Raw genomic sequence first — 57,671 nt, forward strand, 5'->3', positions numbered from 1 at the left:
TTCGCGTTGTGCGGGTGATTTTTCTCGGCGGAGGAGGCGTGTGAAGGCGGCGGGGGCGTTGCCGCGGCCGGCGGTGGCGCCGAGGACGCGGTAGATGATGTGCAGGTCATCCACGATCACCGTCGGCGCCGGATCGTGCAGGTCGGTCAGGCTGCCCGTTCCTGCGAGACCGTCAGGGTCGGTGAGGCCGGCGCTGTGGCCCGGGTCGTCAGCCACGGCCGTACCGCTCCTCCCCGGCCCAGAAGTACATGATGCCGGCGCAGAACGCGACGACCGCCCAGCCGGCCGCGAGCACCCAGGCCAGCTGCGGGGCGGAGTGGGTGTCGATGAGCGCGTCGCGGACCAGCTCGATGTAGATCGCACCCGGGTTGGCCTGCATGATGTCGCGCAACGGTCCCGCCGGAATGCGGTCGGGGATGACGAAGAAGACCCCTGACATGTAGAGCCAGGTACGCGTGATGAACGGCAGCAGCTGGCTGATGTCAGGCAGTCTCGACCCGACCCGCGCGATGAACAGGCTCAGGCCGAGGTTGAAGACCGTCTGCAGCGCCAGGGCCGGAATGGCGAGCAGCCAGGCGAACGTCAACGGCTCGCCGGTCGCCAGCACGATGATGCACAGCACGACCATCGAGACCAGCAGCTGCTGAAGCTCCACGATGGTGAAGGCCAGCGGCAGCGCCGCCCGCGGGAAGTGCAGCGCACGGATCAGCGCAAGGTTTCCTGAGATCGACCGTGCGCCCGAGGTCACCGACCGCTGCGTGAAGGTGAAGACGAACACACCAGTCACCAGGAACGCGACGAAGTTCTCGACGCTCTTCGCGGTCTGGAAGAGGATTCCGAAGATCAGGAAGTAGACGGCGGCATTCATCAGCGGCGTCAACACCTGCCACAGCTGCCCCAGCGTGGAGCTGGAGTACTGCGAGACCGTCCGCGAGGTCGCGAATGCCGTGATGAAGTGCCGGCGTTGCCACAGCTGGGCGAGGTAGGCGCCGAACGACGGTCGGGCCGAGCTCGGCGAGAGACCGTGGCGCTCGGCCAGCTCCGCCGCCGGGGCTGGGCTGGTGATCGTGGTCACAGGCAGCCCCGGTCGCGCGCCGATCTCATGGCGACGAGAGTACGACATGCAAGGTGGCCTACCCGGTTAGCCGGGCGCGGCGAACACGGTCCGTTTCGAGGGTGCATGTCGGATGAGGCGGGTCACCTGCTGGTGGCGTTGTTGTAGGCCTTGGTGACGGTTTCTGCGTCGTCGTCCATTTTGATGGTGCCTTTGTCGAGCCAGATGGCGCGGGTGCAGGTTTTGGTGATGGTGTCGAGGCTGTGGCTGACGAGGAAGACGGTGCCGGCTTCGTCGCGGAGTTCGCGGATGCGTTGTTCGCTGCGGCGGCGGAATTCTGCGTCGCCGGTGGCGAGGGCTTCGTCGATGAGGAGGACGTCGTGGGATTTGACGGCGGCGATGGCGAAGCGGAGGCGTTGGGACATGCCGGAGGAGTAGGTGCGCATGGGGAGGTCGATGAAGTCTTCGAGGCCGGAGAATTCGACGATGTCGTCGTAGCGGGCTTTTGCTTGGGTGGGGGTGAGTCCCATGGCGAGGCAGCCGAGGAGGATGTTGCGTTCGCCGGTGAGGTCGTTCATGAGGGCGGCGTTGACGCCGAGGAGGGTGGGTTGGCCGTCGGTGTAGACGGCTCCTCGGGTGGCGGGGAGGAGGCCGGCGACGGCTTTGAGGAGGGTGGATTTTCCGGAGCCGTTGCGGCCGATGAGGCCGATGGATTCGCCGCGGTGGGCGGTGAAGGAGACGCCGCGGACGGCGTGGACTTCGCGTTGTGCGGGTGATTTTTCTCGGCGGAGGAGGCGTGTGAAGGCGGCGGGGGCGTTGCCGCGGCCGGCGGTGGCGCCGAGGACGCGGTAGATGATGTGCAGGTCATCCACGATCACCGTCGGCCGCCTGACCTCGCCGCTGTCACCAGGACGTACACCGGCCGGGTCGACGCCGCCGCCTGCGGCGACGGCGGCGCTGCCGGCGATCTCGCGGCGATCGGCGTTGGTGACGAACTGCTCGGCCACGACCATCTTTCTCCTCGGCTTCCGCACCGGCGCAGCTGGAACGAAGGCCGCGCAGATGGCGATGATGACGCAGCCAGCGCCTCAGTTACCACGTAGCGGCGGGCGTGTCGGCAGGCGCCGTCCCGGTGCGTCGTGTGACGCCCCGGTTCAGCGGGCTCTCGGAGCTCTTCCGACGGCCTTCCCCAGGGTCTTCTCGGCTACTGCCTCTTGGTAGGCCTCCACGACCGATGCGGCATCGCCGTCCTGCTGGATCTTGCCGCGGTCCAGCCAGATCGCGCGGTTGCAGGTGGCTACGACTGTCTTGAGGCTGTGACTGACCAGGAAGATCGTGCCGGCCTCATCACGCAGCTGTTCGATCCGTTCCTGACTGCGCCGCCGGAAGTCGGCGTCGCCGGTGGCAAGGGCCTCGTCGATGAGCAGGACGTCGTGCGACTTGGCTGCGGCGATGGCGAACCGTAACCGTGAGGCCATGCCCGCCGAGTACGTCCGCATGGGCAGGTCGATGAACTCGCCGAGACCGGAGAACTCCACGATGTCGTCGTACTTCTCCTTGGCCTCGGCCGGTGTCATGCCCATGGCCAGGCAGCCGAGCACGACGTTGCGTTCGCCGGTGAGGGAGTTCAGCAGCGCGGCATTGACGCCGAGCAGGGACGGTTGGGCGCTGGTGTAGACCGCGCCCTGTGTCGGTGGCAGCAGACCGGCGATCGCCCGCAGCAGCGTGGACTTGCCGGAGCCGTTCCGCCCGATCAGGCCGATCGACTCACCCTCGTAGGCGGTGAACGAAACGCCGCGGATCGCCTTCACCTCGCGCAGGGCCGGCGAGTTCGCCCGCGTCAGCACCCGCTTGAGCGCCTTGGTGGCGCTCCCCTTGCCGGAGGTGCTGCCGTACACCCGGTAGGTGATGTGCAGGTCATGGGCGACGATCGTGGGCACCCGCTTGGGGGCCTCGATCGTCGTCTGGTCGTCTCGCACCATCTGCTCAGCCACGCCCGTACTTCTCCTCGGCACCCCAGAAATACACGAACCCCGCGCCGAACAGCACCAACGCCCAGACCGCGGCGAGCAGCCAGGTGAACTGCCCGAACCACGCGTCGTGGGTCTGCATCAGCAAGGATCGGACCAGCTCGATGTAGACGGCAGCAGGGTTGGCCATGACGACGTCGATCGCCCATTCCGGGACCCTGCCTTCCAGCCGTGGACCCAGGGGAAAGATCACGCCGGAGGAGTACAACCAGACCCGGAGCGCGAACGGCAGCAGCTGCTGGATGTCGGTGACGGCAGCGCCGACCCGCGCCATGATGAAAGCGAGCCCGATGTTGAACACCGTTTGCAGGAACAGCGCGGGAACGAGGAGCAGCCAGAGCCAGGTGATCGGCTCCGGCGCCGTCATGGGTTCGTCGCCGACCAGGTTGACCGGCGTGACCAGGACGATCGTGACCAGGACAAGCATCGAGAACATCAGCTGACGGAGCTCGATCAGTGTCGACGACAGCGGGAGGGACGCGCGCGGGAAGTGCAGCGCGCGGATGAGCGAGAGGTTGCCCGAGATCGAGCGGGCGCCGGAGGTCACCGAGCTCGTGCTGTAGTTCATCACGAAGACTCCGGTGACCAGGAAAGCCAGATAGTTGGGGATGCCGCGGTCCACCCGCAGCACGAGCCCGAAGATCAGCAGGTAGACGCCGGCGTTGAACAGCGGCGTCAGCACGTGCCAGAGTCCGCCCAGCATCGACTGGGAATACTTCGTGACCGACCGGGACGTGGCGTAGACCCGGATGAAGTGCCGGCGCTCCCAGAGCTGCTTGACGTAGGTCAACAGCGGCGGCCGTGCCGAACTCGCCTTCAAGCCGTAGCTTTCGGCCAGTGCGACCGGAGACTCCGGAGGTGGGACCAGCGTCATACCAGAGGTGGCCTTCCTAGACGGGTCATTCGCCAGACGGTACGCCAGGCGATCGGTTTGCGACGGCCGCACGGCTGCCGGACACCCTCGACCAGACCGCCGCACCAGGCCCTCAGCCCAGTGAGACTACGCGTACGACCGAAGGTGAGGAGAATCCAGGTCGCCAGGTAGACCACCGCGACCGGGAGCGGAAGGTTGCGTTTGGCCAACCACACGCGGTTGCGGGCATTGAACCGGAAGTACGTCGGATGCCGGGTCGGCGAGGTCGCCGGATGGGCGAGGACGCAGTGCGTGTCGTAGCGGATCCGCCAGCCGGCATCGAGCGCCCGCCAGGCGAAGTCGGTCTCCTCGTGGGCGTAGAAGAACGCCGCCGGGAAGACACCCACCTCGTCGAAGACCCGCCGGTGGATCGCGGACGCGCCGCCGAGGAACGTCGTGACCTCCGACGGCGCGAGGGGATCGCCGACCCGGATCCGCGGGACGTGCCGGCGGGCGATCACACCGCTCTCGGGGTCGGTGATGCAGAACGACACGATGCCCAGCCTGGGATCGTTGGTGAAGAGCTCGCGCAGCCGCTCGGCCGTGTCCGGGGCCGGGAGCCAACCGTCGTCGTCGACGAACATGAGGACGTCGGCGTTGGCCGCCTGCACGCCGGCGTTGCGACCGCCCGGGATACCGGCGTTGGTCGGGAGCTCGACCACCTGGACGCCGCCCGGTACCTTCGGCGCCTCGACGCCGTTGGCGACGACGATGATCTCGATCGGGTCGCCGATCTGGTCCTGCACGCTGTGGATCGCGCGCTGGAGTTCGTCGGGGCGGTCACCCATCGTGAGGAACACGCAGGCAAGCCGCGGTGGGCTCATCCGAGTCGCCTCGAGACCAGCACGCTGACCAGGTGCAGCACCACCTGGACGGCGGCGACGACGGCGACCGTCACAGTGAGCACCTGGGTGGCGACGAGGCTGTCGGTGAGCGCGTCGACGACGGCCGCCAGCACGATGATCAGGGACAGCTCGATGGCCAGGATGATCCGGTAGAACTTCAGCACCAGCGCGACCCGTCGCAGGCTCGCCAGCCGTGGGCTGCGCGGCTCGGCAGCGTCCTCGGTCACCGCAGGCAGGCCGGACTGCACCCGCGCGATGTCGACCAGGTCCGTCTCGGACTTGATCAGCACGGCACCGAGAGCGGCCGCCAGGCCCAGCACGGCGTAGCCGTTCGCCTCCAGCTCGGCCGCCCGGAAGCCGAGGCCGACGAGCAGGGCGGCCTCACAGAGGTAGTGGCCCACCCGGTCGAGGTACTTGCCGGTGACGCTGGTCTTGCCGGTCCACCGGGCGAGCTCGCCGTCGCTGCAGTCGAGCAGGAGGTAGACCTGGACGAGCACAGCGGCGAGGAGCGCGCCGGGAAGGCCGGGCAGCAGCACGGCAAATCCGGCCGCAATGCCGGCGACGATCATCAACCCGGTGACCTGGTTGGGGGCCAACCCCCAGGCGGCGAGAACCCGGGTGGCGTACGGCGAGATCCTGCGCATGTACAGCCGACCGGCCCAGTGCTCGCCACTGCGCCTCTCGAGCAGGCCGGGCGGCTGGGTCTTGGTCCGCAGCTCAGCGATGGACGGCAGGGAAGTCATGAGTCGCTTCTGCTCTCCTCATTCCGGCTGGGCGGGTCCGGCGGCGGCGTAGTCGTAGACGGCTGCCATCACCGCGTCCTTGTCGAGGTCGCGGTGCTCCAGGATGGTGAAACGACCGGGGCGGGTGTCGGGTGCCCGCACCACGGCGGCGGCGAACTCCTCCAGCGAGAAGCCCAGCTCGTCCGGTCCGACCGGTAGATCGTGGCGGGCGAGACACTCCGCGATCAGGGCACCCCTGGCGCGGCTCGCGGGATCCTCCCACAGCGTCGACGCGAACGCCGCACCGACACCTACCTGCTCGCCGTGGTAGCACGCCCGGTCGGGATAGAGCAGATCGATCGCGTGGGAGATCTCGTGGCAGGCGCCACTGCTCGGGCGCGACGTGCCGGCGACGACCATCGCCAGTCCGGACAGGACGAGACCCTCGGCGAGCACCCGCAGGAAGTCGTCGTCGGCGATCGTGCCCGGATGGTGGACGATCGCCTCGGCCGCGGTGCGGGCCAGCGTCACCGCCAGCCCGTCGATCGGCTCGCCGCGCAGATCGTGGGAAAGCTCCCAGTCGGCGATCGCGGACAGGTTGGACGCCACTTCACCGACGCCGGCGCGCACCGAACGCACCGGTGCCTGGCGTACGACATCGAGGTCGACCACCACCGCGATCGGCGCCGGCACACCGTAGGAGCCGCGGCCCGCGTCGTTGTCGAGGGTGCTCACCGGCGAGGCGATCCCGTCATGGGCGAGGTTGGTGGCGACGGCGACCATCGGCAGGCCGAGCCGGGCGGCGGCGTACTTCGTCACGTCGATCATCCGACCGCCGCCAATGCCGACGATCGCGTCGTAGGACCGGGTGCGGGCCCGGGTCGCGAGGTCGAGGGCCGCGTCGACCGTGCCGCCGTCGACGGTGTAGAAGTCGGCCTCGACCAGGTGGGTGCGAAGGTCCTCGGCGATGCGGGCGCCTGAGCGCGGACCGACCGCGACCGCGACCCGCCCGGCGGTGGAGATCCGCTGGTCGGCGAGGAGCTCACCGAGGTCGGCGATGGCACCACGGCGTACATCGATCACCACCGGCGTGGTGATCATCCGCGCTAGCAGCGGCACTCTGGCTCCGTCATCCCCGTGCTCGTCGCTGGATGTGTCCCCGTGCTCGTCGCTGGATGCCTCACTGTACGCATGTGGCCCCTGATCATCGCTGGGCCTCCCTGATCGCGGCGACGACGCTCATGGCGCGGGCGAGGTCGGCGGTGTCGTCGATCTCGACCCACGGCACGTCGCCGATCGGCGCGACGTCGATCGTGAAGTCACGCCGGTCGACGAACTCCTGGAACCCGTCCTCGTAGTACAGGCTCGGGTCGCGCCGCCACGTCGCCTCGAGCGCCCCCGTCAGCGCGGGGCCGACCTCGGCGCGGAGGAGGGCCACCCCGATGTACTCGCCGTATGCCTCCGCCGGGTCCATCAGCTTGGTGATGCGGGTGACGCTGCGCTTGTCGGGGACGGTGACCTTCATCTCCTCGGCCCCGAGATCCTTCGTGGTGTCGACGGCAAGCAGCAGCGAGGAGTCGGCCATGCCGTCGATCAGCACGTGCTCGACGGAGACCGGGTGCACGGTGTCTCCGTTGGCCATCAGGACGTCCTGGCCGCTGAACCACTGTCGGGCGCACCACAACGAGTAGCAGTTGTTCCACCGAAGCGCGTGCTCGTTGTGGATGAGCTCGAGGCTCACGCCGTAGCGACGCTCGAGGGTCCGCTTCCGCTCGCGGACCGCCTCGGCTGCGTGGCCGACCACCACGGCGACGTCGCTCACGCCGACCTTGGCGAAGTTGCCGAGGATGACGTCGAGCGGCGTGAGCGCTTCGTCGGGATCCGACGGGTCGGCGGGAGCGCCCAGGGGGACGAGCGTCTTCGGCAGGTCCTCGGTGTAAGGGTGCAGGCGGCGGCCGGTGCCGGCCGCGAGGACGAGGCCGATCATCGGATCACCTCGCTCTGGCTCGCCGCTGCGCCGAGCGCATCAACGGCGGGAGGCGTGCGTTCGGCACGGACGTCGGCGAGGGTCGCCGTCACACTCTCGCCGACGACGATCGCGGCGAGTGCCGCGGTCACGACGACGAGGCCGACGTGCAGCACGGTGGCGCCACCCGTCGCGAGGAGGGCGAGCAGGACCATCCGGCCGTCATGGCCGCCGGTCGCGATGAGGAACCACTTCCGCGGGACCGCACCGGACTCGCGGAGGCGGTAGACCGCGTCGTAGTGGTGGAAGGCGCAGGCGGCGACGTAGCAGAAGGCCACCGGCAGGGCGCTGGGCACGACGAGCGTGGTGACGGTGATGGCGAGGGCGTACTCCGCGGCGCGGAACGACGGCGGCAGCACCCAGTCGGCCCAGCCGTTGAGCGGTTGCTGGCTCGCGAAGCCCACGAGCAGGACGTACCACAGCACGCCGACGATCAGCCAGGACGCACCCACGACGGGGATCACCGTCAGCGAGAACGTCAACGCCGCCAGCGCGATCAGCGTCGTGAGTGGGGCAGGAAGCGAACGGCCCGGCAGGGCGTGGTGGACCGCCCAGCCGATCGGACCGACGTCCACCATCGCGCCCAGAGCCTGCCCGGCCGGCTTCGACCACGGCCGGTGCAGCCGACGCAGGCTCCGCAGGAGCCGGCCCAGGAAGGCGTAGCTGGCCGCGAGCGACCCGACGACCAGCAGGACGACGAAGACGGCACGCGGTGTCGTGAAGGCCACCAGCAGGCAGATCAGCGCCGAGCGCTCGCCCTGGGGCAGGACGATGGCCCGCCGGAGCCAGACCTTCCACCTGCCGCCACGGAGTCGGGAGCGCACCTGGTCGGCCAGCGCGGGAGCCGCCTCGGGTCCTGCCGTGACCTCGTCGTACGCGAAGTGCATCTGGTGCCGGACCGTCTGGACCGCCATCGCGGCCGCGGCGAGCCACCAGATCGCACTGTCGGCGGGCGCGGCGCCGATCGCCAGGCCGGCGAACAGGACGTACTCCTTCACCCGGTCCGCGCTCAGGTCGAGCCGGCTCCCGATCGTGCTGAACCGCACGGTGTAGCGGGCCAGGTCGCCGTCGATGCAGTCGAGGGCGAACGACAGGTGGAACAACACCGCACCCACGACGAGGCCGGTACGCGAGCCGGTGGCGCAGAAGCCCGCGGCTCCTAGCGCGACGGCGAGGGACATGATCGTGACCTGGTTGGGGGTGAATCCGAGGCGGGCGAACCAGCGGGCCACATAGCCCGAGTAGCTGCGAACGAAGAAGGTCGTGAACGCGGTGTCGTCGGCCTTCACCGCACCACGCAGCCGGATCGGTTCCTCGTCGACGGCGGCGACCCGGGCGAAGAGGGCGTCGCGTTCGGCCTGGGTGTCGGCGAGTCCGGCGACGAGCGGCGCCGGGTCGGTGCGGGCGACGTCGGTGTCGGCGGCGAGGGCCTCGGTCACCTCGCCGACGTCGATGCGGGTGCCTGGAACAGGGCCGGTAGAAGCACTGCTGGTGGGACCACTGCTGGCGGGAGCACTGCTGGTAGAAGCACTGCTGGTGGGACCACTGCTGGTGGGAGCACTGCTGGTGGAAGCACTGCTGGTGGAAGCACTGCTGGTGGAAGCACTGCTGGGCGTCTCCTGCCGTCCGGGCGGTCCGGCGTCGGCGCCGGCCAGCATCCGGGTGAGGACCGACACCAGCCGCGCCCGGGCAACCGTCGTCGCGGTGAGCGTCCCTGGCCCTGCCCTGACGTCGCTCCTGGTGTCGCAGACCGCCCGGCGGAGAGCGTGTAGGTGGCCGATGTAGCGCCGGTCGACCAGGGCCACCGGCCCGGCCGTCGCCGTCGTGATGGCGGCGGCGAGATCGTCGACCGTGCTCGCGTCGACCACGGTGTAGCCGAGCGCGTGCAACTGCCCGGCCACGGGGGGTTCCCCTGGCTCGGCAGACACGACGTGTCCGACGAGGAACGCGGTCGGCAGCGCCATCACCCCTGACTGGTTGAAGCGGCTCATCTTAGAAGGCGGATCCCCCATTTTCGGCCCCCCGACCGTAGCGGTGTTGGCTGCGCGCCGCATCGGGAGTGTCCGAACTCGTCAGTACGACGGGAAGCGGCGCGCGGCGGCGCGGCCGCGTTCCGCTGCCGAGTAAAGAGATGATCTAATAACACTCAGTACCGTCACGTGTACGCGTAGCTGATCGTTAAGGGGTGAAGGCCCGAGCCGGGCGGGTCGAACCGACACATAGAGGCAAGGCCACGAAAGGAAGGTCGATGTCGATGGCGACGTCTCTGACGGCGTCGGCGACCGTGCCTTCGGCCACACGAGAGACGCCAGTCTTCGTCCCCGGCTACGGCTGGGTGCAATGGTCGAGAGCACTCCTGGATGCCCAAGCCCGGTATCTCCTGCTGTTGCACCGGCCCGACCAGAGTTGGTCGAAGTTCCGGCGCGTGGGGGGACGACGGCAGGTCGAGGGCGCCAGATGTCTGTACTGCGGACGGGAATGGACCTGTCCGGAAGCAGTGTGGGCGAACGCCTGGCTGTCCCCCATGTCCCGCGTGTGGGGGAGACCCGCACGGAGCCGGGGCGGGCGCCATCGCGCGCCCGGGTACGCCCGGGTGAGCGGAGGCGCCGGCCGCCGCCTCTCCGTCCGACGTGGGGCCAAGGAAGCGGCAATGACCGCGCATCCTTCCGCGGCCCGATGAGAACCACCGGCTGACGCCGCCTCCGCCGTACGCGTTCCCAGGTACGGCGGAGGCGTGCCCCTAGTCGACCCGTTGGTGGGCCAGGCGTGCCTCGCAGTGATCGAGCCAGCGCACCTCGGCCTCGGCGGCGAAGATCATCGAGTCGAGGACGAGCAGCCAAGGCAGGTCGTCGTCGCCGGTGCCCTTCTTCAGCCGGGTGAGCTCCTGCAGACCGCGCATGGTGGCTGTCCGTTGGGCCTGCACGATCGCCGCGACGTCGACGCCGGGCACGGTCACCGCAAGGGCGAACTTGATGGCCAGCTCGTCCCGCGGCCGCGACGCCCGCTCGACGGGGGTGGCGAACCAGCGCCTCAGTTCCTCACGTCCTGCCGTGGTGAGGCCGTAGCTGATCCGACCGGCGTCGTCTGTGCCGGTCCCGTGCACGAGGCCGTCGCGTTCGAGCCTGCTGAGGGTCGTGTAGACCTGTCCGATGTTGAGCGGCCACGTGGATCCGGTGGCGCGCTCGAACTCCTGGCGGAGCTGGTAGCCGTACTTCGGCTCCTCGTCGAGGAGGGCAAGAAGACCGTGGCGGATCGACATGCCTACTGAGTATGTATACCGGGTAGGCCCAGAGCAAGTTGCCAGGCATACCGCGGCTGTCGCTGACTCTCCGTGACGCTTTGTGTGAAAGCCCTAGGCTGTGCTGCCATGACCTGGCTTGTCACCGGAGGCGCCGGCTTCATCGGCGCACATGTCGTCCATGCCCTGCACGAGGCCGGGGAGCAGGTGGTCGTCCTCGACGACCTGTCCGCCGGCATCCCCGAGCGGATCAGCGGCCTGGAGGACGTCCCGCTGGTCCGTGGCAGTGTCCAGGCGAGCAGCCTGGTGGCGAAGCTGCTCAGGGAGTACGAAATCGAAGGCGTCGTCCACGTCGCGGCCCGAAAACAGCCGGGCGAGTCGGTCGAGAAGCCGCTGCTGTACTACCGCGAGAACCTCGGCGGGCTCGAGTCCGTCCTGCGCGCCATGACAGACGTCGGCGTCGACGCGCTGGTCTTCTCCTCGAGTGCCGCGATCTACGGCAACCAGGACGTCGACGTGCTCACCGAGGACCTCGCCTGCCACCCCGAGAACCCGTACGGCGAAACGAAGCTCGTCAGCGAGTGGCTCGTCGCGTCGACCGCCCGCGCGACCGGGCTGCGCTACGCCAACCTGCGCTACTTCAACGCCGCGGGCTCCGCACGACCGGCACTCGCCGACACCGGTGCGTTCAACCTCATCCCGATCGTGTTCAGCCGCCTGACCGAGGGGAAGCCGCCGCAGATCTACGGCGACGACTATCCGACGCCCGACGGTACGACGATCCGCGACTACATCCACGTCGCGGACATCGCCTCCGCCCACGTCGCCGCGGCCCGGCACCTGCAGGACGGCCGCGAGGCCCGGCTCACACTGAACGTCGGCACCGGTCGAGGGTCCTCGACCCGGGAGATCGTCGAGACGATCCTGGACGTGTCCGGTTACTCCGACCTCGCGCCCGAGGTGCTCGACCGGCGTCCCGGCGATCCGGCCGCCTCGATCGCCTCGGCCGACCGGATCCGCGACGTCCTCGGCTGGTCGGCGGCACATGATCGCCGCGCGATTGTCGCGGCCGCGTGGGAAGGTTGGCTGCATCACCATCCGGAGGCACGTCGGGACTGAGGGCGCCACGCCTGCGAGACGGAGGGAGTCGGCGAGGAATGACGGAGCCGGGCACGATCTGCTGGAAACCGCCGGCCGACGCCCGTGAGCGGAGCCGGGTCGGCCACTACCTCGCCTGGCTGGAACGCGAACGCGGCCTGGCCTTCGACGACTACCACGCCCTGTGGCGCTGGTCCGTCGACGACCTCCCCGGGTTCTGGGGCAGCATCTGGGACTACTTCGGTGTGTCGTCCGATTCCCGCGTCACGTCCGTGCTCGCGAGCGACGCCATGCCGGGGGCGGAGTGGTTTCCCGGCGTAGGACTGAACTACGCCGAACGCATGCTCGCCGACCTGCAGGAGACCGGCCCGGTCGTGGTGGCGCGGTCACAGACGCGGAAGCCGGTCGAGCTCACCGCCGCAGAGTTGCGGGCCGCGGTGGCCATGGCCCGCGCCGGCCTGCAGCGCCTCGGTGTCGGCCGGGGTGACCGGGTTGCCGCGTACCTCCCGAACATCCCCGAAGCGCTCGTGCTGCTGCTCGCCACCGCGAGCCTGGGTGCGGTGTTCTCTTCGTGCGCGCCGGAGTTCGGTACGCGGAGCGTCGTCGACCGGTGGAGCCAGATCGAACCGACGGTGCTGGTCGCGGTCGACGGCTACGTCTACGGCCCGAAGGAGATCGACCGGACCGCCGAGGTAGCCGCGATCCGGGCCGCGCTGCCGGGGCTGCGGCACGTCGTGGTGGTGCCGTACCTCTCGGCGGAGCGGGCCGCCGCGATCCCCGACGTCCTGGCGTGGGACGACCTGCTGGGTGGAGGCAGTGGCGGAGTCGCGGCCGGGGAGACGCCGGAGTTGACGTTCGAGCGGGTGCCGTTCGACCACCCGCTCTACGTTCTCTACTCGTCGGGGACGACCGGACTGCCGAAGCCGATCGTCCACGGGCACGGCGGGATCCTGCTCGAACACCTCAAGACCCTGGCCCTGCACTTCGACCTGGGCCCGGGAGACCGGTTCTTCTGGTTCTCGACGACCGGCTGGATGATGTGGAACGCCCTGGTCTCGGGCCTGCTCGTCGGAGCGACGGTGGTGCTCGTCGACGGCAATCCCGCGCATCCCGACCTCGGCTACCTCTGGCGGTTGGCCGACGAGTGCGGGGTCACGTTCTTCGGGACGAGCGCGCCGTTCCTGATGAGCTGCCGCAAGGCCGGGTTGCGTCCCGCGGACATCGCCGACCTGTCGCGGATCCGCGGCCTGGGCTCGACCGGCGCGCCACTGCCGGCGGACGGCTTCACCTACGTCTACGAGAACGTCAACCCCGACCTGCTGCTGCAGTCGTTCTCCGGCGGTACGGACCTGTGCACGGGTTTCATCGGCGGCTCGCCCCTGCTACCCGTCTATGCCGGCGAGCTGGCGTGCCCGTGCCTGGGCGCGGCGGTGGCGGCGTACGACCCGGCCGGCCACAGGGTCGTAGGGCAACTCGGCGAGCTCGTGATCGAACGCCCGATGCCGTCGATGCCCGTCGGCTTCTGGGGCGACACCGACAGTTCCCGTTACCGCGCGGCGTACTTCGCGGACTTCCCCGGCGTGTGGCGCCACGGCGACTGGATCGAGATCACCGAGCGCGGTACCTGCGTCATCACCGGGCGGTCCGACGCGACCCTCAACCGGGGCGGGGTCCGGATGGGCACGGCGGAGTTCTACTCGGCCGTCGAGGCTCTGCCGGAGATCGTCGACAGTCTGGTCATCCACCTGGACGACCCGGCAGCGGGTACGGAGGAGCTGTTGCTGTTCGTCGTCCTTCCCGAAGGCGTCCAGCTCGACGACGCGTTGCGGGCGAAGCTGGCCACGGAGCTGCGCCGGAACCTGTCCCCGCGGCACGTTCCGGACCAGATCGTCCGCGTTGCCGCCGTACCCCGCACCCTGTCGGGCAAGAAGCTCGAGGTCCCGGTGAAGCGGATCCTGGAGGGCCGGCCGCCCGAGGAGGCGGCGAGCGCCGGCGCCCTCGCCGATCCCACGGCACTGCGGGCGTACGAAGAGTTCGCCCACACGCGCCGCGACCACTGATGCCGGCAGACCCGTCGTGGGAGCCACTCAACCAAACGTGACGTCCTGCTCGAACGGCCACAGGGGATAGCGCCGCCGCCGGTAGGACAACCGCCGCAGGTCCGCGCTCGTCACGCCGGGGGTGTCGACCGCGATGATCTCGGTGGCGAGAGGTGCGTACGCCGCGAGCGGCGCGTGCACGCCCTTCGCCACGATGGCGCGGAAACCCGTGGGATCCAGGCCGAGGCAGGTGAGCTGCACCAGGCTGGTCGGCGGCGTCGGCCGGGTGGTCAGCACCAGCGTCGGCCCACCGTCGACCTCGACGACCGCGGTCGGCCCGGCGTCGTAGTGCCGATGCCCGGCATGGGTCGGCCCAGGGTCCTCGTACCGTCCGGCGTGCAACCTACGGACGACCCCACCGACGGTGAGCGGTGGGCCCACGCGCGGATCGGTCCGCGCGCCGACGAGCAGTTCGACCCGCCCGCCCGTGCCCGCCCGGTGGCAGCGGGTCACCCCGTCGGCGTCGACGAGGATCGCGAGCAGACCGGTGAGACCGACCTGCCGGGCGGCCGCGACGATCACCACCGAGTCGCCCGGAGCACCGGCGCCGATGTTGTCGCCGACGTCCAGTAACAGGACCGGCCCTTTCCTCGCCGTCGCCGCCCGGTGGAGCGCCTCGGCGAGCCGTGCCGACCGGCCGCTGAACTCGTGCCGCCGCGACCACACCTGCCGCGCCAGGGCGGCGGCCCAGGAGCGGGCAGCGCTCGGATCGCCGTCGGTGACGACCAGGGTGGCCATGCCCATGTGGGGCACGTCGGCATACGGGCAGCCCTGGGCGACGGAGGCGGTCAGGACACCCGGCGACGCGAGCACCTCGTCGAGCCCGGCGAGGATCTCGCGCATCGGCGGCTCGCCGGTGTTCTGCGCGAGGATGCCAAGAGCCGCGGGCACCTGGACCAGCGCCTGTCTGGGGCGGATCTCGTCCCGCGCGGTGCGTACGACGAGGGCCGCGAGCTCCTCGGCCCGCAGTCGGGCGTCCAGGTGCGGGTTCGTGCGGTGGGTGGTCACGATGTCGGCGTACGCACAGACCGCGGCGCTCAGGTTGGCGTGCAGGTCGAGTGCGGCTCCGACCACCGTGTCGGGTCCTACCGCCACCCGGACCTGCCGGAGGAGGTAGCCGTCCGCGTCGTCGCGGTGCTCGGCGACGGCGGCACCATGGAGCGCGGCGAGGACGCCGTCCCAGGGTCCGGTCTCGGCAAGCGTGCTGAGGATCTCGTCCGCGAGGGTCTCGAGGGCATCCGGTGTGATCGGACCGCCCGGCGTGGTGGTGGTGAAGACCAGCGGAACGACCTCGACACCGGGCGCGGACCCGGCGGCGAGGAATCCCGCCATGGTCGTGTCGGCATCACCGTGCCGGTCGACGATCTCGGGACCGCGCAGGATCCCGTCCGCGGCGAAGTCCACGAGGTCGACCCGCGACGGCGCGAAGGTGTTCGCCTCGTGGACCAGGCCCACCGCCGCGAGTCGCACCATGATCATCAGCCTGCACGCAGGTCACTGAGATGTCTCCCATATGCGGTGTGTCGTCAGATGTCGGACGGACACCGTGGCCTGGCTGGGACGAACCAAGCCACGCCATCGGGGGAGACGCATGAACCGACGCCTGCTGACCGTGACCGACGAGGCTGTCCGCGGACCGGAGCAGTCGCAACGTCGCTCGCGACGCCCGGGACGAGCGCGACGCCCGGGACGAGCGCGGTGGACACGGCCGCCGGCGGTGGCGCTGGCCGCCCTGGCGACGGTGGCCGGTGCCCTGATCGGACCGGTGAACGCCGCGGAGGCTTCGACCGGGACCCTGGCGCCGGTAGCGCTCGCCCAGGGCGTACGCCCTGACGACGGCGTGTTCCGCGTCACCGGATACGGCTGGGGGCACGGGCGCGGCATGTCCCAGTGGGGTGCGTTCGCGGCGGCGAAGGCAGGGCGCACCTACCCCGAGATCCTCCGCTTCTACTACCCGGGGACGAAGCTCGTCGCCCGGAGTACGCCGGCTCAGATCAGGGTCCGGCTCAGCCACGACCTCGGGGCGTTCCGGGTCCGCCCCGAACCGGGACTCACCCTGTGGTGGACCAACGAGAGCGGCCAGACCCGGCCGGTCCGCCTGCCGGTCTCCTACCTCGGCTGCCGCGTGAGTACCTGGCGGGTCCGCGCCGTGTACCGCCGCGACATGGCGGTCGATGCGTACACCTGCGGACGGTGGCACGCCTACGTGGGGTCGGGCCGCCTCTCGGCGACGGGGCGGGCGTCGTTCGTCGCGACGGACGGCAAGGTGCAGGTCGAACGGCAACTCGGCGACGGCACCAGGATCCGGCGCGGCTACCGCGGCTTCGTGCGGGTGGTCCTGCGGAGTGGGCGGGTACGCCCGGTGAACGTCGTGCCGTACGAGGACTACCTCCGCTCCGTCGTACCCGCCGAGTCGCCGGCCAGTTGGCCCCGCGCGGCGTTGCGGGCGCAGACGATCGCGGCCCGCACGTACGCGGTCCGGTCCTCCTCCAACCGGTCGTCGAGCTACTACGACGTCTACGACACGTCGGCGTCGCAGGTCTATCCCGGCATGGTGGGCTACGGCGCGACCTGGAACGTCATCCGGCAGTACGAGTTCGCCGGCACCAACGAGGCGATCAAGGCGACCCGCGGAACGACGCTGCGCTACGGGAGCCAGGCCGCCTTCACCGAGTTCGGCTCGTCGAACGGGGGCTGGACCGCGGACGGTGGCCTGCCGTATCTGCGCGCCGCGCAGGACGGCTGGGACAGCGCGGCGACCGCCAATCCCTACCGCACCTGGACCGACACGGTGAGCGCCCGGTCCCTGAGAAACCGCTATCCGTCCATCGGCACGATCGTCGAGATCCGGGTCGCCAAGAGGTCAGGGGGCGGCCGGTGGGGAGGCCGGGTCAGCCGGCTGTTGATCATCGGCAGCAGCGGTACGCAGGAGATCCGGGGAGAGGACCGGGTCCGGTCGGTGCTCGGCCTACGTTCGGCGTACTTCGCGTTCGGGTCCTAGGCGACCAGGTGGGTGTGGGTGACCTTCTCGTCGTGCGTACGCCGGTCGAGAAGGTTTCGGTCGAGGTTCCGGACGAGGACCACCGAAGCCTTCCGGGCAAGGGGAGCCAGCAGGGCGTCGAGGTAACCACCGGGGTCCGCCGGGTTCGTGTCGGTCAGCAGGCGGGAGCCCGGCTGCAACCCGAGGTGGTCGGCGCGCGCCTGCGCGGCGGCGACCAAGGCTGCGCCGGACACCGGCGTTCCGGGGTCGCCGACGATCGTGGACGGCGCGTCGGGATCGACCGGGACGTACGGATGGAACTCGTCGGCGTAGCTCGCCACCTCCGCGCCGTAGTCCCACACCCCCGCCGGGAGCGGGTCGGTGAAGGGGCCGCCTAGCGGTCGCAGGGCGAGAGCGACCGTATCCCGCCCACCCGCCGCCACGGCCGCGGCCAACCATTCCGGGCTCGTGACGACGATCTCGGCGGCGCTCGCAATCGTGGGGGCGTACGCAGTCTCGGCGACGCTCGCAGGCTCGGTAGCGCCAGGGCCGCTGACACCGGCGGTGCTGGCGAGGTCGACGACGAGCCCGGCGGACCAGGCGGCGAGCATCCACACGGCGCCCTGCCAGTGCGTGGGAAGCAGGAGCGCGACCCGTTCGCCAGGCTCGGTGCCGAGCCCGTCCTGGCAGAAGTTGGCGGTCTTGGCGACCCAGTTGTCCAGCGTGGTGAGGGAGAGTTCGACGCGTTCGCCGGTGGCGTCGTCGTAGAACGTCAGGAACGGCCGCGCCGGGTCGGTCGCCAGAGCCGCGGCCAGCAGCCGGGCCGGTGTGGTGGGGCGTTGGGGGTTCGTGCGGCTCGAGCGGGTCTCCACAGGTCCGGAGCTTAGGCGAGGTGGCACGGCGCACCGTGGCGGGCCAGTCCGCGGCGACCCGCCCGCCGGATCGCCGGGTTCCCCGTTCCACGGTTGGCGCGGGATCAGAGCTCGCGCACTGATCCGCGGGTCTGCACCCGCGCCGCGATCGGGCGCCGTAGGCTGCCGTCACATGCGGCACGCCGTCATCATCGCCGGGGGAACGGGCACCCGCCTGTGGCCTCTGTCGCGCGGAACCCGTCCGAAGCAGCTGTTGAGTGTCGGCGGCGGCAAGAGCCTGCTCCGCCTGGCCTATGAACGGCTCCTCGGCCTGGTACCCGTCGAACGGATCTTCGTCTGCGCCGGCGCGGCCCACCGCGAGGCGATCGTCGAGCACCTGCCGGAGCTTCCGGAGGAGAACTATCTCGGCGAGCCGCTGGGCCGCGACACCGCCAACGCGATCGGGTTCGCCTGTGCGGTCCTCGCCCGGCGGGATCCTGATGCGGTTCTGGCGTTCGTCAACTCCGACCACGTGATCGAGCCGATGCCGGCGTTCCGGGAGGCGTTGGAGACCGCGTTCGAGGCGGTCGAGCGCGATCACGCCGTCCTTGCGACGTTCGGCATCCCGCCGTCGGCCCCGCACACGGGCCTCGGTTACATCGAACGCGCCGCGCCCGTCGCCGCTCCCCGGGACGAGCACGGGAGGCCCCGGGTCTTCGGCGTGACCGCGTTCACCGAGAAGCCCGACCTGGCGACCGCGAGCGCCTACCTCGCGACCGGCCGGCACCTCTGGAACTCGGGGATGTTCGTCTGGCGTGCCGACACCCTGCTGGGGGAGCTGCAGCGGTTCCTTCCCCAGTCCGCTACGGGTGTCCGGCGGATCGCCGACGCCTGGGACAGTCCCGACCGTTCGGTAGTCCTCAAGGAGGTCTACGCCGACCTGCCGAAGATCAGCATCGACTACGCGGTGATGGAGCCGGCCGCGCGCGGTGACGGCGCCGCGAAGGTCGTCGTCGTACCGATGGCGGTCGACTGGCTCGACGTCGGGTCATGGCCGACCCTGGCGCGGACCCTGGAGAACGACAGCGCCCACAACGCCGCCAACACCGTCACCGTCCTGGTCGACTCGGAGGGCAACATCGTCGTGAGCGACGACCCCGAGCACCTCGTGGCCACCGTCGGCCTGCGGGACACGATCATCGTGCACACCCGCGACGTCACCATGGTCTGCCCGAAGAGTTCCGCCGAACGGGTGAAGGACCTGGTGGCGCGGGTCCACGATGCCCACGGGAACAGGTACGCCTGAGGCCGGCGGACCCACGCCGCCCGGTCCGGCTAGATCGCGTTGGGCTCGGGTGAGTCGGCCGCCGGGAACTTCTTCATGAACGCCTCGATCGCCGCCCCGCTGACCTTGGCGGCGTACTGGCGGTGGCCGTTGCTCTTCGACCAGTGGGTGAGCGCGAGATGCTTGCCAGCTGGGAACTTCCCCTCGCCGACCTTCCACGGCGCCACGATCAGCTTCTTGGAGTTGTCCGGCTGGCGCGACTCGAACCGGCGCGCGATGTCCTTGAGTTGGCCGAGTTGCTCCGCGTCCTTGGCGATGGTTTCGTCGTACCACACGACCGTGTAGCCGTGCTCGAGGTTGTGGACCAGCATCTCCAGCGGCGGGCGGTCCTCGGCGGAGTAGAACTTCCGCTCGAACGTCGCCGGCTGCTCCCAGTGCGGACCCGACGACGGCGGGACCGTCTTGTACGGGACCTTCTGGCCGTTGGGAACGTGGTCGGACACGCCGGCGCCGCTGTCGCTGGAGACCTTGCTGAGACTGGCCTGGGCCGCAGCCACCCCGAAGTCCGACATCGGCTTGCGGGCGGGGTTGGTGACCCAGTTCTTGACCGGCACGAACGCGGCCGCTCCGATGATGACGAGGCCGACAAGTACGCAGGCCGAGATGATGATCGCCGTACGACGGCGTTCGGCGCGCTGCTGCTCGCGCCGCATCTGCTCGATGCGTTCGCGTCGGCTGCCTGGCTTGCGTTTTGCCACGTTTTCTCGTCCTCCGCCTCGGGCCGGCCGACCCACGCGACCGAAGCTCCAGAGTGTACGGAAGGTGTGCGTGAGCGGGGATCCGCACCACCCATCCGAGGGCCGAGCCACTGGCGTCGGCTAACGGGCTCGGACACCATGATCATGAGTCGGCAGATCGGGCTCTGTCACCATGACCATGAAGGAATAGCGGCAGATTCGCCGACAAACCTTCACGATCACGATCACGATCATGATCACGGGCGGGCCGCCGATCAGGAGTGGCGCGGCGGGTGCCGATCAGGGGTGGCGCGGCGGAGGGCATCGGCGGCAGCGCGGCGGAGGGGATCGGGGACACTGACCGCGTGCCGGAACGAACCACTGAACGCGTACGCACCCTGATCACCGACCAGCCGGTCGATCCAGCGCTGACGCTCGCCGGGTTGCGGCGGGGGTCCGGCGACCCGGTGCACCGGTGTACGCCCGACGGGGCGGTGTGGCGCGGCACCCGAACACCGGACGGGCCGGCCTCGGTCCGCATCGCGGCGGACCCGGGGCGCGCCGCGGTCGAGGCGCGGGCATGGGGACCCGGCGCGACCTGGGTGCTCGACCGACTGCCGGCGCTGGTTGGCGCGGAGGACGACCCGAGCGGGTTCGAGCCCGGCCTTCCGCTGGTCGCGACACTGGCGAAACGGTTCGCCGGATGGCGGGTGTGCCGCACCGGGCGGGTTTTCGAGGCGCTCATGCCTGCGGTCCTCGAGCAGAAGGTCACGTCGAAGGAGGCGTGGCGGTCCTGGCGGGAGCTGGTGTGGAGGTTCGGCGAGCCTGCGCCCGGGCCAGGCCCGGCACCGGTCACTCTCCGGGTGCCGCCCGACGCGGCGACCTTGGCGGCCTTACCGTCGTGGGAGTGGCACCGCGCCGGCGTCGGGCCACACCGCATGCGGACCCTCGTCCGGTGCGCCCTGCTCGCGGAAACGCTCGAGCGGACCCTGGATCTCCCGCCCGCAGAGGTCGAACGGGCGTTCCGCACCATCCCGGGCGTCGGACCGTGGACCGTCGCGGAGGTGCTTCAGCGGGCGCACGGGTGTCCCGACGCGGTGTCGGTCGGCGACTTCCACCTGGCCAAGGCGGTGGGGTGGGCGCTGGCCGGCCGGCCGTACGACGACGAAACCATGCTGACGGTCCTCGCCCGCTGGCCTGGTCACCGCTACCGGGTCACCCGGTTGATCGAACTCGCCGGGATCATGCCTCCGCGCCGCGGCCCTCGCTTCGCCCCCCGCGACTACCGCAGCCTCTGACCCCCGTGATCATGATCGTGATCATGAAGATTTTGCGGCGTATAGACGACTTTCCTTCATGATCATCGGCCGGCGCGGCGGGCCCGCGGGAGGGCGCGGCGTGCCCACGTGAGAACAGGCCGCGTTCCCTCCCTTCAGGGAAGTGCGGCGCCGATGGCGAGCATGCCGACGGACTCGGCGTCGGCGGGAAGGATCGACCGGACAAGCGCCGCACCGAACCGCTCGGCGGGGATCCAGACCGAACCCACTCCCTCGACCGCACACGCCAGTGTTAGCCGCTCGCGGATCCCACCCAGTGCGAGGAGGGCCGCGGTACGACCGGCCGATTCGTGCGTACGGACGTACGCCACGGCGACGTACGCCGCCGACGTCGGTAGGCCGACCACGTCGAGCAGGGGTTTGCGGACCTCCGCGTCGTCGACCTCCGCCAGCCCCCAGTCACGCGTACTGGAAGCGCCTCGCCCGGTGGGGACACGGAGCACGGCAACCGCCTGGCGTACGGCATCGACGTCGACCGGCGCGTCGGCGAGCCTGTCCGGGAGCGCGTCTGTGAGCCCGTCGCGCGGGCGGGAACGCACAGCCTCCCGGCCGGCTTCCCGGGTGCCGAGCCGGAACATGTCCTCCTCGGCCGTACGCACGAGAGCCCGCACCCCCGGCCCGTCTTCCTCCGTCACCAGCGCAGCGAGCCCGCGGATGATCGCCACCGGCACCTGCGCGATCTTGCCCTTCACGAGCTCGGCGGCACCGGCCAGCTCGTCGCCGTGCGCGGGTGCGGTGACGGCGAGTTCGTTGCCATGGGCGTCGTGCCGGCCGCGGTGGCTGTCGATGACGCGGACGCCGGCGGCGCCGATCGCGAGGTCGGTTTGACCCAAGCGCCACGGACGCCCGAACGTGTCGGTGATGAGCACGCCGACCGTGACGCCGAGGCGTTCGGACAGCGCGGTACGCAGGGCACGCGCGGAGCCGTCCGGGTCGACCGGCAGGAGGAGGACGCTCCCGGCCGCGACGTTGGACGCGTCGACGCCGGCGGCCGCCATGACGAACCCGTGCCGGGTCTCGACGATCCGCATCGCTCCGCGTTCGGCGACGACCCGCACGGTCTCGGAGCGGATGGCGTCGGCCCGCATCGCTGCGACCTGCAGCGGATCGACTGCCGCGCCGTCGGCCGCCGCGATGGTCCGGTCCTCGGCCTTGCTCACGATCTTGCTCGACACCACCACGATGTCGTGGTCGCGCAGGTCCATCGTGTGGGCGGCGATAAGTCCGGCCAGATCCGCACCGGCCTCGACCTCTGGCATCCCGAGGACCGGCCGGATCACCACCTCGCCATGGTGCGCGCCGGAGCTCACCGGCGTACCTCCTCGGCGAGGTCGAGCGTCGCCCGCGCCATCGCGGCGGCGGCCGCCACGTCGGTCATCAGCAGCGGGAGCGCGCGGGCGGCGATCCCGGCCTGCTCGATCCGGGGGACCGCATCGGCGTCGCGTTCGTCGACCAGCCAGCCGTCGAGCAGCCCGCCCGAACGCCGGCCACCGAAGTGCATGGCGACGCCCGCCGCGGAGGTGTCGACGCCGATCGCCGGCAGCAGCTTGTCGGCCATCCCGCGAACCGGCGCACCGCCCACGATCGGCGACAACCCGACTACCGGCGCCGGAGCGGCGAGGACAGCATCCCGAACACCCGGCACGGCGAGGATGGGCCCGATGCTCACGACCGGGTTCGACGGCGGCAGCAGCAGCAGGTCCGCCGAGGCGATCGCGTCGAGGACCCCGGGCGCCGGCTCCGACGTCTCGATCCCGTCGAACCACACGTCGACGACGGGCAGCTCGGCGTGGTGGCGTACCCAGTACTCCTGGAAGTGCAGCCGCCGCCGCCCGTCCGGTTGGTCGGGATCCTCGACGACCACGTGGGTCTCGACCCGCAGGTCGGTCATCGGCACGAGCCGGACCGGAAGGTCCCAGCGCGCCGTGAGCGCCGCCGTGGCCTCCGAGAGCGTCCGGCCCTCGTCCAGGAGGGCGGTCCGCACCAGGTGGGTGCCGATGTCGCGGTCCCCCAGGCCGAACCACGACGGCGTGGCGTCGTACGCCTGGATCTCGGCGAGCGCGTTCCAGGACTCGTCGGCGCGACCCCAGCCCTTCGCCTCGTCGTTGCCGCCGCCGAGGGTGTACATCACGGTGTCGAGGTCGGGCGAGACCCGCAGACCGTAGAGAGTGAGATCGTCGCCGGTGTTGCCGATGACGGTGATCTCGGCTTCGGGTGCCTGGGCGATGAGACCGCGGAGGAAGCGCGCAGCTCCGATGCCGCCGGCCAGAACGGTGATCCGCACGCAGACCAGTGTGCCCCCTCCCGCCAACTCGCCGGCAGCCGCCAGATCGTCCCCTTCGACCCACACCTCCTGGCCGGAGCCGTGGCGGGGGGCATGGCTGCGGGAACGTGTCCGATGTGGAAGGCTTCCGTGCGACATCACCACCATGAGGGGGTAGCACCGTGGTTTCGGAGACAACCAAGCCCCAACGTGAGCTGTTCGCGTGGGTGCTTGTAGGCGCCGGTGTGGTTCTGGGCGTCGTGGCCGTCCTGCTTCTGGTCGGCGACGGCGAGTTCACGCTGAAGGCGTTCAGCTTCCAGGATCGCTTCGTCTCGCCGGTCCTCGTCGGGATGCTCGTCCTCGCGGTCGTCCTCGTCACCCACGTCGGCGAACCGACCGCCAACGCGCGCGTCCTCACCCTGATCGTGCTGGTGACGCTCATCGTCATGGGCCTCCTCGGCGTGGTGATGTGGGCCTCGGCGCTCGGCGTCGACAGCTCCATCAACGAAGCCGCCGGACCGTTCGGCAAGTGGTCGCGTTTCGGGCAGCAGGTCGCCTATCTCGCGGTGCTGGGTGGGGCACTGCTGTTCGTCATCTCGTCGTTCAAGGCGCTCCCGGCACCGGCCGCCAAGCCGGTCTTCCACGGGCAGCCGCAGGGGCAGCCGGGTCAGTTCGGCCAGTACGCGGGTCAGCCCTACGGCGCCCCACCGCAGGGGTACGGCGCCGCCGGCTACGGCCAGCAAGGTCCCCAGGGTCAGCAGGCGGGCCCGCACGACTATGCGGCCGTCGCCCAGGCCGGCCAGCAGGGCCAGCAGCCTTTCGGCCAGCAGGACTATTCCCAGCAGGGATACCAGCAGGCGCAGTACCCGTCGCCTGGCCAGGAGGCGGCTCAGGACCCCGCGGCCTATGTGTCTGCCGGGCAGGCATTCGGCCAGCAGGGTGGCCAGGAGTCCGCGGGGTACGTCTCCGCCGGCCAGGCACCTGGCCAGCAGGGCGGCCACGACTCCGCGGGCTACGTCTCCGCCGGCCAGGCGTTCGGCCAGCAGGCGGGCACGGAGCAGTACGCCGGAGGCGAGCAGGGCCAGGCGACCCCGCAGTACCCGCAGCAGCAGTACGCGGGCCAGGACCACGCGCAGCAGGGATACGGTCAGGACCAGCAGGGCTACGCGCCGGACCAGCAGATGCAGCAGGGCTACGGTCAGGACCCGCAGCAGCAGGCCTACGGACAGCCGGGCTATGGCCAGCAGCAGTACAACCCCTACGCCGGGTACCACCAGGACCAGCAGGGCTACGCGCCGGACCAGCAGGCGCAGCAGGCCTACGGTCAGGAACAGCACCAGGGCTTCGGGCAGGACCAGCAGGGTCAGCAGGGCTACGGTCAGGAACAGCACCAGGCCTACGGCCAGGATCAGCAGCAGGCCTACGGCCAGTACGGCACTTTCGGCGCCCAGAGCTACCAGACCCCCGGACAGCCGTACTCCGCACCGGCGACGGACCAGCCCTACCCGGGATACGCCCACCAGGACTTCAACTCCTACGGTCAGCAGTACGCCCAGGGTGACCAGGGCGGCCGGACTGAGGGTGTCGACCAGACCGCGTTCCTCCGTCCGGACAGCCCGGCCACGGGCGCGGCGGGCGAAGGGGTGGACCACGGCGGATCGGACGCCAACGGTTCCGGGATGCTGGCGCGCGGTTCGACTGGCCAGGACGCCGGTCGTGACGAGGCGCCCGAGCAAGGCGGAGGCGAGAGCACCGGCCGTACCCCAGGGCAGACCGAGGGTGACTCATCCGATCGTGATCGACCCCAGGGTGAAGCTGGGCAGCAGGGCTGGTGGTCGCAGCCGCCGAGGTGAGCGCGGAGCATCCGTATCCCTCGACGCAAGGTTTGCCGGACCGGGCCGAAAGTCCCTACTTCGAACCAGCCGGCCTGGTACGTCACAGACACGCCGGATTTGCGTGGGTCGCGTATAGCAGACAACGAGTTGACTTCACGGTATTTCCGGCATGTAATTTCATCAGTGTCATTCGCACTCTTCCGGGGTAGCACCTGAAGCGTGGGACATGAGCAGAGTTCGGGAGTCCGGTGGGAGACCGTGCGGTCGGCCGGCTGGATGGATATCCGAGCAGAGAAGCAGTCAACGGGGATTGAATCCACGGACACGTGGATCGAGGAGGCGAGGACCGTGGCAGAGCCGAGCCTGCTGCACGGCAGCGCCGAGGAAGAGCTCAGCTGGCAGGAACGCGCCCTGTGTGCGCAGACGGATCCAGAGGCGTTCTTTCCGGAGAAGGGTGGCTCCACCCGCGAGGCCAAGAAGGTGTGCATAGTGTGTGACGTGCGTGCCGACTGCCTGACCTACGCGTTGGAGCATGACGAACGCTTCGGCATCTGGGGTGGGCTCTCGGAGCGAGAACGTCGGCGGATGAAGAAACGCGCCGGGTAGGGCGCACGAGCAGAGACCTGGACCGCGCTGTCCGGCCTCACCTGGACAGCAGCCGGATCGTTCGCGCTGACTCGGGCCCGGATCTGACCTGCGGGTCGGATCCGGGCCCGAGCCGCACCGCCGCTCCGCCTCGCCCGACACTCTCGTCGAGTTCGACACGACTGGTGGTGCGAGCCTTGCGGCGATCGCCCGGGACTGCCACGGTCGGGCGCCATATGTCGTGACCGTCGCGTAGTGTGTGGCCTTGCATCGGCCCCCAGCCCCGACGAGGTTCAGCGTCCCGTATGAGCGCGTATCCCGGCCATCAGGCGCCCGTGCCTGCGATCGTCACCGCCGTGGTCGTCGCGCACAACGGAACGCAGTGGCTGGGCGAGCTGGTCACCGGGCTTCGTGACCAGCGCCGCAGGCCCGATCGCGTGGTCGCCGTCGACACCGGAAGCCGCGACGGTTCGCGGGAGCTTCTCGCAGAGACCTTCGGGCACAGCGTCGTCATCGACGCTCCGGCCCGCACCGGTTTCGGCGCCGCCGTCGACCAGGCTGTACGCATACTTCCGCCGGCTCAGCCCGGTGAGTGGTTGTGGTTGCTCCACGATGACTGCGCACCCGCTCCGGAAGCCCTGTCGGCACTGTTGCGGCTTGCGGCGGAGGTGCCCTCGGCCGCCGTTCTCGGGCCGAAGCTCCGCGAATGGCCGAACGGCCGTCGGCTGATCGAGTTCGGCGTCACCATCGCCGGCAGCGGCAATCGCGAGACAGGGTTGGAGTTCGGCGAGTACGACCAGGGCCAGCACGACATCGTCCGCGACGTCCTCGCGGTCAGCACCGCCGGCATGCTCGTCCGCCGCGACGTCTTCGAGCGGCTGGGCGGATTCGACCAGCGGTTCGGCCTCTACCGCGACGACGTCGACTTCGGGTGGCGCGCCGTTCGCGCGGGTCACCGGGTCATGGTCTGTCCCGAAGCCCTCGTCTTCCACGCCGAAGCGAGCTTCCGCGGAATCCGCCGGACGCCCGCGGTCTCCGGGCGCCCGCGCCGGGTCGACCGACGCAACGCGATGCACACGCTCCTCGTCAACTCCGCGTTGTGGCTGGTCCCGTTCGTCGCGCTCCGGCTCGCCATCGGGGCGGTGTCGCGCGTCCTCGCTCTGCTGATCGCGAAGTGGCCGGACGCGGCGTACGACGAGTTCATGGCGGCGGTCGGTGTGTTCTCGCGGCCGGACCTGATCATCGTCGGTCGTCGCCGCCGCGCGAAGTTCCGGCGGGTGTCGCACCGGGTGATCCGCCGGTTGATGCCGCCGCCGTGGATCGGGCTCCAACATGCGTTCGACGCTCTGCTCGCCCTCGTGAGCGTGCGGACCGGCACCCACGCGGGCTCGGCGAAGCGGGTCCGCCGGCCGGTCGAGTCGGGGCCGGTCGCGGAGGAGGCGGAGGACCTCAGCGAGGAAACTCCGGGCGTCCTGCGCTGGCTCGTCACCCGACCCCCGGTGCTCCTGTTGCTCGCGCTGGTGATCCTGGCCGTCGCGTCGGCGCGCGACCTCCTGGGTGGCGGGTCACTCGGCGGTGCGGCGCTGTTGCCGGCTCCGGCCAGCGTCGTCGACCTGTGGCAGCGCTACGTCGAGTCATGGCATCCGGTCGATCTGGGCAGCGACCGGGGCGCCCCGCCCTACCTCGCCGTGGTGGCGATCCTCTCCACGGTCCTGGCCGGGAAGGTGTGGCTCGCTGTCGACGTCCTGATTCTCGGCGCGGTGCCGCTCGCCGGCCTCACGTGTTTCCTCTTCGCCCGGTCGGTAGTGGGCTCCCAGCCACTCCGGCTGTGGATGGCCGGAACGTACGCCCTGCTCCCTGCCGTGACGGGCGCGATCGCCGGCGGCCGGCTCGGTACCTGCGTCGCCATCGTCGTCACGCCACTCCTCGGCATCGCCGTGCTCCGGATGGTCGGCGCCCGTCGCACCATGGTGGGTTCCTGGAACTCCGCCTGGGCGGCCGGTCTCCTGCTCGCCGTCATGGTGGCGTTCGTCCCCGCGGCCTACGGGGTCGCCCTCCTCTTCGGCCTGGCCGTCTCGATCGGCCCGTGGCTTCGCCACAGCGGTTCCCGCGGCCGGGTGGCACTCGCGCTGGCCGTCCCGCCGGTGGCGCTGGTCCCATGGCTGCCCACCCTGGCCGACAACCCGCGGTCGCTGCTGGGCGAGGCAGGGATCGCCTCCCCGGGCCTCGCGGACAGCCAGCTCGCTCCGATGTCACTGCTGTTCGGCAGCCCCGGCGGTCCGAACGCCGCACCGACGTGGATCTACGCCCTGCTCCTCCTCGTGGCTCTCACCGCCATCCTCCGCCGCGACCAGAGCCGCGGCGTCCTCGCGGCCTGGTTGCTGAGTCTCGTCAGCCTCGCCGTGGGGCTGGTACAGAGCCGCCTGGTTCTGCAGGCCGAGTGGATCTCCACCCCGGTGCCCTCCTGGCCGGGTCTCGCGGCGGCACTGATCGCTCTCGGCTGGATTCTCGCGATCGGGCAGGCGGCCGACGGGGCCACAAGGGTCTTCAGCCAGCACAGCTTCAGCTGGCGCCAGCCGGTTGCGGGGCTGCTCGCGGTCGTGGCGTTCACCACCCCGGTCGTCGCCGCCGGCTGGTGGCTGATCCGTGGTGCCGACGGGCCGCTGGACCGGGCCCCGGCTTCCGCCGTACCTCCGTACATCCGGAACGCGATGCACTCGCCGACCCACCCGCGCACGCTCGTCATCCAGGCCGACGGCGGAACGGTCTCCTACGCCACGCTCCGTAACTCTGTCTCCCGACTCGGAGATGGCGAGGTCGGCGCGAGCACGACGACCCTCGCGGGTCTCGACGCCATCGTGGGTGACCTGCTGAGCGACGCCCAGCATGACTCGGTCGCGGCGCGTCTTGCCGGCTACGGGGTCGGGTACGTCTATCTCCCGCCGCCGGCGGACACGCGCTCGGTCGAACGGCTCGACACGACCCCGGGTCTGTCCAGGGCGAGCGCGCCCCGGGGTGCCGCAGCGTGGCAGGTCGACCTCCCAGCCGGCGCCGCTCGTGTCGTCGCCGGGGACGGAGCGGGAGCCGGGGACGGGAACGCCGCGGCGACCGACGACCTCGGACAGATCCTGAGACACGACGACCGCCGGGGAACTCTTTCGGTCCCGGCCGGTCCGTCAGGGCGGCTGCTCGTCCTCGCGGAAGCCGCCGACCCGGGCTGGCAGGCCGACCTCGACGGGCAACCCCTGCGCCCCGCCCGGTACGACGGCTGGGCCCAGGCGTTCGAGCTGCCCGCTGAGGGCGGGTTGCTGAGGCTGTCGCACGTGGCCGCGATGCAGGGCGAGCTGCTGGTCGTGCAAGGTGCGCTCATCCTGCTGTTCCTGATCTTCGCCCTGCCCACCCGCGCCCGCGCAGGCTATCCCGGCGCCGATGCCGGGTCCGGCCGGCGCGGCGGAGGTCGGGGACGAAGTGACGCTCGGGGCGGGGGCCGGTCCGGACGGCGATCGCTCGTCCAGGGGCGGGCGGATCCCCCCGCGAGGGCAGCCAGGCAGCCGGTGGGCGACCGCCCGGGCGACCCGGCGAACCCGAGCGAGCCGCGCGACCCGACCAATCCGGCTGGGCGTCCGAGGCGACCTCGTGAGGGGGTACGCCCGTGAACCGCGTCGTGATCCGTCTCGGTCTCGTCATCGGCGTCCTCGCCGCGCTCGTACTGGCGGCCAACCTCCTGCCTAGCGGACAGGGCCCGGCGACAACCGCCCTGCAGGCCACTCGGTTGCCGCTCGAGCGCGCGACGTTCATCTGCCCTGAATCGAGCTTCGCCAAGGGTTCGACATCGACCGATGTCGCGGCGGTCGCGGCGTCGGGACAGGGATCGCTGCTCGATGCCGGCCTGCGGATCGCCCGCGGCAATGCGAAGCCCCGACTCGACCTCACGCCTCTCGGCACCCGCACGCCGTTGGCGTCCGGTGACCGGCGCGAACGTCTCGTGACGTATGCCGTACGCAAGCCCAAGGAACCCCCGGTCGTCGTGTCCGCACAGGGTTCGATCGCTCCAGGCACCACCGCCGGCCAGATCACGCGGACCGGCGAGGGCCCGCTGCGAGGTCTGGCGGAGTCCGCGTGCACAAGTCCGGGGTCGGAGTTCTGGTTCGTGGGCACGAGCAGCCAGCTCGGCCGGCACGGCCGGGTCTACCTCACCAACACCGACAACGCCGACGCCCAGGTCGAGCTGCGGCTCTATGACGAGAACGGTCCTGTCGACGCCGACAGCATCCACAGCCTCGCCGTCAAAGCCCGCAGCCAAGCGGTCGTCGAACTCGACCAGCTCGCCCCGACTAGCAAACGCCTCGCGGTGGCCGTGGTCAGCACCCGCGGCCGTGTTGTCGCCGCACTTCGCGATGACGCGCTCGAAGGCGAGACTCCGGTCGGCGTCGACTGGGTTCCCACGGCGGCGCGACCCGGGCGGGACGTGGTGATCCCCGGCGTCGCGCCCGGCCGAGGCGAACGGGTCCTCAGCATCGTCGCTCCCGGCGACTCGACCGCGAGCGTCGACCTGTCGGTGCTCGCCGCCGAAGGCAGCTTCCAACCCGCTGAACTCGGTCGTGTCGACGTCAAGCCCGGCACGGTGGCGGAGGTACGCCTGGACAGCGCGACCCAGCGGCAGGCCGCCGCGATCCGCCTCACCTCCGACGTACCCATCACCGCCACGATGCGTAGTCAGCTCGGACCGAGCACCGGGGTCCGCGACGTCGCCTACACCGCGGCGTCCCGCTCACTGTCCGGTCCGGCGGTCGTCCCGGTCACGCTCGGCGGTCCGGACCATACGGCGACGCTTGTGCTGTCGACGCCGGGAAGCCGGGCGGTCCGGGCGAGTGCCGAACTCTCCGACGCCGATGGCCGGTCGCTCGGCTCACAGAAGCTGGTCGTGAAGCCGGGCAGGACGATCGCCGTCACACTCACCCCGTCGAAGAAGGTGGACCGCTACGTCCTCGTCGTACAGCCCGAGGACGGCGGCCCGCTGTACGGCGCGAGGTTTCTCGTGGAGACGGCGGGCGACGGTCCGATGATGTCGGTCTGGCCCCTCGCGTCAGGAGAGACCACAGCCATCCGTCCGGTGACCCGCGCCGATCTCGGTACGGGTGTCGGCACGGGGCCGACTCCGGACGCGCTCTTCCAGTAGCGAAGCCGCCTCAGTCCTCGCCGTAGGCCGGGTCGACCTCGTCCGGGCTCAGGCCGAGAAGTTCGGCAACCTGCTCCACCACGACATCGTGGACAAGCGAGGACAGATCGGACGTACCGGCCGCGCGGAGCTCGATCGGCCGGCGGTAGACCACGACTCGGTGCGGTTCCCCGGTGGTGGAAGTGTGCGCGGACCCGAGTGGCACATCGTCCCCCGCGGTCCGGCGCGGGTCGGGGACCTCCTCGACGGCGAACTCCACGCCGTCGAGCTCGTCGGCGAACCGGCGTTCGAGCGCCTCGACGGCATCGAGGACCAGCTCGTCAAAGCGTTCGGCGCGACTCCGCGTCACCGGGACTCCGGCAGGCGCCAGGGGCCCTCGGATGGCGAGCGGACCGCGCATCCCGCGGCCGTGTCGGTCGCGGCGACGCGTGGGGTGGTCAGGTAGGCCGGCACCGTGACCGGGACGTGAGACCCGCGTCTCGGCGGGTGGCAAGGGGTAGCCGGGCGAACCCTCGGGCGACCCGGCTTCGTGCTGCGGTCCGAACACCCTCCGAGCTTAGAGCCTGGATCCGGGCAGTCGCCGTTCCTGGGCGTGCCGTGTTCCGTCGCAGGAAGGCCGTCCCCGCGGGGAATGATCACGTATGCGTGATCATTCCCAACGACACGCGGCAAGTTCACCGCGCATCGTTGCGAAGTGCCACCCATCGCGATCAGGTGACGGCGGGATGGCTGAATCCGGGCGAAACGGCCCCTGCGCCGAGCCGGTGACCTGGCTGATCCGGGTCGTCCCGCACGATCATGCGTGTTCGGGGGGACCTGCGGGGGTGCGGCCCGCTACCATCCGACTTCGTGGGCTCACTGCGGAAGTGTTCTCGGTCGGCGTGTGCGCGCCCTGCGGTGACGACGCTGACCTACGTCTACGCCGACTCCACCGCGGTGCTCGGCCCCCTGGCGACCTATGCCGAGCCGCACTGCTACGACCTGTGCTCCCAGCACTCCGAGCGGCTCACGGTGCCCCGCGGCTGGGAGGTCATCCGGCTCGCCCCGGACCCCGAGTCGCTGCGCCCGTCCGCCGATGATCTCGAAGCGCTCGCCAACGCCGTTCGCGAGGCGGCACGCCCCCGCGAGGGCGGCTCAGAGGCGGCCACCGAAGTCGGCCGGCGCGGTCATCTTCGCGTGTTGCGCAATCCTGACCGCTGACCGGTTCTGGCGGTGCCCCGCCGATAGGGTGGCGCTGTGCCCGATCTCGCAACGATCTTCAAGGCGTACGACGTCCGCGGCGTAGTTCCCGACCAGCTTGACGCGGGCGTCGCCCGCGCGGTGGGTGCGGCGTTCGTCGAGGTGCTCGACCATCCCGCGACGGTCGTCGTCGGTTACGACATGCGGGCGTCCTCGCCTGAGCTGGCGACGGCTTTCGCCGAGGGCGTGACGAGCCGCGGGACCGACGTCGTCGACATCGGTCTCGCCTCCACCGACGAGCTGTACTTCGCGAGCGGACACCTCCAGGCTCCTGGGGCGATGTTCACCGCGAGCCACAATCCACCGGAGTACGGCGGGATCAAGCTTTGCCGGTCCGGCGCCGCCCCGGTCGGTCAGGACACCGGCCTGGCCGAGATCAGGGCGCTCGCCGAGCAGGGCGGACCGCAAGGCGCCGCGCCGCACCAGGGCACCGTCACCCGGCAGGACGTACTGGCGGCGTACGCGGCGCACCTGCTGAGCCTGGTCGACGTCACCGGCGGTCGCCGGCTCACCGTCGTGGTCGACGCGGGCAACGGCATGGCCGGGCTGACGGTTCCGGCGGTGTTCGCCGACCTCGACCTGGAGCTCGTTCCTCTCTATTTCGAGCTCGACGGCACGTTCCCGAACCATGAAGCCAACCCGATCGAGCCCGCGAACCTCCGCGACCTGCAGGCCAAGGTCCGGGAGGTCGGCGCCGACGTGGGGCTGGCATTCGACGGGGATGCCGACCGTTGCTGGGTCATCGACGAGCGCGCCGAGTCGGTGCCGCCGTCGGCGATCACCGCGCTGATCGCCACCCGGGAGCTCGTTCGTGAGCCTGGCGCCACGATCATCCACAACCTCATCACCTCGCGCGCGGTGCCGGAGATCGTCCGCGAACGTGGCGGCGTGCCGGTTCGGGACCGCGTGGGCCATTCGTTCATCAAGGCCACCATGGCCAAGACCGGGGCGATCTTCGGCGGGGAGCACTCGGCGCACTTCTACTTCCGCGACTTCTGGCGGGCCGACTCCGGCATGCTCGCCGGGCTGCACGTGCTCGCTGCTCTGAGCGCGCAGGACGCACCCCTGTCGCACCTGATGGCGGCGTACGACCGGTATGCCGCCTCCGGTGAGATCAACAGCCGCGTGAAGGACCAGGCCGGCACCCTGGCCCGGGTCAGGAAGGCGTACGCCGGACGCGAAGGCGCCACCATCGACGAGCTCGACGGTCTCACGGTCGGCGACGCCGACTGGTGGTTCAACCTGCGCCCGTCCAACACCGAGCCCGTGCTCCGGCTCAATGCCGAGGCTGTCGACAAACCCACCATGGAACGTGTCCGCGACGAGGTTCTCGGCCTCATCTCGTCCGGCACGTCCTAGGCGCTCCACCCCACGGACGCCGGCCGCATCCGCATTCCCGAAGGGACGAACGACGGTGAACCTCGACGCCGCACTGTTGGAGATCCTCGCGTGCCCCGCGTGCAAGTCACCGCTGGAGGTCGACGATCCGGCGGGTGAGCTCGTGTGCACCAACGCCGACTGTGCGTTGGCCTATCCCGTCCGTGACGACATCCCGGTCCTCCTGGTCGACGAGGCGCGCAAACCTGGTGGGACCTCTGACGCCGCGGCGGAGGCTGGCGGCGCGGACGCCGGTGGTGCGGACGCCGGTGCCGGCACCGCCGAGACCGCAGCCGCCAACACCGACACCAGCGCCGACGCCGGGAGTGACACGGACGGATCCGGCAACGGCCAGAGCAAGGACTGAAACGCTGTGAGTACGGACACCTTCGACGACTCCCGCCTCGACGACGCGGAGGCGCTCGCGCACGCCGACGAGGTGCTGCGTCACCTCGCCGAGGCCGGCGCCCGCGTACGCCGCGAGGCCGACGCCGCCAAGGAGGTCGCCTGCGACCTCGTGGGACAGGGGAGGCCGCGGGCAGTCGTCGCGGCCGGTGCTGACGCTCGACTGCTCCGTGCCGTCCTCGAGCCCTGGTGTCCGGTGCCGTTCGTCGCATGGCCCGGACCGGGCCTGCCCGGGTGGGTGGGCGCCCTGGACCTCGTGGTCGTCCTTGCCCCCACCGGCGGTGACCCGGAGACCGCGTCGGCGGTTCATGACGCCGTACGTCGGGGAAGTTCCGTCCTGCTCGCGGCCCCTCAGGAGTCGCCGCTGGCCGAGGCGGGGCAGGGACGCGACACCACCCTGATCCCCGCGCAGACCGGTGACCCGCTGGCGCTGGCTGTCGTCGTCCTGCAGCTTCTGCACGTGCTCGAGCTCGGCCCGGAGGTCGCGGCCGAGTCCGTCGCGCTGGCGCTCGACGACGTCGCGTCACGGTGCTCGCCGTACGCCGACCTCGCGGCCAACCCGGCGAAGGACCTCGCGCTGGTCCTCGCCGACGCGCTCCCGCTCGTCTGGGGCGGCTCAGTGCTGGCCGCCCGAGCGGGGCGCCGGGTGGCGGAGACCCTGCGTCGTGCGTCCAACCGGCCCACGCTGGCCGCCGACGCCGACCACCTCATGCCGGTCCTGGAGGGTTCGGCACCGCGCGACGTGTTCGCCGATCCGTTCGCCGACGCCGAGGCTCCGACGCTTCGCTCCGCGCTCTTCGTTCTCGACGACGGGGCGGAGCAACCGACCATCCGTGAAGCCCGGGGCCGGCTCCTCGCCACCGCGGAGTCGCATGGCATTCACACCCGTACGCTCAGCTGGACCGAGGGCCCGGAGGTCGCCCGCTACGCCGCCCTTCAGGCGCTCGGGACCTATGCCGCGGTCTACCTCGCGGTCGGCCTTGGTCGCTACATGCCGGCACCGTGACCTGAACTAAGGACACCATGCAGCTTCTCGACAACCCGATCCAGCCGTACGCCTGGGGTTCGCACACCGCCATCCCGGAACTTCTCGGGGTGGAACCGTCCGGTAAGCCGCAGGCGGAGCTGTGGATGGGTGCTCATCCCGCCGCGCCGTCGCGCATCAGTGGCACGTCGACGTCTCTCGTGGACCTGATCGCCGCCGACCCTGCCGGGGAGCTGGGGGCGGCGTGCCTGGCGGAGTTCGGTCCCAGCCTGCCGTTCCTGATGAAGGTGCTGGCCGCCGGAGACCCGCTGTCGCTGCAGGCCCATCCCGATCCGGTGCAGGCGAAGGAGGGCTACGAACGCGAGAACGCCGACGGCATTCCCCTGGACGCGCCGCACCGCAACTACAAGGATCCCTCGGCCAAACCGGAGATGATCTGTGCACTGACTCCGATCGAGGCGCTGATGGGATTCCGGCCGCCGGCCGAGACGCTCGCGGTTGCGGACGCGCTCGGTGTCGCGGCGCTGGACCCGCTGCTGGCCGTGCTGCGGGAGCAACCCGACGGTGAGGGTCTGCGGGCGGTGTTCACGCTGCTGATGACCGCGCCGGCCGACCAACAGCGCTCGGTGGTGGCAGCGGTCCTCGACGCCTGCCGGGTCAGGCAGGACGAGCTCGAGACCGCCCGGTTGGTGGTGCGGCTGGCCGAGCGGTATCCGGGTGATCCGGGCGTGGTGGCCGCTATCCTGCTCGACCACGTCCACCTTGCACCGGGGGAGGCTGCCTACCTGCCACCCGGCAACCTGCACGCCTACCTCGAAGGCGTCGGTGTCGAGCTCCTCGCCAATTCCGACAATGTGCTCCGGGGCGGTCTGACGACCAAGCACGTCGACCTGCCCGAGTTGCTCCGCGTCCTCGACTTCACACCGGGCTCGACGCGGATCCTCACGGTCGACGCGGACGGCGACTTCGACACACCCGCACCGCAGTTCCGGCTGGCGAGGCTCGAGGTGGCGGGCGGGACGGAGATCACTCTCGCCCCGGCGGGACCGCAGATCCTGCTGTGCGTCGAGGGGAACGTCGTCGCGCGTAGTGAGCTGGGCAAGGTGGGGTTGACCCGCGGTCATTCCGCGTACGCCGGTGCACGGGAGGGCGTCGTCTCCCTGGCGGGGGAGGGCACGGTGTTCCGCGCCACCTCCGGACTCCGCTGAGCTCTGTCGCCCCCAGTGCACGAGCGGCCGAGGCCGCCACGATCGACCCGATCCCACATCCGTCACCCAGCCGTTTCCCGCGTCCCACGGACGGACGGGTGGCCGGGACACGGAACGACTCCTAAGTTGGACGCTTGCTGTTTGAGTTGCTACCGTGTATCTCGTACAGGAGCTGTTCGAGATAAGGACTGGGATGTCGGAGATCCAGCGACCGCGGCGCGCCGACGCCGAGCGGAACCGGGAGGCGATCCTGGACGCCGCGATGCGCTGCCTCAGTGTCAACCCCCGAGCCAGCATGGCGGCGATAGCCGCGGAGGCCGGCGTCGGCCGCGTCACGCTGTACGGCCACTTCTCCTCGCGTGGCGAGGTCATCGAGGCGGCGTTCGCCCGGGCGATGACCCGGGCTGAGGCGAGCCTTTCGGGTCTCGCCCTCGACGGCGAGCCGTTTGACGCGCTCGAGCGGCTGGTCCTCGCCTCGTGGCGGATCGTCGACGAGTCTCGGCTGGTCCTGCAGGCCGCAGAGGAGGAACTGGGGCTCGACACCGTCAAGCGGCACCACGCCGAGTCGATGGAACGTGTGCGTGGCCTGGTGCGCCGGGGCCGGCGCACTGGTGCCTTCCGCAAGGACCTGCCGGCGGACTGGCTGGTCACCTGCTACTACGCCGTGCTCCACGGCGCGGCCGAGGAGGTGCGATCCGGACGCCTCGCCCAGGCCGGCGCCGACCAGGTGGTGTGGCGAACCATCGACGCCCTCTTCCGCCCACCCGCGAAGCGGGCCGCACGTGGGGTGGACCGATGAAAGCGGCGGTGCTCGGTGCGTACGGTGCTGTGGGTCGACGTCTCGCGGTCGAGGCAGCCACCCTCGGGCACGCGGTCACGGCCGTCGGCCGCGATGGCACCCGGTTGTCCGGCGTCCCCGCGCACGATCACCTCCGACTGAGCATGACGGACCTGGCCGGTGTGCGCAGGATGGCGGCGGCCCACGATGTCGTGGTCAACGCGACCGGAGTCGAGGACTCGCAGTTGGCTCTCGCGAGCACGGAGGGCGGTGCGGCGTTCATGGACATCAGCGCCGAGCGCGACTATCTCGGCGAGTTGTCGCGGCTGGCACCCGCGCGCCCCATCGCCGCCGGCATCGGCCTGGCACCTGGGCTGACGAACCTGCTGGCAGTCGCCGCGTCGGGCGAGGGCCCTCTCCACATCGGCATCGTCGCTGGCATCGGCGAACCACACGGGGACGCGGCGCGCGCCTGGGTCTGGAGCGTCAGCGGTCGTCAGGTCACGTCCGGCGGGACCAAGCAGCGGGTCTATCGAACCGCCCGCCGGTTCGACGTACCAGGACTCGGCCGCCGCACGCTGCTTCGTGCCGGGTTCGGGGAGCAGGACCAGCTCGCCACGAGCCTGGACCGACCGGTGTCGACCTGGCTGGGTTTCGACCCCGCCTGGGCCACCGCCCTCCTCGCGGTCGCCGGCATCGCGCCGGGCGCTGCCGCGTACCTCGACCGGCTCAGCGGCCCGGCAGCGACCCTGCTTGCGCAGCGGGACCGGTGGACGGTCGTGGTCTCCGATGCGACCAGCACACGCGCGTGGGCGACCGGTCGGCGCGAGGTCGACGCCACGGCGACCGTCGCCGCGCTGTGCCTCGAACGCCTGGCGACCGCCCCGCCCGGGGTGTACGCCGCAGACGAGCTGGCACGTCTCGACGACCTCCGCGAAGGACTGTCCCGCGCGGGGATAGAGGTCGCCACGAATCCCTCAATCACCGAGAACTGGAAGGATCCACGATGACGACACCGTTCATCTTCGTCACCACCCACGAGGTCGACCCGCGGCGCCAGGACGAATTCCGGGCACTGACCGCGGAGTACACCGAGTTCGTACGCGCCAACGAACCGACCATGCTCGCGCATCACACCTACCTCGATCCCGAGCGGAGCGAGGTCTCTCTGGTCCAGATACACAAGGACGCCGCATCGGCCGACCGGCACCTTCAGCTGGTCGAGCCAATGCTCGCTCGAGCGGGCGAACTCAGCCGCCCGGTCAGAGTCGAGGTGTACGGCGAGCCAGGTCCCGTGGTCGCCAAAGCCCTCCGGGCCAACGCGGACCGTGGGGTTGTCGTGACCGTCTCGCCCGCAACCCTGCCCGGATTCACCCGGGCGGCCTGACGGGGCTGGCGTGCGGTGGGGCTCGGCGCGCGCGTCGACCTTCACCGCACAGCCGCCCGTCAACCGAGACGGGGAGATGGGGTGAGATCCCGCGTCGGCCAGAGCCGACGCCGGCGCCGGGCGGCGAGGTCCTCGACCCACCCGACGGCGACGATCGCCACCGCGATCAGGGGCCACGCCACCGCGAAGGAGAACCACGCCGAGTCGAGGGGCAACACCTCTTCGAACAGCGGAACGTCCCACATCGCGTCGATGACGAGAACACTGGCGACCAGCGCGACCTCGTGCCAGAGGTAGACGGTCACGGCGCGGGCGTTGAACAGGTTCACCACCGCGGCCACGGGTCGCCAGCTGACGAGGTGCCCGAACCAGCGGCGCGGGTCGGGCCGGAATCGCAACAACAGCAGGACGAATCCGAGCGACCAGAACGCCTGGCCGAGCGGAATCTCACCCAGGTCGTACCCGTCCTCGGTGGGATGGGTGAACGTGAACCAGCCGCCGATCGCCATGCCCACCACCGCGAGCGTCGACACCCACGCGGCCGGCAGCCGGTCGACGAGGCCGTCACGGTGGGCGAAGCCGAGCAGCCAGCAGGCACCGAACGTCGCGAGGTCGGTGAGGTTGGTCGCCACAGTCTCCAAGCTCTCCGGCACGAACGACGACCCGGGCTGCGCGACGACCGCCACGCCGAGAAATCCCAGCACCGACGCCCAGGGCAGCCGCCGGAACGTCGGCAGCAGCACGGGGGAGAGCAGGACGAACCAGACGTACGTACGCACGTACCACAGCGGTCCGGTCACCTGGAACGCCCACGCATTGGCGGGCGGGTCGGCGAGGGGCACGATCCAGAACAGCAGCCGCGACCACCACGCGAGACCGTCCTCCTCTCGTCCGGGGCCCCAACCGTGCAGCAGCATCGCGCCCACGACCAGCGCACCGAACAGCCAGAACGGCAGCAGCAGCCGCCGCATCCGACCGCGTACGACGCTGACCGCCGGACGGTCGAGCGACCGCGCCATCAGCGAACCGGCCAGGGCGAACATCACGCCCATCGACGGGAAGAGCAGGCTGAGCCAGGCCCACCCGAAGGCGTGGTAGGTCACGACCCGGACCAGCGCGACGGCGCGCAACAGGTCGAGGTACGGATCCCGTTGCCGGCCATGCGCCGCCGCCGGCGGCACCGGAGAGGTCGCCGACATTGGCATCGTGGCGGTCATCAGGCGGACACCTTGTGCCGGGACGAAGGGCCGGCGGGCACGCCGACCTCACCGGTACGCCGGAGCTTGTGCCAGTAGAGGCGTCCCCCTGTCACCGCCGTGAGGCACGACTGCAACAGCACGAGGTACATCACCTGGCGATAGCACAGCTGCTGCAACGGCAGTGCCCAAAGGGGCCGCAGCTTCTCGCCGTCGAGCCGGAACGCATACACCGCACACGCCGCCTGCACACCGAGCACGCCGCACCAGATGAGCGCGGTACGCAACGGATCCTGGAAGAGCAGGCCGTAGAGGGTGAAGATGTCGATCAGTGGCGCGAACAACGGCATCAGCACCTGGAACACCGCCACCAGCGGCAGGCCCACCCGGCCGAACCGACCGGAGTGCCCGCGATCGAACACGGCCCGGCGGTGCTTCCACATCGCCTGCATCGTGCCGTAACTCCAGCGGTAGCGCTGCCGCCACAACTGGCTCAGCGTGCCAGGTGCCTCGGTCCAGGCCCGTGCGTGCTCGGCGTAGACGACGTCCCAGCCTGCGCGGTGCAGCGCCATCGTGACGTCGGTGTCCTCGGCGAGCGTGTCGTCGCTCATCAGCCCCGCGTCGCGCAGGGCGGACCGGCGAAACGCGCCGACCGCACCGGGGATGCACGGCATGCAGCGCAGGACGTCGTACATCCTGCGGTCGAGGTTGAACCCCATGACGTACTCGATGTGCTGCCAACGGCCGATCATCGTGTCGCGGTTGCCGACCTTCGCGTTGCCGGCGACCGCGCCGATCCGTGCGTCCGCGAACGGCTTGATCAGCTCGCCCACGGTGGTGGGCTCGAAGACCGTGTCGCCGTCCATCATCACGATGATCTGGTGCGAGGCCCACGAGATCCCGGTGTTGAGCGCCGCCGCCTTGCCGGCGTTCTCCTGGCGTACGACGGTGACCGAGGGCAGGCCGAGCGCCTCCACGATGTCCGCCGTACCGTCGGTCGAGCCGTCGTCGACCACGATGATCTCGAGCGGATGCTCGCGGGGCGCCAGGGAGAGCACGGTGTTGGCGATGCATTCGCGTTCGTTGTAGGCGGGAACGATGATGCTGACCGGTTCGGTGACCGCGGGTCCCCAGGTGAAGCCCGGACTGTTGCGTTGCCGCGCGTGTCGACGGGCAAGCACGAGCATCGTCGCGAACCGGGTGAACATCGCGATGCCTACGAGCACGAGCAGCACGACCAGTGCCGGCACCAGCGCGTCGGAGATGGTGACCGCCCCGACGAGGGCGAGACCGCGCCAGCGTTCGAGGCCGGTGACGCCATGGTGGACGCTCTCAGCGCCCAGAGCCTCGGCCACCGTGGTGAACCGGTAGCCCTGGTCCTTCAGCTGGGGAATGAGGACGTCGAGCGCCGCGACCGTCTGAGACCGGTCGCCGCCGGAGTCGTGGAGGAGTACGACGGCTCCGTGGTCGTCGGACTTCGGTGTCGCGCGTTCGACGATCGCCTCGACGCCGGGCCGCTGCCAGTCGAGGCTGTCGGTGTCGTTGAACGCGGTGATGTAGCCCTTGGTCCCGAGGTACTCCACAACCGGCCAGGACAGGTTGTCGAGTGCATCTGCGAAGGAGGAGTACGGCGGGCGGAAGAGGGATGTCCTGATGCCCGCGGCCCCGGCGAGTGCGACCTGCGTCTGCGCGAGCTCGCGGTCGATGCGTTCCTTCGACTGGTAGACGAGGTCGGGGTGGGAGAACGTGTGGACCCCGATCTCCTGGCCCGAGTCCACGAGATCGCGGACTACCCCTGGATTCCGGGCCGCCATCTGCCCGACGACGAAGAACGTCGCGTGCACCCCGTGTTTCTCCAGCACCGCAAGGACCTTCGGCGTCCAGACGGGGTCCGGGCCGTCGTCGAAGGTGAGGACGACGGTCTTCGCCGGGATCCGGTGGTGGTGGGGCCGCGCGTGGGTCGTGTCGAGGATGGGCCCGCCCTCGAGTACCTTGGCGGGGACCCGGTCGTAGGCGACCGGCGGGTGGACGCGGTGGTCCGCGGCGAACTCACCGTGGACGTAGCCCTCGAGCAGCAGAACGCACAGGAACGCGACCAGGACGACGACGGGGGTGAGGCGCAGCCGCGGCACCCGCCATCGCGGGGTCGGCGGAATGCGAGGTGCCTGAGGGGGGTCCTGGTGTCGTGCGGGGTCCTGGTGTCGTGCCATGCGTTCCGACCGACCCAGCCCGAAGCGATGGCCGCTCACCCTGCCCGTCCATCAATGGGGGCCCCGACGGCGAACCACGGAACGGAGAACGTCGTGAGGGCGTCCAGAGTGCCGCCGAGGATCGGCAGTTCCGTCGTCTCGCCGCCTGCGCCGTCCTCCTCGCCCGTACCGCCGGAGGGCTCGCTGCCGCTCTCGCCGGGGTCGGTGTCCGGTGGCTCCGTGACGGTGGGAGTGGGCTCCGTGGTTGGTTCGGGCGTCGGCGTGACCGTCGGCTCCGGCGTCGGAGTTTCCGCGGGCTCGGGCTCCTCTGCACCGCCGCCCGACTCCTGCGGTGGGAGGTTCGGCTCCGCCGGATCCCTTCCTGGGCCGGGATTGGGCGCAGGTGCTGGCGCCGGCTTCGGTGCGGGGCCGCTCTTCGTCGGTAAAGCTGGTCCCCCGGTCGTCGTCGCTACCGGCTCGGCTCCCGGGTACGTGTCCCACGAGCCGACGGGTTCCGGTGCGGCCGGCACGGCTTCGTCTGCGGTGACAGCCTTCTTGGGCAGTGGCGCCGCCTGCGGCTTGTCAGGTTCGTCCGCGGGCTCGATGCGAAACGACGTCGACGGCACGCCGGGCAGGGGAAGGAGCGTGCTGGGAGCGATGGCGGCGGCGCCGACGAGGCTGAGGCCCAGCACAGTGGTGTAGGCCGCGCACAACCCGGTGACGCCAAACTTGACGAGGCGTACGACGCGGGCGCGGCGACCTGTCGAGTCGACGAATACCGGGTCGCGCTGTGTTTCGGCGCCTTCACCAAAGAATGCGTAATCGTTTGATGACGGTACGGAATGATGGACGTCATTGCGTGGACTGGGCACGACAGATCCCCCCGGATGTGTGCTCGAGAATCGCTCGATCCACTACGGGACGCGTAATGGAGACATGGTGTTGGTAGGAGAGTCGCTGGCTTGTCGTTGGCGTGATCATCTCGCCATCGATTGTTCAGACTAGGTGCGGCCAGACGCTTTTGTCGGACCTTTCGGAGAATTGCGTCTGGGGTATCAGTTCAGGCATTCGTGAGGTCGGCGCAGGTCGACCCAATGACCCGAATTGTGGCGAGCTGGTGGCCGTGTCGAACTGCGAGGCTGGCGGTCGCGATCCATTCAAAATGGCGGATAACGGGTGAAGGGCGGGACTTTTGTCACGAGTTCGGCCGGGCATTGGTCCAACCGCCGTGGTGGTCTGATTGCACACCGTGGTGGTCGGTGAATAATGAGCGAGATCGCCGTGAGGATGGAGAGAACGGGCGATAATCCGAGGGCCTGCACAGCTATTGCGGAAAGCAACGTGAATCGCACGTCGGGTGACCGAAAGGCATTCGAAGCGTCAGGGGCGACGGGTTTCCTGGCTACCGCGAATCCGGCCACGGGATCACGCGCAGCTCGGGCCATTCGCGCAGCCACCGAGCAGTCTTCGACAGGTACACCTCCCGCGGCGCGACCCCGCTCATGTTCGGACGGAGCACCAGCCCGAAAACATCGGACAAGCCATGCGGCGCATATGTCCGCCACCTTTCGGTGTCCGGGTCGAGACGTACGCCCACACAGCAGGTGCTCACCGGGAACGAGTCGATCGCCTCCTCGGTCGAGGCGTACGTGGGACAGGGAATCCCGAACCGCTGCGCGTACCACAGGTGCACCCGCGCCTCGTTGCGGATCTCCACCTGGGCGTCGATACCTGCGAAGGCGTCAGCGCCGCTCCGAATCACCGCGTCCTCGGCAGCCCACGACAGGTCGCTGTCGTCGAAGTAGAACAGGTCGTAGTCCTTGATGCCCGCCGTCGGTGCGCGTCCGGTCATGGCGTTCCAGACGGTCTGGACGAGGCATCCAGCGGTGAGATACCACCCCGGCAGGGCGAGCTCGGCTGCCCGGTGGAGCACGTCGACCAGGACTGGATTGGATCCGAGCGTCTCACGGAGGAGCCGGATCTGGTCCTCGAGTGAAAGTCGGGCCGGGTGCAGGTCGAGGAGGTCCACCACGGCAGGATAGGGGCGCCGTCCGACGTCCGACGGATGCGGGAGGGCGCTGACGGCCCGGCATGTCCGCTTGCACATCCGCTGCACATCCGCCTGACGGCGCGACCGAGAGGGAAGGGCATATGAGCGCAGAAGGGGGCACCAAGGCCATCGTCGCGGCCTTGCTGGCCAACCTCGGGATCGCGGTGACGAAGTTCCTGGCGTTCCTGCTCACGCGGTCGTCCTCGATGCTGGCGGAGTCGATCCACTCCGTCGCCGACGCGTCCAACCAGGTGCTGCTGCTCGTCGGCAAGAAGCGCTCCGAGCGGGACGCGACGCCGCTGCACCCGTTCGGCTACGGCCGCGAACGCTACATCTATGCGTTCATCGTCGCGATCGTGCTCTTCAGTGTGGGTGGGCTGTTCGCGTTGTACGAAGGCTGGCACAAGATCCAGGAGCCGCACGCCTTCGAGAGATGGCAGTGGGTACCCGTCACCGTCCTCGTGGTGGCCATCGTCCTGGAGTCCTTCTCGTTCCGTACGGCCATCGTGGAGGCCAACAAGGTCCGCAACGGTGCGTCCTGGGTCGCGTTCGTCCGGAGGGCGCGGAGCCCGGAGCTTCCGGTCATCCTGCTCGAGGACCTCGCGGCACTTCTCGGCCTTGTCCTCGCGCTGATCGGCGTGAGCCTCACCCTGATCACCCACAACGGCGTGTGGGACGGGATCGGCTCGGTCGCGATCGGTCTGCTGCTGGTGTGCGTCGCCGTCGTCCTCGCCGCCGAGATGAAGAGCCTGCTGATCGGGGAGTCCGCGACGAGCGAGCAGGAGCAGGCGATCGAACGCGCCATCGCGGCCGAACCGCTCGTCGACCGCATCATCCACATGAAGACCCTGCACCTCGGCCCCGAGCAGCTGCTGGTGGCGGCGAAGATCGCGGTTGCCGCGAGCGACTCGGCCCATCAGGTCGCGGCCGCCATCGATGCCGTGGAGGAACGCATCCGGGCCGAGGTCCCGATCAGCACGGTGATCTATCTCGAACCCGACCTCGACCGAGCCGCGTCGACGGCCGATGGCCGGTGACGCGACGCCGGCACCGGTCGAAGGAGAGCCGGCGAATCTGACGGCGCGGCGGCGGCTCGGCGTCTTCTCTCTGGTAGCCGGCGGCGTTCTCGGCCTCGACATCGTGACGAAGGTCCTTGCCGTCTTGCACCTCGAGGGCCGGGAACCGGTTCGCGTCCTGGGTGGGCTCGCCTACCTCCAGGTGATCCGTAACCCCGGTGCGGCGTTCTCCATGGCGTCGGGCCTGACGGTCGTGTTCGCGCTCTTCGCCGTCGCTGTCGTCGTGGCCCTCGGGTGGATCGCACCGAAGGTGCGGTCGGCGCTCTGGGCGGTCGCGCTCGGGCTGGCCCTCGCCGGCGCGTCGGGCAACCTCGTCGACCGGCTCTTCCGTGCGCCCGGACCGCTGCGTGGACACGTGGTCGACTTCGTCTCGCTGCTGCGGCCCGACGCCGGGTTCTTCCCGATCTTCAACGTCGCCGACGCGGCGATCAGCTGTGGCGCCGCACTCGTCGTGCTGTTGACCCTCCTCGGCCGGTCCTACGACGGGACGGTGGTGCGGAGCGGGTGGAGGCGGTCCGATCCCACCGCTATCGACCCCTGATCCGCCGCGGCGGGGGGAGTACGCCGCTTCTGCCGAGCCAGCGCAGCGCGCGTTCGCGGTCGATGTCGACGGCACGTTCCGCGGGCGTGGGGACCCGGCCGAGACGTTCACCGAGCTCGCGGACGGCGGCACCGGTCGCGGGCTCGGCCATCGCCCGCAGCGCGAACGCGAGCGCGACCGGGCTGATGTCGTAGGCCTCCTCGAGCTGGACGGCGAACCTGATCGTGGCGAGGTCCTCCTCGGCGTACTTCCGGTGCCGGACGGTCGGGCTGCCGTCACGTCGGGTGTTTCGTTCAGGCGTACGACCGGGAGGGACGAGGCCCAGCTGTTCGCGGTAGCGGAGCATCCGGGGGGACATGCCGAGCGCCTTGGCCGCATCCGTGATTCGCATGAGCGTAATTCTGACATCATTGCGTCAAGAAGTCGTGTCTTCGCTGTCGCACGGGCAGTGTCGGCCATAGAGTCGCTGACGGACCTGGCCGCGGCACAACACCACCGAAGCGGCCACACACCCGGCATGAAGGACACAGATTCATATGGAGGGCAAAAAGCGCATGACGTTCGATTTCAAGGTGAAGGACCTCGGCCTCGCCGAGTTCGGCCGCAACGAGATCCGGCTGGCTGAGCACGAGATGCCGGGCCTGATGGCGCTCCGCGCCGAGTTCGGCCCGAGTCAGCCGCTCGCGGGCGCGAAGATCATGGGCTCGTTGCACATGACGGTCCAGACCGCGGTTCTCATCGAGACGCTCGTCGCGCTTGGTGCCGAGGTGCGCTGGGTGAGCTGCAACATCTTCTCCACCCAGGACCACGCCGCGGCGGCGGTCGTCGTCGGGCCGAACGGCACCGTCGACGCACCGGCCGGAGTACCGGTCTTCGCCTGGAAGGGCGAGACGCTCGAGGAGTACTGGTGGTGCACCGAGCAGGCGCTCGACTGGCCGGGAGGCGAGGGTCCCAACATGATCCTCGACGACGGCGGTGACGCGACTCTCCTTGTGCACAAGGGCGCGGAGTACGAGAAGAACGGCGCGGTGCCCGACCCGTCGACCGCGGAGTCGGAGGAGTTCGCGATCGTTCTCCAGCTGCTGAAGGACTCCATCGCGAAGAGCTCCGGGAAGTGGACTGCCGTCGCGGCCCGCATCAAGGGCGTCACCGAGGAGACCACGACCGGCGTCCACCGGCTGTACGAGATGGCGAAGGCCGGAACGCTCGCGTTCCCCGCGATCAACGTCAACGACTCGGTGACGAAGAGCAAGTTCGACAACAAGTACGGCATCCGCCACTCGCTGATCGACGGCATCAACCGCGGCACCGACGTGCTCATGGGCGGCAAGGTCGCGGTCATCTGCGGGTACGGCGACGTCGGCAAGGGAGCCGCGGAGTCCCTGCGTGGACAGGGCGCCCGGGTAATCGTCACCGAGATCGACCCGATCTGCGCGCTGCAGGCGGCGATGGACGGCTACCAGGTCACCACGCTCGAGGACGTCGTCGAGACCGCCGACATCTTCATCACCACCACGGGCAACTTCAACATCATCACGGCTGAGCACATGAGCCGGATGAAGCACCAGGCGATCGTCGGCAACATCGGCCACTTCGACAACGAGATCGACATGGCCGGCCTGGCGAAGATCCCGGGCATCGAGAAGATCGAGATCAAGCCGCAGGTGCACGAGTGGAAGTTCGCTGATGGCCACTCGATCCTGGTGCTCTCCGAGGGACGACTGCTGAACCTCGGCAACGCGACCGGGCACCCGAGCTTCGTGATGTCGAACAGCTTCACCAACCAGGTGATCGCGCAGATCGAGCTGTTCACGAAGACCGACGACTACCCGATCGGTGTGTACGTTCTCCCGAAGCATCTCGACGAGAAGGTCGCGCGGCTGCACCTCGATGCGCTCGGTGTGAAGCTCACCGAGCTCACCAAGGAGCAGGCGGCCTACATCGGGGTCGACGTGGCGGGTCCCTACAAGCCGGACCACTACCGCTACTGAGCCCGTCCGGCTGGGAGATGACCCAGTAGACAGTGACCTGTTGGAGGTTGGTCGGTCGCTATGCCGACGGACCTCCAGCAGGTCCTTCTTTGGTAGCGAGCTCAGCTGGGCGGTGCGAAACCTCGCTCGGCGGGGTCGTTCGCTGGGATGCCGGTGTGGTCACCCGACCCGGGGTGCCCGGCGGACGGTCCCCTGCCCTGCGGACCCGGAGCTTGGCTGGACTCGCCGGTGAGCTGCGGCCAGAGCTCCTGGGAAGTCTGGTGCGGCTGGGTCTCGTGCGGCTGGGACTCGTGCGGCTGGGACTCGTGCGGCTGGGACTCGTGCGGCTGGGAAGTCTGGTGCGGTTGTTGGCGGGCGAAGGCGCGGTTGCGACGTTCGCCGAGGATGGCGGCAAGGTAGGCCCAGGCGGGTACGCCTGGAGGCGGCGACGGCGAGACGTACTCCGCGACCGCTGAAGCAAGCCGGGCGCCGAGTGCATCCCTGGCCGGCGGCGCGAGGTCGTAGTAGCGGCCCAGGTAGTTCCGTGCCGACAGCGCCAGCTGGTCCGGCACCCGCGACAGCTCCGCCCGGGCCGCCCAGGCTGCGAGCTCTGCCGGAACGGGCGGCAGCGGGTTCGGCGCCCGCGGGCCGCGTTCCCTGAGCACGACGGTGCCGGCCAGCATGTCGCCGACCCGCTTCCCGCGGCCGTTCAGCATCGCGGTGAGGAAGCCGACACAACCAGAAGTCACCAGGAAGTCGACGAACACCCCGCACAGGGCCCGGACGAAGGCCTGCCGGAAGTGCACAGGTCCGCCGTCGTCACGGACGACCCGCAGCCCGAGTGCGTACTTGCCCACCGTCTTGCCCCGGGTCAGGGTCTCCATCGCCGTGTTGTAGCCCACGAACGTCATGACCGAGCACGCGACGGCGAGGCCTGCGATCAGCGACTCACTGGCGTCGTCACCGACGACGAAGGCGATCGGGACCAGCAGCACCAGGAACGCGATCGTCTCCAGGAGCAGGTCAATGCCCAGTGCGATCGCGCGGGTCGCCGGCCGGGCAATGGCAAGCTCGAGGACGACCGCCTCGCCAGTTACGAGTTCGCTCACCGCGGTCCTCTCCGTCGTCTTCCTGCCTACGCCTGTCCGGTGGTCGCCCTGGGCGGGGTCGGGTCGGGCGTGTCCTGCGCGTGAACTGGGGCTCCATTAGTGTGCCAGCGTGGATCTGGACGCGTACGTCGCCGCCAACCAGCCCGCCTGGGAACGCCTCGAGACACTGGTGGCGCGCCGTGGCCGGCTGAGTGGCGCCGAGGCCGACGAGCTGGTGATGCTGTACCAGCGGGTGGCGACCCATCTGTCCGTCGTACGCTCCAGTGCGCCGGATGCCGTGCTGGTGGGTCGGCTGTCCACGTTGGTCGCCCGCGCCCGTAGCGCCGTGACAGGGGCGCACACGCCGGCGTGGCGGGAGGTGGCGCGATTCTTCCTCGTGGTGTTTCCGGCGGCCGTCTACCGCAGTGCCCCCTGGTGGGTGCCGACCGCTGTGGTGTTCTTCGCGGTGAGCTGGGGGATCGGCTGGTGGGTGGCGGGACATCCCGACGTCCAGGCCGCGCTGGCGCCGCCGGAGGCGGTCAGGCAGCTGGTCGAGCACGACTTCGCCGACTACTACAGCTCCGCACCGGCCGCTGAGTTCGCGTTCGGTGTCTGGACCAACAACGCCTGGATCGCGGCAGGTTGCCTTGCCCTCGGTGTGTTCCTAGGCGTCCCCGTGATCAACATCCTGTGGCAGAACGCCTCCAACGTGGGCATCGCCGGCGGGCTCATGTGGGCCAATGACCGGGGGGATGTCTTCTTCGGCCTGATCACTCCGCACGGTCTGCTGGAGATCACCGCGGTCCTCGTGGCGGCAGGGGCCGGGATGCGCCTCGGATGGACGGTCGTCCACCCAGGTCCGCGTACCCGCCTCGTCGCCCTCGCGGAGACCGGCCGCGCGACCGTCGGCATGGCGCTGGGGCTGGCGGTCGTCCTGCTGGTGTCCGGGGTGATCGAGGCGTTCGTCACGCCGTCCGGGCTGCCGACCTGGGCCCGGGTGGGGATCGGTGTCGCCGCTGAGCTGGCGTTCATCGCGTACGTCGTGGTGCTCGGTGGGCGCGCGGTCCGGTCCGGCGAGAGCGGCGACGTCTCCGCCGCAGACCGGGAGGATGTCCTTCCCATGGCGGCCTGAGCCTCACCGCAAGGTGCGGGTCCGGGATCAGACCGCCGTCGACGGTTCCGGAGCGGGCGCATGGCGACGCATCCGCAGGGCACCGACCATGACCGCGGCACAGAGGATCGGTAGCAGGCCGAGTGCGAGCGGCAGTGACGTGACGTGGGCGAGAGTGCCGATCGCGGGCGGTCCGACGAGGAATCCCGCCCACCCGGCGGTCGCGACGGCCGCGATCGAGTGTCCCGCGTGGCTGCCGGAGCTCGCGGCAGCGGCGCTGAAGCAGACGGGCACGACGCAGGCGATCCCGAGACCGTAGACGGCGAGCCCGGCGAGTGCGGCGACGGGATGGCCGATGAGCAGAGCGGCAGCCAGCGCGAGCGCCCCGGCGGCGGCGAGGACCGCGACGACCGGGCCGCCGCCGTACGCGGCAACCCACCGGTCACCCATCGCCCGCCCGAACAGCATCGCGAGCGCGAACGCCGCGTAGCCGAGTCCCGCCACAGCTGCGGGTGCGTCGAGCGCGTCCCGCAGGTAGACAGCCGCCCAGTCGCCGGCGGCACCCTCGCACAGCAGTGCCGCGAACATGATGGCGCCGAGCAGCAGGAGCCAACGGTTGCCCCAGGGCAGGACGATGCGGTGGTCGTCGGCCGCCCGGTCGTCGCGGATCAGTGGCCGGGCCAGCAGCGGCGCGGCAATGGCCACCGCCGCTCCGATGAGGGCGAGCTGGGTGGCCAGGCCGAGCCCGATGCTCACGCCCAGGATGCCGAGTCCGGTGCCGGCGAACGCGCCAAAGCTCCACCAGGCATGGAAGCTCGACATGACGGGCCGTCCGTACGCCTTCTCGATCGCGACCGCCTGGGCGTTCATGGAGATGTCGAGCCCGCTCTGCATCGCCCCGAGCAGGCCGAGCGCGAGGAACAGGCCGAGCCAGGAGTCCGCGAGCCCGACCAGCGGTGCGACGGCACCGTAGCCGATCATCGTCACGATCATCGATCGCCGGCTGCCCGCCCGGGCGATGAACGTTCCGATCGCCAGCATCGCGAGTACCGAGCCGATCGGCCCGCCGAGCAGGGCCAGTCCGAGGGTGCCGTCGTTGAGGCCGATCCGGTCCTTGACCAGCGGGATGTGCGGCGTCCAGGACCCGAACACCACGGCATGCAGCGCGAACACGATCGACGTTGCCGTCCGGGCCTGGACGGGCCGGCCGGGCGTCGCCGCGCCAGGGGTCCGCTGTGGGGTGTCTGGGCTCGCCTTGGGTGCGTCAGGCACTGACGATCTCCGTTCCGGCGGTACGAAAGGCGGCGACCTGTTCCGCCGGGGCCTCGGGGTCGGTCACGATGACGTCAATCTGGTCTGGTGCGCAGATCCGGCTGAACGCGGTCGCGCCCCACTTGCTGGCGTCGGCGACCACGATGACCCGCTTGGCGGCGCGGATCGCGGCCCGTTTGACCGTCGACTCGGCGAGGTCGTGGCCGGTGAGACCGTCGCGGGCGGTGATGCCGCAGCAGCCGAGTACCACGGCGTCGAAGCGGAGCAGGTCCATCGCGTGCTCGGTGAGTGGCCCGACGAACGCGAGCTCGGTCGGTCGCAGGTCGCCTCCGGGCAGGACGAGCCGGATCCCCGCCACACCGGTCAGCGCGTTGGCGGTGTGCATCGAGAGGGGTACGACGGTGAGCCGGCGGTCCCTACATGCCTTCGCCACCTCGAGCGCGGTCGTGCCGCTGTCGATGACGACGGTTTCGCCGTCGCGGAGGAGGTTCGCGGCCGCGCGGCCGATCCGGCGCTTGGGCTCGACCCCGGCCCGACTGCGTACCGGGAAGGGCGTCTCCTCGCCGGTCAGCGCGCTGACGGCGGCGCCCCGGACCCGGCGGACCAGACCGTCGCGGGCCAGGGCGTCGAGGTCACGGCGCACCGTCATCTCGGAGCAGCCGACAAGCTGCGCGATCTCGGGGACGGTGACCCGGTCGCGGGCGCGCAGTTCAGCGAGGATCACACCCTGCCGATCCGAACTCTCCATGCGTTCATACGAACATCAACTGCGTTTGATCGCAATCCCCCGGTGAAGTCTCGGCAGCATCTGGACAGCGACTGGCCTTCGTACGAACGCGAGTGTCGGCACGGACTGGTAGACATCCGCCCATGCGCTTCGGAGTGAGCATGCCTAACTTCGGCGACCCCGCAGGGCTCGTCGACCTCGCCGTCACGGCGGAGGAGTCCGGCTGGGACGGCTTCTTCGTGTGGGACCACCTGCAGTTCGACGCCGCCTCCGGTCCACCCGTGCATGATCCGTGGGTTCTTCTCGGGGCGATCGCCGCCCGCACCACGCGGGTCACGATCGGCCCGTTGGTGACGCCGGTGCCGCGACGACGCCCGTGGAAGCTGGCCAAGGAGGTCACGACGCTCGACCATCTGAGCGGTGGCCGGGCGATCCTGGGCGTCGGGCTCGGTGTCCCCGTGGCAGAGGAGTTCACGGCGTTCGGTGAGCCGTCGGACCGGAAGGTCCATGCCGCGATGCTCGACGAGGGGCTGGAGGTCATCGACCTCCTGCTGCGCGGCGAACGCGTCGACCACGACGGGGCGCACTTCCACGTGCATGCACAGCTCGTGCCGGGCACCGTCCAACGGCCGCGGCCGCCGATCTGGGTGGCGGCGATGCTGCCGCCACGCGCGGGGGTGCGGCGGGCCCGCCGATGGGACGGCATCTTCCCCATCCACGCCGAGTTGGGTGCGCTCACCCCGGAGATGGTGGCCGGGCTGGCCGCCGAGCTGGACTCACGCCCCGGCTACGACATCGTGACCGCGCTGGGGCCGGACTCCGACGTGGCCGCGCTCGAGAAGGCCGGCGCGACGTGGGCGATCGACGGTCCGTCGTCCCCGGCAGAGTCGTTCGACACGACGCGACGCCGGATCGCTGAAGGTCCACCCGGACGCTGAGGCCCGGACGGCCAATGACCTAGAGGCGCCCGGCTTTCTTCAAGGCGAGATACGTGTCCGCCAACGCGGGCGCGATCTGGTTGGGCGGCTCATCGACGACCACCAGCCCGAGGCGTTCGAGCCGAGCCGTCACCTGTCGGCGTTCGGCACGTGCCTGTTCGGCCGCTGCCGCCGCGTAGACCGCTTCGGCGTCGCCGCGGCGCTTGCACATCGCTTCGACCTGCGGATCGGACACGGCCGCGACGCTGACGAGGTGACGGCGCGTCAATGGCCCAAGCACCGGGAGCAGGCCTTCGTCGATGACAGCGGCGTCCAGTCCGGTCAGCAGGACAACGAAGGACCGCTGGGTGGCGCGGAGAGCGATGGCGGTCGCGAGTCCGCGGTGGTCGGTCTCGACGAGCTCACTGTCGACGCTCGCCATTGCCGCGCTGAACCTCGGCAGCACATCCTGCGGTCCGGCGCGCGTGACGTCGACCCGGACCCGCCGGTCGTACGCCAGCAGGTCAACCCGGTCACCCGCCTTCGTCGCCAGGGCCGCGAGCAGCAGCGCGGCGTCCATCGCATGGTCGAGCCGGGGAGCGTCGCCGACCCGCCCGGCCGACGTCCGCCCGGTGTCGAGGACGACGAGGACGTGCCGGTCGCGTTCGGGCCGCCACGTGCGCACGACGACTCCCTGCCGCCGTGCCGTGGCCCGCCAGTCGATCGAGCGGACGTCGTCGCCGACTACATAGTCACGCAGCGAGTCGAACTCCGTGCCCTGCCCGCGCACGAGCACGCTCGCCCGCCCGTCCAGCTCACGCAGCCGGGCCAGCCGCGACGGCAGGTGCTTGCGCGACTCGAACGCCGGCAGCGCGCGGACGCTCCACGGCACCGCGTGAGAGCCCTGCCGGGCCGCCAGGCCGAGCGGCCCGAAGGCGCGTACCGTGACGCGGTACGCATGACGGTCGCCTCGCCGGGTCGGCCGCAGCCGGGTGGTCACGCGGCGCCGTTCCCCGGCCGGCAGGTCAAGCGCGTGCCGCTGGGTCACCGCACCGGCCGACGGCGGCCACGCGTCCCGGAGGACACCGCGTACCCGTCGCCCGCCCGGATGGGAGACCAGGAGCGACACCGCTACTTCGTCGCCCAACCGCACCGACGTCGCACCCTCACGGACGAACGTCAACCGGCGTACGGAACCGGCCAGCGCCAGGTCGACGAGCGCCAGCGCCAGGACGGCTGCCGTGACCGAGACGATGCCGAGTCGCGAGGGTTCGACGAACGCCACCACCAGCGCGCCCGCCACGGCAAGCAGCGCGGTTCGGGCCGTGAGTGCCATCGCGGAAGCCCTACCTGGGCACGGGGACGCTGGCCAGGATGCCGTTCAGGACCGCATCGGCGGAGACACCCTCGAGCTCGGCTTCCGGCCGCAGCTCCACGCGATGCCGCAGCGCCGGAAGGGCGAGGGCCTTGACGTCGTCCGGCGTGACGTAGGTGCGTCCGGAGAGCCACGCCCAGGCACGCGCGGCTCGCATCAGCGCCGTCGCGCCACGGGGTGAAACGCCGAGGCGCAGCGACGGGGACTCGCGGCTCGCCCGGCAGATGTCGACGACGTAGCCGAGGACCTCGGGATGGATCTGGACCTGTGCCACGGCCTGGCGAGCGGCGGCAAGCTCGGCCGGGCCGGCGACGGGCCGGACTCCTGCCGCGTCGAGGTCGCGCGGGTCGAAGCCGGCCGCGTGGCGGCCGAGGACCTCGACCTCTTCGGTACGGGACGGCAGAGTCAGCGACAGCTTGAGCAGGAACCGGTCGAGCTGCGCCTCCGGCAGGGGATAGGTCCCTTCGTACTCGATCGGGTTCTGCGTCGCGGCCACCACGAACGGGTCGGGCAGGGGGTGGGCCGTGCCGTCCACCGAGACCTGCCGCTCCTCCATCGCCTCCAGCAGGGCCGCCTGCGTCTTGGGGGGCGTCCGGTTGATCTCGTCGGCGAGCAGCAGGTGAGTGAACACCGGTCCCTTGCGGAACTCGAACTCCGCCGAACGCGTGTCGTAGACCAGCGAACCGATCACGTCACCGGGCATCAGGTCGGGCGTGAACTGCACCCGTTTCGTGTCCAGTCGCAGCGCCGCCGCGAGGGCGCGCACCATGAGTGTCTTGGCGACGCCGGGTACGCCTTCGAGCAGGACGTGTCCGCGACAGAGCAACGCGATGAGCAGGCCGGTGACCGCGGAGTCCTGTCCCACGACGGCCTTGCCGACCTCGGCGCGCAGGGCGACGAGGGCGTTCCGCGCGGACTCCGCGGTGGGTGTGGAGCGGCTGGTCGCGTCTCCTTCACGGGTCACCGCTTCTTCATGGGTCACCGCTTCTTCACGGGCCACTGTTCTTTCACCGGTCACAGCCGGTTGGCTGGGCGCAGCCGCCTGGTCGGTCACGATCGGCGTACCTCCTGCTCCAGGGTGTCGAGGGCGTCGGCGAGTCGGACAAGGCTGGGATCGTCGTGGGGTTCCGGACCGCCGGGCCCGGCCAGGAGCGAAGCGACCTGGGTGGGCGGCTGACCGGTACGGGCGGCGACCGCGGCGGCCACCACGTCGGGCGCGGTTCCTGGCGACAACCCCAGCCGGGCCGCCAGTCGGTTCCGCGTCGCACCCCTCAGTGCGGCGGCGGCGACGTCCCGGGCCCGCGCACGATGGTAGAGGCGGGCGCGACCCTCCACCGCCTCGGATGCGCGGACGACGACCGGGAGTGGCTCGGCGACGACAGGGCCGAGCCTTCGGGCGTACGCCACCATCAGCAGCGCGACGCCCACCGCGACCTGCGCGACGCCGAACTGCAGCTCGGTGGGCAGCATCCGGAGTACGTCCGGTGGCGCACCCGCCTCGGGTCGGTCCGCGAGGGGTACGTCGCTGAGCGAGGGGATGTACCACACCAGCGTGCGGTGCCGGCCGAGCAGGTTGAGCGCGAGGGCGGCGTTGCCCTCCTCGCCCAGCTGGCCGTTGGTGAACGACACCGACGTCCCCACAATGTCGACCGTGCGTTCACCGCGAGGACGTACGCCGGTGAGCCGGACGATGGCACCTCTGGTGACGTCGCCGTAGCAGGTCGTGGCGCCCTCCGCCTCCGGGGCGCGGTACATCGGTCCGTCGACCCGGACGCTGCCGGCACGACGCGCCGCCGGGAGGTCGCAGCCGGGCTCACGCGTACGCGGAATGGCGGACCCGGCGGTCAGGGCCTTCGGGGCCAGCGCCGAGAGAACCTCCTCGCCGGGTTCGGCGAGGACGAAGTGGCGTGTCTCGGCGCGGGCCAGCCGCCGCAGCTGGGACGGTACAAGCAGGTCCGACTGGGTCACCAGCACGGTCGTGTCGCCGGCGGCGGACGCCAGTGCGGCGTCGAGGGTACGCACCCGTCGCACCTCGACGTCCTGGTCCGCGAGCAGGACGGCGAGTGCGCGCGCACCCGACCTGCGCGCGGACTCCGGATCGAGCGGACCACCGGTGGAGCGCCCCTGCAGGACGGCGATCAGGCCACCGACGATGACGAGGACCGCCGCGATGGCGAGTGGCCCGCGCAGTCGCCGCCAGACGTCACCGCCGGTCGGATCGATAGACCGACTCCGAGCCGGGTCAGCGGGTGCGCTCGCGGTGTGCTCGGTCGACGGGCTCGGCGTGCGGTCGCCCGTCGAGCTCGCGCTGCCGTCGCCCGCCGAGCTCGCGCTGCCGTAGACCGTCGGACTCATCCCACTCCTGCCCTGCCGGCGAGGGCGCCGCGCCCCCGGATCCGGCGGGCGAGGTCGTCGGCTTGCCGGATCGCCGCATCGTCCTCGGCCGCGGCCCTCCGGTCGCCGTAGGACACCTCGTCGAAGACCTGGGCCGCGGCACCCAGTTCACCCGCGGCCTCAGGGGCGAGCACGGAGACCTCGCGTGCGACCTCGTCGGCGGTGCGGCCGGGGCGCGGATCGAGGATCGTGCGTTCCTCGAGCTCGCGGACCAGCGCCCGGAAGCGTTCACGGCAGGCCGCGGCGTAGTCGCCCCTTCCGGCAGCGGCGTCGGCCGCCGCGCGGTGCTCGGCGGCGGAGCGTACGCGCCCGGCGAAGACGGTGTTCGCGGACACGCTCGCCGACCGCGCGACGGCGCCGATCCGCCACCGGATGATGATCACCGCGAGCACGACGAGCGCCGCCAGCGCGAGGAGTCCCCAGGAGCCGCCGGGCGACATCTCGGCGAGGTAGCCGAGGAGTTGGGCGGCGTGCTCGAACAGCCAGCCGAGAACCCGGGAGACCACGCCCGGCTCGTCGCGGTGGTAGATGCTCTTGCCGAGCTCCTCCCGGGCCGCTCGGGCCGCGTCGTCCCGCCCGATGTCGATCGGCGGATCCGGCGCGGCGAGGGACCTTTCCACGATCCCGCCCAGAACCTGCGGCATCACGCGGTCGCCCAGGGCGAGGCCGCTCCGGTCGTTGTCGCCGCCGCCTGGGCCAGCTCGATGTCGAGGCCTTCGCTCCGCATCCTCGCATCGACGTACACGAGGACGGTGACCGCGGACAGGAACGCGACCTGGAGCACCATCGAGGCGAGGTAGCCGATGCCGAACAGCAGACCGGCCACGATGATGCCGGTCGTGCTCTCTTCGCCGAACCCGACGGCGGCGCCGCTCCCCGCGAACATCAACGCCGTCTGCAGGATCGACGCGATGACGCTGACGACCAGGTTCGCGACGAACAGCACTCCGAACGTCCTGAACGTACGGCCCTTGATGAGGTTCCACGAACGAACGATCGACGCGAAGACGCCCAGCTTCTCCTGGTGGCCGTCCGGCATGCCGGGGTGGGCAGGGCGGGACTCGAGCACGAGTGCGGCCGCGGCCACCGCCAGCCGGGTGCCGACGACGACCATGGCGAAGATGCCGCCGAGCGTCACGACGATGCCCAGCAGGACGGCGAGTGCCACATGGATGAAGGTGGCGGCGACGACGATGCCGACCAGCACGCCGATCGCGATGGTCCAGCCGAAACCGAGGACGAGCGTCAGCCCGAGCAGCCGGAGCAGGTGGGTCCGAGCCGTCGTCCACGCTTCGCCGACGGTGATGGG

51 protein-coding genes and 1 pseudogene (1 of these 52 running past the window's edge) are annotated in these 57,671 nt (G+C 70.4%); 22 read left to right on the forward strand and 30 right to left on the reverse strand.

The annotated features are described in order from the left end of the window. The 11 genes and pseudogenes from ABN028_RS28140 to ABN028_RS28190 all read right to left on the reverse strand — a co-directional run. Positions 1 to 216, reverse strand: a pseudogene (locus ABN028_RS28140) (hypothetical protein); the annotation flags it as partial. Beyond that, positions 209 to 1,123 (reverse strand): ABC transporter permease, encoded by a 915-nt coding sequence (locus tag ABN028_RS28145; protein ID WP_349326998.1) that lies wholly within the window; start codon positions 1,121 to 1,123, stop codon positions 209 to 211. The gene ABN028_RS28145 and the pseudogene ABN028_RS28140, both read right to left, overlap by 8 nt. 74 nt (positions 1,124 to 1,197) lie before the next feature. Then, positions 1,198 to 1,932: an ABC transporter ATP-binding protein gene (locus tag ABN028_RS28150; protein ID WP_349698716.1), complete on the reverse strand. Its 735-nt coding sequence runs from the start codon at positions 1,930 to 1,932 to the stop codon at positions 1,198 to 1,200. A 276-nt stretch (positions 1,933 to 2,208) separates the two neighbouring features. Next, positions 2,209 to 3,048 carry an ABC transporter ATP-binding protein gene (locus ABN028_RS28155; protein WP_349327000.1) on the reverse strand — a complete coding sequence of 280 codons (840 nt, stop codon included), beginning with the start codon at positions 3,046 to 3,048 and terminating at the stop codon, positions 2,209 to 2,211. Continuing rightward, the gene (locus ABN028_RS28160; RefSeq protein ID WP_349327001.1) at positions 3,041 to 3,958 is read right to left on the reverse strand and encodes an ABC transporter permease; all 918 of its coding nucleotides are present in this window, start codon (positions 3,956 to 3,958) and stop codon (positions 3,041 to 3,043) included. The genes ABN028_RS28155 and ABN028_RS28160 overlap by 8 nt, the downstream gene beginning before the upstream one ends. Then, positions 3,955 to 4,821, reverse strand: a complete 867-nt coding sequence (locus tag ABN028_RS28165) for a glycosyltransferase family 2 protein (RefSeq protein ID WP_349327003.1) — start codon at positions 4,819 to 4,821, stop codon at positions 3,955 to 3,957. The genes ABN028_RS28160 and ABN028_RS28165 overlap by 4 nt, the downstream gene beginning before the upstream one ends. Then, positions 4,818 to 5,585: a CDP-alcohol phosphatidyltransferase family protein gene (locus ABN028_RS28170; RefSeq protein WP_349698717.1), complete on the reverse strand. Its 768-nt coding sequence runs from the start codon at positions 5,583 to 5,585 to the stop codon at positions 4,818 to 4,820. The genes ABN028_RS28165 and ABN028_RS28170 overlap by 4 nt, the downstream gene beginning before the upstream one ends. Positions 5,586 to 5,603: 18 nt before the next feature. Next, positions 5,604 to 6,683 carry an iron-containing alcohol dehydrogenase family protein gene (locus tag ABN028_RS28175; protein WP_349698719.1) on the reverse strand — a complete coding sequence of 360 codons (1,080 nt, stop codon included), beginning with the start codon at positions 6,681 to 6,683 and terminating at the stop codon, positions 5,604 to 5,606. Positions 6,684 to 6,768: 85 nt separating this feature from the next. Continuing rightward, positions 6,769 to 7,551: a phosphocholine cytidylyltransferase family protein gene (locus tag ABN028_RS28180; RefSeq protein ID WP_349327007.1), complete on the reverse strand. Its 783-nt coding sequence runs from the start codon at positions 7,549 to 7,551 to the stop codon at positions 6,769 to 6,771. Beyond that, on the reverse strand, positions 7,548 to 9,581 hold the full coding sequence (locus ABN028_RS28185) for a DUF5941 domain-containing protein (RefSeq protein ID WP_349698720.1): 2,034 nt from the start codon (positions 9,579 to 9,581) through the stop codon (positions 7,548 to 7,550). Before ABN028_RS28185 ends, ABN028_RS28180 begins: the two co-directional genes overlap by 4 nt. Positions 9,582 to 10,330: 749 nt before the next feature. After that, positions 10,331 to 10,849 carry a PadR family transcriptional regulator gene (locus ABN028_RS28190; protein ID WP_349327009.1) on the reverse strand — a complete coding sequence of 173 codons (519 nt, stop codon included), beginning with the start codon at positions 10,847 to 10,849 and terminating at the stop codon, positions 10,331 to 10,333. A 108-nt stretch (positions 10,850 to 10,957) separates the two neighbouring features. Between ABN028_RS28190 and galE the strand changes: the two genes are divergently transcribed. Continuing rightward, positions 10,958 to 11,947 (forward strand): UDP-glucose 4-epimerase GalE, encoded by a 990-nt coding sequence (gene galE / locus ABN028_RS28195; RefSeq protein ID WP_349698722.1) that lies wholly within the window; start codon positions 10,958 to 10,960, stop codon positions 11,945 to 11,947. A gap of 38 nt (positions 11,948 to 11,985) precedes the next feature. Further along, positions 11,986 to 13,986 (forward strand): acetoacetate--CoA ligase, encoded by a 2,001-nt coding sequence (locus ABN028_RS28200; protein WP_349698723.1) that lies wholly within the window; start codon positions 11,986 to 11,988, stop codon positions 13,984 to 13,986. A gap of 27 nt (positions 13,987 to 14,013) precedes the next feature. Here ABN028_RS28200 and ABN028_RS28205 read toward each other — a convergent pair whose 3' ends face one another. Then, positions 14,014 to 15,498: a M81 family metallopeptidase gene (locus ABN028_RS28205; RefSeq protein ID WP_349698724.1), complete on the reverse strand. Its 1,485-nt coding sequence runs from the start codon at positions 15,496 to 15,498 to the stop codon at positions 14,014 to 14,016. Positions 15,499 to 15,616: 118 nt separating this feature from the next. Between ABN028_RS28205 and ABN028_RS28210 the strand changes: the two genes are divergently transcribed. Further along, positions 15,617 to 17,026 carry a SpoIID/LytB domain-containing protein gene (locus ABN028_RS28210; RefSeq protein WP_349327013.1) on the forward strand — a complete coding sequence of 470 codons (1,410 nt, stop codon included), beginning with the start codon at positions 15,617 to 15,619 and terminating at the stop codon, positions 17,024 to 17,026. Here ABN028_RS28210 and ABN028_RS28215 read toward each other — a convergent pair. Continuing rightward, positions 17,023 to 17,877, reverse strand: a complete 855-nt coding sequence (locus ABN028_RS28215; RefSeq protein WP_349698725.1) for a TIGR03089 family protein — start codon at positions 17,875 to 17,877, stop codon at positions 17,023 to 17,025. The two genes, ABN028_RS28210 and ABN028_RS28215, sit on opposite strands and share 4 nt — an antisense overlap. 172 nt (positions 17,878 to 18,049) lie before the next feature. On the opposite strand from ABN028_RS28215, the gene ABN028_RS28220 reads away from it, so the two are divergent. Continuing rightward, complete coding sequence (locus ABN028_RS28220; RefSeq protein ID WP_349327015.1) at positions 18,050 to 19,162, forward strand: mannose-1-phosphate guanylyltransferase; 1,113 nt, start codon at positions 18,050 to 18,052, stop codon at positions 19,160 to 19,162. Positions 19,163 to 19,191: 29 nt separating this feature from the next. On the opposite strand, the gene ABN028_RS28225 is transcribed toward ABN028_RS28220, so the two are convergent. Continuing rightward, the gene (locus ABN028_RS28225) at positions 19,192 to 19,899 is read right to left on the reverse strand and encodes a DUF3105 domain-containing protein (RefSeq protein ID WP_349327016.1); all 708 of its coding nucleotides are present in this window, start codon (positions 19,897 to 19,899) and stop codon (positions 19,192 to 19,194) included. 272 nt (positions 19,900 to 20,171) lie between these two features. Between ABN028_RS28225 and ABN028_RS28230 the strand changes: the two genes are divergently transcribed. Next, positions 20,172 to 21,176: a DNA-3-methyladenine glycosylase family protein gene (locus ABN028_RS28230; RefSeq protein WP_349698726.1), complete on the forward strand. Its 1,005-nt coding sequence runs from the start codon at positions 20,172 to 20,174 to the stop codon at positions 21,174 to 21,176. Positions 21,177 to 21,310: 134 nt separating this feature from the next. On the opposite strand, the gene ABN028_RS28235 is transcribed toward ABN028_RS28230, so the two are convergent. Together ABN028_RS28235 and cofD are read right to left on the reverse strand one after the other, a co-directional pair. Further along, on the reverse strand, positions 21,311 to 22,525 hold the full coding sequence (locus ABN028_RS28235; RefSeq protein ID WP_349698727.1) for a coenzyme F420-0:L-glutamate ligase: 1,215 nt from the start codon (positions 22,523 to 22,525) through the stop codon (positions 21,311 to 21,313). Beyond that, complete coding sequence (cofD, locus tag ABN028_RS28240) at positions 22,522 to 23,499, reverse strand: 2-phospho-L-lactate transferase (protein WP_349698728.1); 978 nt, start codon at positions 23,497 to 23,499, stop codon at positions 22,522 to 22,524. Before cofD ends, ABN028_RS28235 begins: the two co-directional genes overlap by 4 nt. A gap of 161 nt (positions 23,500 to 23,660) precedes the next feature. Between cofD and ABN028_RS28245 the strand changes: the two genes are divergently transcribed. From ABN028_RS28245 to ABN028_RS28260, 4 genes are all read left to right on the forward strand, one after another. Beyond that, positions 23,661 to 25,331 (forward strand): mediator complex subunit 15 domain-containing protein, encoded by a 1,671-nt coding sequence (locus ABN028_RS28245; protein ID WP_349698729.1) that lies wholly within the window; start codon positions 23,661 to 23,663, stop codon positions 25,329 to 25,331. A gap of 330 nt (positions 25,332 to 25,661) precedes the next feature. Continuing rightward, positions 25,662 to 25,919, forward strand: a complete 258-nt coding sequence (locus ABN028_RS28250; protein WP_349698730.1) for a WhiB family transcriptional regulator — start codon at positions 25,662 to 25,664, stop codon at positions 25,917 to 25,919. A gap of 284 nt (positions 25,920 to 26,203) precedes the next feature. Next, complete coding sequence (locus tag ABN028_RS28255) at positions 26,204 to 29,554, forward strand: glycosyltransferase (protein WP_349698731.1); 3,351 nt, start codon at positions 26,204 to 26,206, stop codon at positions 29,552 to 29,554. Beyond that, positions 29,551 to 31,077 (forward strand): DUF5719 family protein, encoded by a 1,527-nt coding sequence (locus ABN028_RS28260; RefSeq protein ID WP_349698732.1) that lies wholly within the window; start codon positions 29,551 to 29,553, stop codon positions 31,075 to 31,077. Before ABN028_RS28255 ends, ABN028_RS28260 begins: the two co-directional genes overlap by 4 nt. Positions 31,078 to 31,087: 10 nt before the next feature. On the opposite strand, the gene ABN028_RS28265 is transcribed toward ABN028_RS28260, so the two are convergent. After that, positions 31,088 to 31,426, reverse strand: a complete 339-nt coding sequence (locus ABN028_RS28265) for a metallopeptidase family protein (RefSeq protein ID WP_349698733.1) — start codon at positions 31,424 to 31,426, stop codon at positions 31,088 to 31,090. A gap of 500 nt (positions 31,427 to 31,926) precedes the next feature. On the opposite strand from ABN028_RS28265, the gene ABN028_RS28270 reads away from it, so the two are divergent. The 8 genes from ABN028_RS28270 (at position 31,927) to ABN028_RS28305 (ending at position 38,456) form a co-directional block, all read left to right on the forward strand. After that, on the forward strand, positions 31,927 to 32,277 hold the full coding sequence (locus ABN028_RS28270; protein WP_349698734.1) for a DUF3499 domain-containing protein: 351 nt from the start codon (positions 31,927 to 31,929) through the stop codon (positions 32,275 to 32,277). Positions 32,278 to 32,313: 36 nt separating this feature from the next. Continuing rightward, positions 32,314 to 33,675 (forward strand): phosphomannomutase/phosphoglucomutase, encoded by a 1,362-nt coding sequence (locus ABN028_RS28275; protein ID WP_349327026.1) that lies wholly within the window; start codon positions 32,314 to 32,316, stop codon positions 33,673 to 33,675. A 55-nt stretch (positions 33,676 to 33,730) separates the two neighbouring features. Next, the gene (locus ABN028_RS35520; protein ID WP_502877552.1) at positions 33,731 to 34,060 is read left to right on the forward strand and encodes a Trm112 family protein; all 330 of its coding nucleotides are present in this window, start codon (positions 33,731 to 33,733) and stop codon (positions 34,058 to 34,060) included. Positions 34,061 to 34,066: 6 nt separating this feature from the next. After that, on the forward strand, positions 34,067 to 35,104 hold the full coding sequence (locus ABN028_RS28285) for an SIS domain-containing protein (protein ID WP_349327027.1): 1,038 nt from the start codon (positions 34,067 to 34,069) through the stop codon (positions 35,102 to 35,104). Between the two features lie 17 nt (positions 35,105 to 35,121). Continuing rightward, positions 35,122 to 36,291, forward strand: coding sequence for a mannose-6-phosphate isomerase, class I (gene manA / locus ABN028_RS28290; RefSeq protein WP_349327029.1), 1,170 nt, complete (start codon positions 35,122 to 35,124; stop codon positions 36,289 to 36,291). A gap of 154 nt (positions 36,292 to 36,445) precedes the next feature. After that, positions 36,446 to 37,090 carry a TetR/AcrR family transcriptional regulator gene (locus ABN028_RS28295; protein WP_349698735.1) on the forward strand — a complete coding sequence of 215 codons (645 nt, stop codon included), beginning with the start codon at positions 36,446 to 36,448 and terminating at the stop codon, positions 37,088 to 37,090. Then, a complete protein-coding gene (locus ABN028_RS28300; RefSeq protein WP_349698736.1) occupies positions 37,087 to 38,079 on the forward strand; it encodes a hypothetical protein in 993 nt (330 codons plus the stop codon). The genes ABN028_RS28295 and ABN028_RS28300 overlap by 4 nt, the downstream gene beginning before the upstream one ends. Continuing rightward, positions 38,076 to 38,456, forward strand: coding sequence for an antibiotic biosynthesis monooxygenase (locus tag ABN028_RS28305; RefSeq protein WP_349327032.1), 381 nt, complete (start codon positions 38,076 to 38,078; stop codon positions 38,454 to 38,456). Before ABN028_RS28300 ends, ABN028_RS28305 begins: the two co-directional genes overlap by 4 nt. A 59-nt stretch (positions 38,457 to 38,515) precedes the next feature. Here the strand turns inward: ABN028_RS28305 and ABN028_RS28310 are convergent, their stop codons facing one another. From ABN028_RS28310 to ABN028_RS28325, 4 genes are all read right to left on the reverse strand, one after another. After that, positions 38,516 to 39,673: an acyltransferase family protein gene (locus ABN028_RS28310; protein ID WP_349698737.1), complete on the reverse strand. Its 1,158-nt coding sequence runs from the start codon at positions 39,671 to 39,673 to the stop codon at positions 38,516 to 38,518. Continuing rightward, positions 39,673 to 41,784: a bifunctional polysaccharide deacetylase/glycosyltransferase family 2 protein gene (locus tag ABN028_RS28315; protein WP_349698738.1), complete on the reverse strand. Its 2,112-nt coding sequence runs from the start codon at positions 41,782 to 41,784 to the stop codon at positions 39,673 to 39,675. Before ABN028_RS28315 ends, ABN028_RS28310 begins: the two co-directional genes overlap by 1 nt. Before the next feature lie 113 nt (positions 41,785 to 41,897). Next, a complete protein-coding gene (locus tag ABN028_RS28320) occupies positions 41,898 to 42,713 on the reverse strand; it encodes a hypothetical protein (protein ID WP_349327037.1) in 816 nt (271 codons plus the stop codon). A gap of 530 nt (positions 42,714 to 43,243) precedes the next feature. Then, positions 43,244 to 43,870 (reverse strand): nucleotidyltransferase family protein, encoded by a 627-nt coding sequence (locus ABN028_RS28325; RefSeq protein ID WP_349327039.1) that lies wholly within the window; start codon positions 43,868 to 43,870, stop codon positions 43,244 to 43,246. Between the two features lie 122 nt (positions 43,871 to 43,992). On the opposite strand from ABN028_RS28325, the gene ABN028_RS28330 reads away from it, so the two are divergent. Beyond that, positions 43,993 to 44,928 (forward strand): cation diffusion facilitator family transporter, encoded by a 936-nt coding sequence (locus tag ABN028_RS28330; protein ID WP_349327041.1) that lies wholly within the window; start codon positions 43,993 to 43,995, stop codon positions 44,926 to 44,928. Beyond that, on the forward strand, positions 44,918 to 45,508 hold the full coding sequence (gene lspA / locus ABN028_RS28335) for a signal peptidase II (protein WP_349327042.1): 591 nt from the start codon (positions 44,918 to 44,920) through the stop codon (positions 45,506 to 45,508). Before ABN028_RS28330 ends, lspA begins: the two co-directional genes overlap by 11 nt. On the opposite strand, the gene ABN028_RS28340 is transcribed toward lspA, so the two are convergent. Further along, positions 45,495 to 45,899: a MerR family transcriptional regulator gene (locus ABN028_RS28340; protein WP_349327044.1), complete on the reverse strand. Its 405-nt coding sequence runs from the start codon at positions 45,897 to 45,899 to the stop codon at positions 45,495 to 45,497. The two genes, lspA and ABN028_RS28340, sit on opposite strands and share 14 nt — an antisense overlap. A gap of 163 nt (positions 45,900 to 46,062) precedes the next feature. Between ABN028_RS28340 and ahcY the strand changes: the two genes are divergently transcribed. Then, positions 46,063 to 47,499: an adenosylhomocysteinase gene (gene ahcY, locus ABN028_RS28345; protein WP_349698739.1), complete on the forward strand. Its 1,437-nt coding sequence runs from the start codon at positions 46,063 to 46,065 to the stop codon at positions 47,497 to 47,499. Positions 47,500 to 47,600: 101 nt separating this feature from the next. On the opposite strand, the gene ABN028_RS28350 is transcribed toward ahcY, so the two are convergent. Beyond that, entirely contained in the window at positions 47,601 to 48,587 is a 987-nt protein-coding gene (locus ABN028_RS28350) for an RDD family protein (RefSeq protein ID WP_349698740.1), read from the reverse strand. A 109-nt stretch (positions 48,588 to 48,696) separates the two neighbouring features. Here ABN028_RS28350 and ABN028_RS28355 point away from each other — a divergent pair, with 109 nt between their 5' ends. Then, entirely contained in the window at positions 48,697 to 49,698 is a 1,002-nt protein-coding gene (locus ABN028_RS28355; protein ID WP_349327049.1) for a stage II sporulation protein M, read from the forward strand. A 27-nt stretch (positions 49,699 to 49,725) separates the two neighbouring features. Here the strand turns inward: ABN028_RS28355 and ABN028_RS28360 are convergent, their stop codons facing one another. Together ABN028_RS28360 and ABN028_RS28365 are read right to left on the reverse strand one after the other, a co-directional pair. Further along, the gene (locus tag ABN028_RS28360) at positions 49,726 to 50,949 is read right to left on the reverse strand and encodes an MFS transporter (protein ID WP_349698741.1); all 1,224 of its coding nucleotides are present in this window, start codon (positions 50,947 to 50,949) and stop codon (positions 49,726 to 49,728) included. After that, positions 50,942 to 51,697, reverse strand: a complete 756-nt coding sequence (locus ABN028_RS28365; protein ID WP_349698742.1) for a DeoR/GlpR family DNA-binding transcription regulator — start codon at positions 51,695 to 51,697, stop codon at positions 50,942 to 50,944. The genes ABN028_RS28360 and ABN028_RS28365 overlap by 8 nt, the downstream gene beginning before the upstream one ends. A gap of 122 nt (positions 51,698 to 51,819) precedes the next feature. On the opposite strand from ABN028_RS28365, the gene ABN028_RS28370 reads away from it, so the two are divergent. Beyond that, positions 51,820 to 52,614, forward strand: a complete 795-nt coding sequence (locus tag ABN028_RS28370; protein ID WP_349327053.1) for an LLM class flavin-dependent oxidoreductase — start codon at positions 51,820 to 51,822, stop codon at positions 52,612 to 52,614. Positions 52,615 to 52,633: 19 nt separating this feature from the next. Here the strand turns inward: ABN028_RS28370 and ABN028_RS28375 are convergent, their stop codons facing one another. The 5 genes from ABN028_RS28375 to ABN028_RS28395 form a co-directional block, all read right to left on the reverse strand. Further along, complete coding sequence (locus tag ABN028_RS28375; protein ID WP_349698743.1) at positions 52,634 to 53,929, reverse strand: DUF58 domain-containing protein; 1,296 nt, start codon at positions 53,927 to 53,929, stop codon at positions 52,634 to 52,636. A gap of 10 nt (positions 53,930 to 53,939) precedes the next feature. Continuing rightward, positions 53,940 to 54,932 (reverse strand): AAA family ATPase, encoded by a 993-nt coding sequence (locus tag ABN028_RS28380; RefSeq protein ID WP_349327056.1) that lies wholly within the window; start codon positions 54,930 to 54,932, stop codon positions 53,940 to 53,942. A gap of 86 nt (positions 54,933 to 55,018) precedes the next feature. Continuing rightward, positions 55,019 to 56,323, reverse strand: coding sequence for a DUF4350 domain-containing protein (locus ABN028_RS28385; RefSeq protein ID WP_349698744.1), 1,305 nt, complete (start codon positions 56,321 to 56,323; stop codon positions 55,019 to 55,021). Continuing rightward, a complete protein-coding gene (locus ABN028_RS28390) occupies positions 56,320 to 57,006 on the reverse strand; it encodes a DUF4129 domain-containing protein (RefSeq protein WP_349698745.1) in 687 nt (228 codons plus the stop codon). The genes ABN028_RS28385 and ABN028_RS28390 overlap by 4 nt, the downstream gene beginning before the upstream one ends. Next, positions 57,006 to 57,671, reverse strand: partial view of a hypothetical protein gene (locus tag ABN028_RS28395; protein ID WP_349698746.1) — the 3' portion only. It continues 603 nt past the right edge of the window; the window shows 666 of its 1,269 coding nt (coding positions 604-1,269); its start codon lies beyond the right edge, outside the window; the stop codon is at positions 57,006 to 57,008. Before ABN028_RS28395 ends, ABN028_RS28390 begins: the two co-directional genes overlap by 1 nt.

The sequence above is a fragment of the Actinopolymorpha sp. B17G11 genome (assembly GCF_040196095.1).
GTDB lineage: Bacteria > Actinomycetota > Actinomycetes > Propionibacteriales > Actinopolymorphaceae > Thermasporomyces.

Bases quoted from the DNA above. Each gene is read 5' to 3' on its own strand.
- manA (WP_349327029.1), top strand. From the start codon at position 35,122: ATGCAGCTTCTCGACAACCCGATCCAGCCGTACGCCTGGGGTTCGCAC.
- lspA (WP_349327042.1), top strand. From the start codon at position 44,918: ATGGCCGGTGACGCGACGCCGGCACCGGTCGAAGGAGAGCCGGCGAAT.
- ABN028_RS28165 (WP_349327003.1), bottom strand. From the start codon at position 4,821: ATGAGCCCACCGCGGCTTGCCTGCGTGTTCCTCACGATGGGTGACCGC.
- ABN028_RS28385 (WP_349698744.1), bottom strand. From the start codon at position 56,323: ATGAGTCCGACGGTCTACGGCAGCGCGAGCTCGGCGGGCGACGGCAGC.
- ABN028_RS28310 (WP_349698737.1), bottom strand. From the start codon at position 39,673: ATGACCGCCACGATGCCAATGTCGGCGACCTCTCCGGTGCCGCCGGCG.
- ahcY (WP_349698739.1), top strand. From the start codon at position 46,063: ATGACGTTCGATTTCAAGGTGAAGGACCTCGGCCTCGCCGAGTTCGGC.
- ABN028_RS28300 (WP_349698736.1), top strand. From the start codon at position 37,087: ATGAAAGCGGCGGTGCTCGGTGCGTACGGTGCTGTGGGTCGACGTCTC.
- ABN028_RS28170 (WP_349698717.1), bottom strand. From the start codon at position 5,585: ATGACTTCCCTGCCGTCCATCGCTGAGCTGCGGACCAAGACCCAGCCG.
- ABN028_RS28210 (WP_349327013.1), top strand. From the start codon at position 15,617: ATGAACCGACGCCTGCTGACCGTGACCGACGAGGCTGTCCGCGGACCG.
- ABN028_RS28145 (WP_349326998.1), bottom strand. From the start codon at position 1,123: ATGTCGTACTCTCGTCGCCATGAGATCGGCGCGCGACCGGGGCTGCCT.
- ABN028_RS28205 (WP_349698724.1), bottom strand. From the start codon at position 15,498: ATGGTGCGACTCGCGGCGGTGGGCCTGGTCCACGAGGCGAACACCTTC.
- ABN028_RS28220 (WP_349327015.1), top strand. From the start codon at position 18,050: ATGCGGCACGCCGTCATCATCGCCGGGGGAACGGGCACCCGCCTGTGG.
- ABN028_RS28330 (WP_349327041.1), top strand. From the start codon at position 43,993: ATGAGCGCAGAAGGGGGCACCAAGGCCATCGTCGCGGCCTTGCTGGCC.
- ABN028_RS28185 (WP_349698720.1), bottom strand. From the start codon at position 9,581: ATGAGCCGCTTCAACCAGTCAGGGGTGATGGCGCTGCCGACCGCGTTC.
- galE (WP_349698722.1), top strand. From the start codon at position 10,958: ATGACCTGGCTTGTCACCGGAGGCGCCGGCTTCATCGGCGCACATGTC.
- ABN028_RS28365 (WP_349698742.1), bottom strand. From the start codon at position 51,697: ATGGAGAGTTCGGATCGGCAGGGTGTGATCCTCGCTGAACTGCGCGCC.
- ABN028_RS28180 (WP_349327007.1), bottom strand. From the start codon at position 7,551: ATGATCGGCCTCGTCCTCGCGGCCGGCACCGGCCGCCGCCTGCACCCT.
- ABN028_RS28305 (WP_349327032.1), top strand. From the start codon at position 38,076: ATGACGACACCGTTCATCTTCGTCACCACCCACGAGGTCGACCCGCGG.
- ABN028_RS28340 (WP_349327044.1), bottom strand. From the start codon at position 45,899: ATGCGAATCACGGATGCGGCCAAGGCGCTCGGCATGTCCCCCCGGATG.
- ABN028_RS28255 (WP_349698731.1), top strand. From the start codon at position 26,204: ATGAGCGCGTATCCCGGCCATCAGGCGCCCGTGCCTGCGATCGTCACC.
- ABN028_RS28190 (WP_349327009.1), bottom strand. From the start codon at position 10,849: ATGTCGATCCGCCACGGTCTTCTTGCCCTCCTCGACGAGGAGCCGAAG.
- ABN028_RS28160 (WP_349327001.1), bottom strand. From the start codon at position 3,958: ATGACGCTGGTCCCACCTCCGGAGTCTCCGGTCGCACTGGCCGAAAGC.
- ABN028_RS28390 (WP_349698745.1), bottom strand. From the start codon at position 57,006: ATGCCGCAGGTTCTGGGCGGGATCGTGGAAAGGTCCCTCGCCGCGCCG.
- ABN028_RS28370 (WP_349327053.1), top strand. From the start codon at position 51,820: ATGCGCTTCGGAGTGAGCATGCCTAACTTCGGCGACCCCGCAGGGCTC.
- ABN028_RS28375 (WP_349698743.1), bottom strand. From the start codon at position 53,929: ATGGCACTCACGGCCCGAACCGCGCTGCTTGCCGTGGCGGGCGCGCTG.
- ABN028_RS28200 (WP_349698723.1), top strand. From the start codon at position 11,986: ATGACGGAGCCGGGCACGATCTGCTGGAAACCGCCGGCCGACGCCCGT.